Source organism: Phytomonospora endophytica, assembly GCF_014202425.1.
Taxonomy (GTDB): Bacteria; Actinomycetota; Actinomycetes; order Mycobacteriales; family Micromonosporaceae; genus Phytomonospora; species Phytomonospora endophytica.
Genome location: NZ_JACHGT010000012.1, coordinates 1 through 54632, shown reverse-complemented (window position 1 = coordinate 54632; position 54632 = coordinate 1). Strand labels below are relative to the sequence as shown.

Sequence of the window (54632 nt, the reverse complement as noted above, 5' to 3'; positions counted from 1 at the left end):
CGGCGGTCGCGTCGGCTGGGATCTCGCCCCGGCAGATGCGCAGGAAGTGATCGATCTGGTTGGCGAAACCGACCTTGAAGTCGAAGCCCAGCGAGTCGATCTGCGGCTGGACGTGCAGCAGCGTGTCGTGCCGCTCGGTGACCATGAGCAGCTCGGGCTCGATCTCCGCGCCGCCCTTGTCGCCGTGGATGCGGACACCGATCTCGTTGCGGCCGTGCAGCGAGAAGGACGTGTCCACGTTGAGGACCGCGCCGTTCTCGAAGCGGATCTGCGCGGTGGCGTAGTCCTCCACCGTGTTCGGCCGCGCCGCCGACTGGGCCCGGTACCGGCTCAGGTTCTGGATGTTGTCGCGCGCACCAAGCGGCGAGAACGTCGCACCCGACGCCGACACCGCCTTCGGCATCCCCATCAGGTACCAGCACAGGTCGATGATGTGGACGCCCAGGTCGATCAGCGGCCCGCCGCCGGACAGCTCCACGTCGCCGAACCAGCCGCCCGGGTTGCCCGCCGCACGCAGCAGCGTGGCGCGCGCGGCGTACACGTCGCCGAACTCGCCCGCGTCGAGGAAGCGCTTGGCCACCAGGGCGTTCGGCGCGAACCGCCGGACGTATCCGACCTGCAAGGCCTTCCCGGTCTCCTCGACCGCGCGGACGAGCCGCTCGGCCTCCGCGACGGTCACCGTCATCGGCTTCTCGACCAGGACGTCCTTGCCCGCCCGCAGCGCCGCCTCCGCGATCGGGGCGTGCAGCGTGTTCGGCACGCAGACGCTCACCGCGTCGACGTCCGGGTCGGAAAGGAGCTCGGCGACGTCACCGGTCACCTTCGGCACGGCGAACTGTTCGGCCCGCGCCTTCGCGCGCTCCACGTCCACGTCGCACACGGCGACGAGGTCGGCCAGCGGGTTCTTCTGGTAGGCGCCCAGGTGCTCGACGGCGATGGCCCCGAGCCCGATCACCCCGATCCGCGTCGTCATCAGGCCACGCCTTCCGTCAGTCGGAGAATGTTCGCGAGGGAACGCTCGATGGCCGCCAAAGGTTCCTCCATGCCCTCGAACTCAAGGCTCAGCGGCACATCCGGCTTCGTCGCGGCAAGCGCCAGCAGACCCGGCAGATCGACGTCGCCGTGACCCGAGACGGTCCCGAGCAGGTAGTCGCCGGCGAGCGTCTTGAGCCAGCCGTCCCCGGCGGAACGGCGGATGTGGAAGTCCTTCACGCCGATGGAGGCCGCCACGTCGATCAGGTCGGCGGCGGTCTTGCCCGGCACCTCGCCGACGCACAGGCCGTTGCCCAGGTCCAGCGTGACACGGAAGTTGGGGCGGTCGACGGCGTGCACGAGCCGCGCGACCCGCTCGCCGCCGTTCATGAAGAAGCCGTGGTTCTCGATCGTCGACACGATGCCCAGACCGGCGGCGTGATCGGCGACCGCCCGGCAGCCCTCGACGACCTTCTCGAAGGTCGACTCGAACTCGCCCGGGCCCTCCTCACGCCACGCCCACGGCGCGACGTCGTGCCGGAAAATGCGCGCCCCGAACAGGTGCGCCACGTCCAACTGCCGGCGAAGACGGTCGATCTCCTGGCCGTCGGCGGTCCGCAGATCGCCACTGACCAGGTAGTTCACGATCGGGACACCGACCGACTCGGCGTGCTTGGCGGCGTCGCGCACGACGCCCTCGTTCTCGACGTAGTACTCGCCGTCCATCGCCGCGACCTCGATGTGCCCGGCCGATGAGGCCGCGACCCAGTCCAGGATCCCGATCAGGTCCATCTCGCCGCTCGCCATGAGCTGGCGGAAACAGTACGAACTGACTCCGAGCTTCACTTGGTGGTCCTCTCCACAGGGTGGGTGATGCGGTGCCACGGGCTGGGGTAGCCGTGGACGCCGTAAATTCCGGGGCCGCAACGGTCGAACGCGTTGCCGACCGCGCCGAGCACGACCGCCTCGCGGCCCAGCGCCGACGCGACGAAGGGCGGGCGTTCCGGGAAGATCAGCTCCTTCTCGACCGCCGCCGCGAGCGGGCGCAGCAGGGCGCCGCTGTCCTCGGCCGCGCCACCGCGCACGACGACGACCTCGGGGTCGACGGTCAGCAGCACCGTCGCGATCCGCGCGGCGATCTGGGCGCAGAAGTCGTCGAGTTCGGCCTGCGCGTCGGCGTCGCCCGCGGCGGCCGCGCTCAGCACCTCCGCGCTCGTCGGCCGCGACCAGACCAGCTGCCCGCGCTGCGCGTCGCGCGTCCAGCGCATGCCGCGCTGCGCGCCGAGCTCGCCGGCGAGCCGGTGGCGGCCCTGGCGGATGACGCCGTTGAGGACGATGGAGACCGAGAGGCGATGGCCGATCTGGAGGTAGACGACGTCGGAGTGGCCGCGTCCCGCGCCTCCGCGCTGCTCGGCGAGGGCGGCCAGCTTGATGTCGTTGTCGACGACGATCGGCTGCCCGAGTTCCTTCGCCAGCGACTCCGCGACCGGCAGGCCGACGAGGCCGGGCATGGCGAGACTCGCGCGCAGCCGCCCGTCGGCCTCGACGACGCCGGGCAGCCCGACGCCGACCGCGCGCAGGCGCGAGAGGTCGAGCGAACCGGCCGACGCCGCCGCGTCGAGCGCACGGGGGATGAGCGAGAGGCCGGCGTCCCCGTCGGGGGCCAGTTCGGCGTAGCCGACGCGCCGGCCGGACAGGTCGCAGACGATGGCGCGCGCCCCGCGCGGTCCGAGGTCGACACCGGCGACGAGGCCCGCCTCGCGGGCGAAGCGGAAGGCGCGGGCCGGCCGCCCCGGGCCCGAGGCCGGGGGAGTGGCGGGTTCGACGAGTCCGGCGTCGAGAAGGTCGTCGAGCACGGCATGCACGGTGGGGCGCGACAGGCCGGTGCCTTCGCTGATCACGCCGACCGTGCGGGCCTCGCCGGCGTCGGCCAGCAGGCGCAGGCACGCGACCTTGTTCGCGGCCCGCTCCGCCTGAGCGGCTCCCCGTGCAGTGTCCATGGGACTCCGAAGTCATTATGGAACCGGATTTAATAAAGACCGTAACAGAATGGGATGGCCGAGTAAAGGCATTGCGCGGGGCACCGCGCCGGGACTACAACCAGGCATGCTCCACGGAGAAAACCTCACCCTGCGGCCCCGCACCGAAGCCGATGTCGCCGTCCTGCACGCCGAGATCTACGAAGACCTCACGGTGAGGCCCCTCGCCGACACGCGACCGTGGACACCACGCCTGCCGGGCGACTCACCCTTCGCCGTCCCCACCGGCATCGACGACGCCGTCTTCTTCTCCATCGCCGACGACACCGGCGAACTCGCCGGCGCCTGCGAACTCTGGGGAATCGACGCCCACCAACGCTCCGCGCACATCGGCATCGCCCTGCGCCCCGCCTGGCGAGGACGCGGACTGGCCAGCGACACCGTCGCCGTCCTGTGTCATTACGCCTTCGACACCCGCGGCCTCCACCGCGTCGGCCTGGAGACGCTCACGTCGAACACGCCGATGATCGCCGCCGCGACCCGCAACGGCTTCACGGAGGAAGGCCGCCTCCGCCAAGCCCAATGGGCCCACGGCACCTGGCACGACAGGGTCTTGTTCGGGCTGCTGCGAGGGGAGTGGGGAGCGGTGGGGGCGTAGGGCGCCGGTGTTCTCCGTGGCGGTCGACCGTCGCGAGGTTCCATGGTGCGTCGTCTGCCCGATATGCCGGCGGCCACCCTCGGGCTGCCTCTGGCAGGGCTTCGCCGCTGGCGGGGCAGGCCCTCCCGCAAGGCTCCCCCGTGGCCCGGTGCATAAGGTCAAGTGACCTTCACGAGACTCGGGCGGGCAGGGCATGGAGCACGGCACTCGCGAGCAGCTGCTCGACCACCTCGCCGCAGCAGTCGCGTCGGTCGCCGTCGCGCATCCGGTGCGGGTCGCCGTCGACGGGGCGCCCGCCGCTGGGAAGACGACTCTCGCCGATGAGCTGGCCGTCGTCCTGCGCGAGCGGGGGCGCGAGGTCGTTCGCGCGGGGATCGACGACTTCCTGTTTCCCCGGGCGCGGCGCTATCCGCGTGGGGAGTACTCGGCCGAGGGCTGCTACTTCGACGCCCATGACCACCACGCGCTGAACCGCGTGCTGCTCGACCCGCTCGGGCCCGGGGGCGATCGGCGCTTCCAGGCCGCGGTCTACGACCACGCCGCCGACACTGTCTTCTCCCCGCCGCTCGCGACCACTTCGGCCGGGGCCGTGCTGGTCTTCGACGGGGTCTTTCTCATGCGTCCGGAGCTGCTCGGTCGATGGGACTTGCGCGTCGTGGTGTCGACGGCGCTCGACACGACGGTGGAGCGGGCGTTGACGCGCGAACGGTCGGTGTCTTCTCGGGCCGACATCGAGCGGCGCTGGCGGGAGCGCTACATCCCCGCCCAGCAGCTCTACCAGGCCAGGGACCGCCCGATGGATCGCGCCCACGTCGTCGTCCACAACGACGAGCCGCGGCGGCCGCGCTGGGAAACCCGGGCACGCTGACGGGGCGCGGCACGATGGGGTCCGGAGCAGACCCCAGCGGTGCCGTTAGCCCTTACTTCACCTGCGAAAGGGCGGCTTCACCGATCTTGGCGCACTCCCGCCATGCTCGTCCCCAACCCGGTTACGGCGGAACACCCCGGGTACTCCGAAGTGGTCGCGGCGCCGCTCAAGGCCGCCGCCGGAACACAGTGGGGGACACGGAAGTGACAGTGACAAGCATGAGGAAGCGTTCGGGCCGCTTGGCGGTCGTCGTGCTCGGCGCCGGTCTGGCGATCCTGGTCGGGGCGGGCAGTGCCGCGGCCGGTGTCACCGGGGTCGAGCACGAGGTCAAGGGGATGCTCACACTGAGCACGGACCAGCAGGACGGGACGGCCGAGGACGCCGGGGGTGTCCCTCTCGTCGGCGGGCTTATCAGCTCTATGCCCTTCGGGTCGCCGCAGCGTTCCACCGAGGCGAACGTGCCGATCACCGGGCTGTCCCTGTCGGGCGAGTCCGAGACCTTCGGGACGGTCACCCTCGAACTCGTCGGGGAGGCCGCCGCGTCCCTGGACGCCGGTGTCGGCGTTCCGCCCGCGCTGACGGGCAACCTGGAGCTCACCGTGAAGATCACGGTCGAGAAGCCCACCCCGGGACTGGAGGCCGAACAGGAGTACACCGGCGTCCTCAAGGCCGAGGGCATCACGAGCCTCGACGACTTCCTCGGACAGCCCTGGGAAGGCGCGCTGAACCCCGTCACCGACAATGGCGGCGCTTCTGGGCCGGGCGAAGCGGGGACCATGTTCTGCATCGTCGAGATGGCCGCGATGGGGCTCTGCAAGGCGGGTACTTCCGCCTGACTCCAGGAGACGCGCGCCGTCGGCTCTCGCGACGTGCCCCGGCCGGGCGCGGCGAGAGCCGACGGCGCGTCGATCGCCGAACATGGACGGATTGTGGACGCGCGCTGTCCACGCGAGCCGGATACGTCGTGATCCTAAGCGCGAACCATGCCTCTGAACTGGCGAAACACTGGTGCCCCCGGCAGGAATCGAACCTGCGACACACGGTTTAGGAAACCGATGCTCTATCCCCTGAGCTACGAGGGCGCGCGGACAGTCTAGCCGTCCCCGTCGGCCGCCGCGTCGGTCAACCCCCGGGCCGCGGCCAGAGGTCGCGGACGCGGACGGACAGGCAGGTCACGCAGCCTTCGAGCTTCTCGTATTCGCCGATGTCGACGACGACGGGCGTGTAGCCGAGGTCGGCGATCAGGTCGGCCGTGCGCGGGGCGGAGGCCGCGATGAGGAGGCGCCCCTGACCGAGGTCGACGACGTGGCCGCCGCTCTCTTCGGGGACGGCGAGGAAGCTCGGGTACATCCCCGCGTCGTCCACGACGTCGGGGTACCCGATGACGGTCCCGCAGGGCAGGGCCGTCACCGCCGACTTCAAGTGCAGCACCTTCGCGACGGGCACCGCCACGACCGTCGCCCCCAGCGGCGTCAGCGCGGCGCGGAGGGCGGCGACGCCTGCGGCGTTGGTCCGGCCGCCGCGTCCGACGTAGACCGTGTCGCCGACCTTGAGCACGTCGCCGCCGTCGAGGGTGGCGGGGGCGCGCAGTTCCACGACGGGGCAGCCGAGGTCCTCGACGACCTCGCGCACGGCCGCGGTCTCGCCGCGACGGGCCTGCGCGCCGGGCCGGGTGACCACGGCGACGTTGCGGTACATGACCACGGCGTCCTCGACGAACACCGCGTCGGGGCAGTCGTCGGCGGGCGGCACCTCGCGCACCTGCCAGCCGTGCCCCTCGAAGGCCGCGACGTAGGCGTCCCACTGCTCCATCGCGCGCGGGAGCGACACCGGCGTGCGCTCGATGTGCGTGACGAGGCCGTCGGCCAGCCGGGGGCCGGGCCTGCGGACGAGTGCGAGCATCGAAACTCCTCACTGCTTGGTGCGGCGCCCGAGTCTGTGGTAAACCTCTGCGCACAGATTGGGAGGCGGCACATGGACGCAGACGTCATTGTGGTCGGGGCGGGGCTGGCGGGGCTCGTCGCCACCGCGGAGCTGGCCGACGCCGGCCGGAAGGTGATCCTCCTCGACCAGGAGCCGGAGGCCTCCCTCGGGGGCCAGGCGCACTGGTCCTTCGGCGGGCTCTTCCTCGTCGACACTCCGGAGCAGCGCCGCATGGGCGTCCGCGACTCCCACGAACTCGCCTGGCAGGACTGGCTGGGCAGCGCCGGTTTCGACCGCGACGAGGACGCCTGGCCGCGCAGGTGGGCCGAGGCCTACGTCGACTTCGCCGCCGGTGAGAAGCGCCCCTGGCTGCACGCCCAGGGCGTCCGCTTCTTCCCCGTCGTCGGCTGGGCCGAACGCGGCGGCTATCTCGCCGACGGCCACGGCAACTCCGTCCCGCGCTTCCACGTCACGTGGGGCACCGGCCCGGGCGTCGTCGCGCCCTTCGAGCGCCGGGTACGCGAGGCCGTCGCGAAAGGCCTGGTCACGCTGGCGTTCCGGCACCGGGTCGACGAGCTCGTCACGACCGACGGCGCCGTCACCGGCGTGCGCGGCGGCATCCTCGCCGACAGCGCGGTCGCGCGCGGCGAGGCCTCCTCCCGCGACGTCACCGGCTCCTTCGAGCTGAGCGCGCAGGCCGTCGTCGTCACCGCCGGCGGCATCGGCGGCAACCACGAACTCGTCCGCAAGGCCTGGCCCGAGCGTCTCGGCAAGGCCCCCGGGAAGCTCCTGTCGGGCGTCCCCGCGCACGTCGACGGGCGCATGCTCGCCATCAGCGAGCAGGCGGGCGGCCGCATCATCAACCCCGACCGCATGTGGCACTACACCGAGGGCATCGAGAACTGGGCGCCCGTGTGGGACAAGCACGGCATCCGCATCCTCCCCGGCCCGTCGAGCCTGTGGCTGGACGCGACCGGCAAGCGCCTGCCCGTCCCGCTGTTCCCGGGCTTCGACACGCTCGGGACCCTCGAACACATCATGCGCACGGGCCACGAGTACACGTGGTTCGTCCTCACGCAGAAGATCATCGAGAAGGAGTTCGCGCTCTCCGGCTCCGAGCAGAACCCCGACCTGACCGGCAAGAGCGTCAAGCAGGTCCTCAAGCGGGTGTTGCCGGGCGCGCCGGGCCCGGTCGAGGCCTTCAAGCAGAAGGGCGCGGACTTCGTCGTCGCCGACGACCTGACCACGCTCGTGCGCGGCATGAACGCGCTGACGGCCGAGCCGCTGCTCGACGAGGCCGAGGTGCGCCGCCAGATCGAGGCGCGCGACCGGGAGATCGGCAACAAGTTCACCAAGGACCTCCAGGTCACCGCGATCAGGGGCGCGCGCAACTACCGCGGCGACAAGCTCGTCCGGGTCGCCTCCCCGCACCGCCTGCTCGACCCGAAGGCCGGGCCGCTGATCGCCGTGCGCCTCAACATCCTCACCCGCAAGACCCTGGGCGGCCTGGAGACCGACCTCGACGCCCGCGTCCTGCGCGCCGACGGTGAACCGCTGCCGGGCCTGTACGCGGCCGGTGAGGTCGCCGGTTTCGGCGGCGGCGGCATGCACGGCTACCGCTCGCTGGAGGGCACGTTCCTCGGCGGCTGCATCTTCTCCGGCCGTCAGGCCGGGCGCGCGGCGGCGAAGGCGACCGCCTGACGCCGGTTCGGGCAAGCGTCCCGCGTCCCGCCTTCCGATGCAGTAGATAGGAGGAAGGCGGGGAACGGGGGCGAGGTGTCCGAAGGGCATGGCGGGCGACGACGGCTGCGTGTGGCCGCCGTCCTGCTCGCGGGTCTCGTCGGCTACTACGTCCTCCCCGTCGACACCTCCGACGCGGCCTTCGTGCCGCGCGGCATCGTGTGCGCCCTGGCCGTCGCGGGCCTGGCGTGGCTGTTCTCCCGGCAGATCCGGGCGCAGGCGCGCGCCGTCGACGACAGCGGCGTCCGTCTGGAGTCGCTGTTCTATCTGCTCGCCCTGACGGTGTTCGTCTTCGCCCTCGCCTACTACTTCCTCGCCGAGGCGCGACCCGGCGAGTTCGCCGGCCTGGCCACGCGCACCGACGCGCTCTACTTCACCGTGACGACGATGGTGACCGTCGGCTTCGGCGACGTGTACGCGCAAGGCCAGCTGGCACGCGGCCTGGTGACCGCTCACATGGTGTTCGACGTCGTTTTCGTGAGCGCGTTCGTGTCGATCCTGACCGCCCGTGTCCGGCGCGCGGCCGAGCGCCGCCGAAAGGATCACCGCGCCTGAGAGCCCGGTCTCAGGCGGAACGCGCACGGCCGAGGATCATGAAGGCTCCCACCCTTCGGACGCCTCCGCCGACGGGCGCGTCGCGCTGGCCGGTGCCCGGCCGGGCGCTCACCGGTCGCGGAATGCCTGTGTTCCAACAGGTCCGGACCACCGTGCCGGGGCCCCGGGCGGTAGGGCGGCCGCCGGGACGCGAACGGCGTCACGTTCCGGAAACCGTCCCGACGTCGTTATTAAAGAGTGTTTACGCGCAATGGCCTTGCGCGCAAAGTCGCCGCGCGAAACGAGCGCTATGCCGGACCCCTCCGATCCGTCCCCCCGCAGGGCGCAAAAGGCCTGCCGAGCACGCTAGATTCCTTATCCGGACAGCAAAGCGGACTAACTATCCGCAGTGGACGCGTCGTCACTCTCTGTTGACGATCATGTACTGAGTTGGAAGATAACGATTCGATACCGCCTCTGGCGCGCAATATCGCGCAGGCGTTACGCTCCAACGCACATCGCGCCGGAGTGAGCCCGCTCACTCCGTACCGGATCACAGTCGATCTTGGGGAGGAGCTGGGTGGCAACCGTCAGCCCTTCCGTCACCACCGCGAAAGCGGACGGGGACGGCCGGTCTATCCTCCGTCGGATCTGGCGCAGCTACGTGCTCCGCCGGATCCTGCGGGCAATATTCATCGTGTGGATCGTGGCCACGGGCGTCTTCTTCCTCGTGCGCCTGTTGCCGGGTAACCCGGTCGACGTCTACATCAACGACCAGATCGGCAAGTACGGGATGACGTACGACGCCGCCGCCGCACAGGCCGCAGCGTTGTTCTCCTTCGATCCCGGAACACCGCTGTGGGAGCAGTACCTCGACTACCTCGGGGGAATCCTCCAAGGCGACTTCGGCATGTCGATCCTCTCGCCGGGGACCTCGGTCACCGACAAGATCGCCTCGCACCTGCCGTGGACGCTGTTCAGTGTCGGCATCGCGCTGATCATCTCGGTCAGCCTCGGTCTGCTCATGGGCATGGCCATGGCCTACCGGCGCGGCGGGATCCTCGACCACACGATCTCCACGATCGGGTCGACCCTGCACGCCATCCCCAACTACCTGCTCGCGCTGATGATCGTCGTGTTCGGCGCCGTGCAGATGGGGATCATCAACTACGGCCAGATCCGCGGGAAACTGTCCCCGGGCATCGAACCGGAGTTCTCCCTGCGCTTCCTGCAGGACGCCTTCTATCACGCGAGCCTGCCGATCCTGACCTACGTGCTCACCACGGTCGGGACCTGGGCACTGGTGATGAAGTCGTCGACGACGCAGATCCTGGGCGAGGACTACGTCATGGTCGCCCGAGCGCGCGGCCTGACCGACGGGCGCATCCGCACCTCCTATGTCGGCCGCAACGCCGTCCTGCCGCTCGTCGCGCAGATCGCCACCCAGGCCGGCTTCGTCGTCGGCGGCGCGATCTTCGTGGAGAAGGTCTTCCGCTACGAGGGCATCGGCATCACGCTCTTCGACTCGGTGCAGGCCCGTGACTATCCGGTCATCCAGGGCGTGCTGCTCATCGTGACGATCACCGTCGTGACCGCGAACCTGTTGTCCGACCTGGCCTACAGCGTGCTCGACCCGCGGATCCGCACCGAGGAAAAGGAGGCCTGAGGTGGCACAAGTCTCCGCCGCCCCGACCGTCGAGGCCGGCAACAGGGGCGCCCTCCGCGGCTTCTTCCGCGAGCTGACCCGCAGCAAGACCGGCTTCGCCGGGTTCATCATCGTCACGCTGATCGTCGGCATGTCGGCCCTGGCGCCGATCTTCATCGACAGCAAGATGCCGACCGACCTCGACGCGATCTGGGGACCCCCGCGCGCCGGGCACTGGCTCGGCACCGACATGGCCGGCAAGGACACCCTCAAGCAGATTGTCCTGGGTGGACAGACGGTCGTCTTCGTCGGCTTCCTCGCCGCGGCGATCACCACCGTCATCGCCGTGGTCGTCGGCTCCCTCGCCGCCTACATCCGCGGCCGCTTCGACAGCTTCATGCTGCAGCTGACCGACATCGTCATGACGGTCCCGCAGATCGTCCTGCTGGCCGTGCTGGGCGCCTTCTTCAGCCTCGACAGCCCGATCTACCTCGCGCTGATCATCGGCTGCCTGACCTGGCCGGTCCTGATGCGCTCGATCCGCGCGCAGGCCCTGTCGCTCAAGGAGCGCGAGTTCGTCGAGGCCGCCAAACTCCTCGACCTCGGCACCACCCGCGTGGTGTTCGGCGAGATCGTGCCGAACATGGCCAGCTACATCCTCATCAACTTCATCATCGCCGTCACCAACGCGATCTACGCCCTCGTCGGCCTCTACGTCCTCGGCCTCGCGCCGCTGGCGGGCGCCAACTGGGGAATCATGATCAACAACGCCTGGATCGGCGGCGCGATGTTCCTCCCCGCGGCGATGCCGTACATCCTCGCGCCCATCGCGATGATCGCCCTCCTCCAGCTCGGCCTGATCATGCTGACCCGCTCGCTGGAGGAGATCCTCAATCCGCGGTTGCGGGACAAGTAGAGAAGGGTGTGACCGTTGCCGACCACTGATCCGCCGAAGACCGACGGCCCGATCCTGTCCGTCCGTGACCTGCACGTGGCCTACAAGACCGGCGACGGCAAGACCGTCGAGGCGGTCCGCGGCGTCGACTTCGACCTCTACCCCAACCAGTCCCTCGCCCTGGTCGGGGAATCGGGTTGCGGCAAGACGACCCTGGGCCTCGGCCTGTTGCGGCTGCTGCCGAAGCTGGGCAGCGTCCCGAAGGGCAGCATCACCTTCAACGGCCGCGACGGGTCCAGTGTGGACGTTCTCGCCCTGCGCAAGCAGGAGCTGCGCAAGTGGCGCTGGCGCGACGCGGCCATGGTGTTCCAGGGCGCGATGAACTCCTTCAACCCGGTGCTGCGGATCATCGACCAGATGGGCGACACCATCCGCGCCCACCCCGACGGCGGGCGCAAGCCCTCCAAGAAGGAGATCTGGGAGCGCAGCGCCGAACTGCTGCGATCGGTTCGCCTCGAACCCAACCGGGTCCTGCCGAGCTACCCGCACGAACTGTCCGGCGGGATGCGGCAGCGCGTGCTCATCGCGATGAGCCTGCTGCTCGACCCGAAGCTGCTGATCCTCGACGAGCCGACCACGGCGCTGGACATCCTCACCCAGCGCGCGATCGTCGACGTGCTGCACGAGCTGCGGGCCGAACGCAAGTTCGCCATGGTCTTCATCTCGCACGACCTGGCGATCGCCGCCGAGCTCGCCGACCGCGTGGCCACCATGTACGCCGGAAAGATCATCGAGGCCGGCACCGCGCGCGACATCTTCTACGGGCCGCGGCATCCCTACACGGTCGGCCTGATCAAGGCCGTGCCGCCGGTCGTCGGCGACCTGCCGGAACTGGCCTCGATCCCCGGTGCGCCACCGAGTCTGTCGAACCTGCCGAGCGGCTGCTCCTTCGCGCCGCGCTGCGAGTTCGCCGAGGACCGTTGCACCGAACGGGATCCCGAGCTGGACGCGATCACCGAGCGGTCGGCCGGGACCACCCACGCGGCGGCCTGCCTCCGCTGGGAGGACGTCACTTACGAGCGCAAGGTGGTGGAGCGTGTCTGAGATCGAAATGACCGACACCGTGGTGCACGAGGACCCGGAGCCGGGCAAGGACCGTCCCGCGCCCCTGATCACCCTGCGCGGCGTCTCGCAGACCTTCAAGTCCAAGAAGGGCTCCCTGAAGGCCGTCGACGACGTCGACCTGTCCGTCGGGCCCGGCGAGGTGCTGTGCCTCGTCGGCGAGTCCGGTTGCGGGAAGACCACCACCGCCCGCATGGCCGCCGGTCTGGCACGTCCCAGCGGCGGCACGGTCGAGTACGAGGGCCGCGACATCTGGTCGATGTCGAAGCAGGAGTTCGCGGCCTACCGCAAGTCCGTCCAATATGTACACCAGGACCCCTACGCGTCGCTCAACCCGATCCGCGACATCCATCGCACCCTCGTCACACCGCTGCGCAAGCACGGTATGGCGAAGGGCCGCAAAGACGGCTGGGACCAGTCCGCCAAGCTCCTTGAGCAGGTGGACCTGACTCCCGCCGAGTCCTACCTGCCCAAGTTCCCGCACCAGCTGTCCGGTGGCCAGCGCCAGCGGGTGGCGGTGGCGCGGGCGCTGTCCCTGAATCCCAAACTGATCATCGCCGACGAGTCGACGTCCATGCTGGACGTGTCGATCCGCATCGGGATGCTCAACATGCTCGGCAAACTCCGCGACGACCTGGGCGTGGGCTTCCTGTTCATCACCCACGACCTGGCGATCGCGAAGTACTTCGGCTGGCACGGCCGGATCGCCGTCATGTACCTGGGCCGCGTCGTCGAGTTCGGTCCCACACCGCAGGTCATCAACGACCCCCAGCATCCGTACACCAAAGCCCTGCTGGACGCGGTTCCGGAACCCGATCCCGACCTGACCCGGACCAAGAAGGCCGGCGGCGGACTGCGCAGCTCGGAGATTCCGAGCCTCGCCGACCTGCCGACCGGCTGCTCCTTCCACCCCCGGTGCCCGCTTCACGAAGCCGACACCTGCGATGTGCTGCGGCCCGAACTGGAAGCCGTCAGCGCCGACCGCAAGGTCTCCTGCCACGTGGTCGGACGTGCCTCACCCCTGCACGTGCCCGCTCCCCGGACCGGTGGGAACGGCGAGTGACCTCGCTGTTCGCCCGGGCGGTGATCAATCTGGCGGCCTTCCTCGTCGCCGGTTCCCTGCTGATGCTCCTGCTCGTCCAAGCGGGTACGGCCGAGCAGGTGATCACGTTCGTCACGCTCGGACTCGGGCTCGTGCTCGGCACGATCGCGATCGTTCTAATCCGTCGCAACAGACGGCAAACGCCTCACAAGGAGGACCAGTGACCACCCAAGATTTCGACCTGTCGCGACGGCGGTTGTTTCAGCTGGCGGGCGTCGGCGCCGTCGGCGCGGCCGGTGTCTCGGCGCTCGCCGCCTGCTCGCCCGCCGAGCCCGAGGGCGGCGGCAGCGGCAACGGTGAGTTCCACGGCGCGTGGCCCTTCAAGGTCTCGCCCGAGGGCCACTTCAACAACGCCGGAACGCCCTTCGCCGGTGTGCCCGTCCGGATCCTCACCGACGGCCCGTACGGTGACCTGCTCGCGCTTCCCTCGGCCTACTACTACTGGACCGAGAAGAAGTGGGAGTACCTCCTCGCCGAGTCGCACAGCTCGGACGCGGCGGCCAACACCTACACGGTGAAGATCCGCTCCGGGCTGAAGTGGAGCGACGGCACGGAGATCAGCTCCGCGGACTACCTGACGACCTTCCACGTGCAGTGGATCCAGCGCTCGCCGCTGTGGAACTTCGTGGAGAAGATCGAGGCGCCCGACGCCAACACCTTCACCATCACGATGAACAAGCCGTCCACGGTCGTCGAGCGGTACCTGCTGCGCAGCAACATCGTGTCGACCGCGGTCTTCGGTGAGTGGGCCGACAAGGCCAAGGCGCTCATCGACGGCAAGAAGACGATGGACGACCCCGACGGCGTCGAGCTGGGCAAGTCGTTCCAGGAGTTCCGTCCCGAGAAGTACACCGTCTCCGGGCCGTACGACATCGACTACGGCACGATCTCGGACTCCCAGATCACGCTCGTCAAGAACCCCAACGGGTTCGGTGCCGACAAGGTCAAGTTCGACAAGGTCGTCCTGTACAACGGTGAGACCCCCGACATCACGCCGCTCGTGTCCGACGGCACCGTCGACTACGCCACCCACGGCTTCCCCGTCGCGTCGGAGGCGGCGTTCAAGGCGGCCGGCTACCGGATCATCCGCCCGCCGAACTACTCGGGCCCGGCGCTGCTGTTCAACCTGGACAAGTTCCCGGAGTTCAAGGACGTCAAGGTCCGCCGCGCCTTCGCGCACGCCATCGACCGCGCCATGAACGGCAAGGTCGCGCTCGGTGACTCGGGCAAGGGCGTGGAGTTCATGGCCGGCATGTCCGACGGCAGCCTCGACCAGTGGCTGACCCCGGAGGACAAGGGCAAGCTGAACAAGTACGCCTTCGACACCACCCAGGCCACCACCCTCCTCACGGAGGCGGGCTGGACGAAGGACGGCGACACCTGGAAGACGAAGGAAGGCAAGGCGGCCGAGTACGAGATCCAGTTCCCCTCGGAGTTCGCCGACTGGTCGGCGGCCGGGACGAACGCGGCCGAGCAGCTGTCCACCTTCGGCATCAAGGTGACCCCGCGCGGTGTGACCTACACGCAGGCGCCGGTCGACATCGACAAGGGCGAGTTCCAGCTGGCCATCCAGCAGTGGGGCGCCTCGGCGCACCCGCACCCGCACTTCTCGTTCGTGGCCGACCTGTTCACGCACAACATCCCGATCGCCAAGAACCAGGGCGGTAAGGGCATGGCTTTCGAGCTGAAGACCAAGTCGGAGATCTACGGCGACGTCGACCTGACCGCGGTCGTCAACGACGCCGGTTCGGGTCTCGACGAGGCCGCGCAGAAGGCCAACGTCACCAAGGCCGCGCTCGTGTTCAACGAGCTGCTGCCGATGGTGCCTCTCTTCGAGCGGCTGGGCAACAACCCGGCCAAGGAGGGCGAGCGGGTCAAGGCCTTCCCGGCCGACACCGACCCGACCGTCCAGAACGCGATGTACGCCGACAACTTCGTCGTGCTGGGTCTTCTAACCGGGAAGATCGAGCCGGCCTAGCGGTCGGTGGCGACACCGCCGCCACGGCGGCGGTGTCGCGCCGGGGCCGTTGCCCGGATGTGGGATAGTCCACATAGGACACTGGTCCGTGAAGCCTGAATGAGGTCAGGCGGCAGAACCCCCGGGGAGACCCGGGGGTTCTGTCGTTGTGGGGGCGTGCTCAGCGCCAGGTGCGTCCACTGTTGACGGCCGCTTTGGCGCGCAGGGCGGTGGAGAGGTCGACGTCGAGTCGGTTGGCGACGGCGGCGAGCATGAGCAGCACGTCGGCGAGTTCCTCGTCGACGCCGCCGATGGCCGATTCCGGGTCGACGGCGAGCCGCTCCCGCCGCCGTACGGCCTTGAACAGCTCGCCGACCTCCTCGGCCAGGAGGAGGCACTGCTCGATGACGCCCTTGCGGTCGAAGCCGCGTTCGGCCTCGAAGGTCTCGACGTGCCGCTGGAGCTCGGCGAGGGTCGTTTCCGGCTGGTTCACAAGACCTCACGGGGATCTGGTCGGGCGTCGGACGATACCGCTCGCCGCGCGATCACGCTGTCCCGTCGCCGATCCTCAGATCCGTGCGCCGCCACCGAGTTCGACCCGCCCGCCGACGGGCCGGGCGGTGATCGTGGCGGGGCTGCCGAGGGAGTCGCCCATGTCGACGGCGACGGCCGTGCCGAGGTGGGCGGCGAGGCAGGCGGTGCTGTTGGCGTTGGCGATGTCCTCGGGGACGCCGATGGAGGGCGCGAACATGCGCGCGGCGGCCCGGCCTTCCACCGGTGGCGAGTACACGTAGCAGCCGAGGAGACCGTTGCGGTCACAGGCATCGCGGAGACGGTCGAGGTCGGGTGTGAGCGCGGCCAGTTCCTCGCGGGACCCGACCGGTACGAGCAGACGCGGTCGGCCGATCGAGGCGACCCGGGCGCCCTGCGTCGCCTCGCCGCCGAGGGCCGCGACCACGTCGAGCTCACCGTCGGCCGGTTCGCGCAGGTCGACGCGTCCGGCGTCGAAGGCCGTCTCGACGTGCTCGCCGCGCCGGATCGCGCGGGCGGCGAACTCGCGGTCGCGGGTCCGCAGAGTGCCGTCGAAGTCACCGAGCCACGCCAGCGCGGCGACGGTGCCGTGTCCGCAGGCCGGGAGCTCGCCTTCGGCGGTGAAGAAGCGCACGGTGCCGTCGTCGGCCACGAACACGGCATGGGAGGCCTTCGCGGTGACCGGGATGCGGCGCCGTTCGGCGTCGGTCATCGGCGTCTCGCGGAGGACCGCGGTCGGGCTGCCGCCGCGGCCGTCGCGCAGGCAGGCGTTGACGATCGTCGGGGTGGCTGTCACGCGCGAACCCTAGCCTTTCGCCACCAGGTCCAGCAGTCCCGGGAAGGCCGACTCGACGTCGTCGGTCCGCAGCGCGTTCATCCGCGCGGTGCCGACGTAGTACTGCCGGATCAGCCCGGCCTCGCGCAGCACCTTGAAGTGGTGCGTCGCCGTGGACTTGCTCACCGTGATGCCGAAGCCACCGCACCTGATGTCCACATCGGACGCGGCCAGCTCGGCGACGATCCTGCGGCGAACGGGGTCGACGAGCGCCTCCAGCACCAGCTGCAGCGGGATCTGCGCGATGTCGGGGTGCGGGGGTGTGCGGCCGTCGTCCATGTGCCTATAGTACGACGGTCATCGAAGTTCGATGGTGGTCGTACTAAGGAGGCGTGATGGTGGCAGTGGTGCGCTTCGGCGAGCTCGGCGGTCCCGAGGTCATGCGACTCGAAGACCTCGACGTGGGCGAGCCCGGGCCGGGCGAGGTGCGGCTGCGGGTCGAGGCGATCGGTGTGAACCGGGCCGAGGCGCTTTTCCGTGCGGGCGTGTACATCGAGCAGGTCGAGAGCTTCCCCGCGCGGCTCGGCACGGAGTCGGCGGGCGTCGTCGAGGCCGTCGGAGCCGACGTCGAGGGCTTCGCCGTCGGCGACGCGGTGAGCAGTGTTCCCGGCTTCTCCCAGAACCGGTACGGGGTCTACGGCGAGGCGGCGATCGTCCCCGCCTGGGCGTTGCTGCACCGACCCGCGGGCATGGACGCCGTGACCGGCGCGGCCGTCTGGATGCCCTACCTGACCGCGTATGGGGCGCTCGTCGAGGTCGGCGGACTGCGACCCGGCGACGTCGTGGCGCTCAACGCCGCCTCCAGCGGCGTCGGCCTGGCCGCGATCCAGACGATCAACCGCGCCGGCGCCACGCCGATCGCGATAACCCGTAACAGCGCGAAGAAGGAGCGCCTGCTCGCCGAAGGCGCCGCCGAGGTCATCGTCGCCGACGAGGAGGACGTCGCCGCGCGGATCCGCGCCCTGACCGGCGGTCGCGGCGCCGAGTTCGTCTTCGACGCCGTCGCCGGCCCCGGCGTCGAGGATCTCGCCCGCGCCGTCGCCCCCGGCGGCACGCACCTTCTCTACGGCGCCCTCAGCGGCGAACCGACGCCATACCCCGGCTTCACCCTGGGGATGCCGGCGCTCAACATGCGCACCTACACCGTCCTGGAGACCACAAGGGACCCCGAGCGCCTCCGCCGCGCCGCCGCCTACGTCACCAGCGGCCTGCGCGCAGGCGCGTTCCGCCCGGTCGTCGACCGGACGTTCCCGCTCGGCGAGGTCGTCGAGGCCCACCGATACGTCGAGCGTGGCGGACAGGTGGGGAAGATCGTGCTGACGACGTAGCCGCCGGGTGGTTGGCGGGGGCGCCGGGCTCGCCTACGGGCGACACCTCGGGGTTCCCCCCGACCCCCGTCTACTCCGCCGGGCGGCCTCCCCAACCCCGGCGGAGTACGGCATCGCCCTCGCCGGATCCCCTGGAGCACCGCAAGAGCGGCGATCATGCCGCACCGGGCGTCGACCGGCCCTTCTGGACGGCGGCGCCTACGCCCGTTGCGGTAGAACGAGAGCAGCTCGCGGCTGTACGCCGACACCTGCCTGCGCCGGAAGCATTCCGGGCATGACCGACACCAAGTTCCAGCGCTACGGCGCCCTCGCGGGAGTCGCGGTCGTCGCGCTGTTCACCGCGAGCACCTACCTCACCTCCGGCACGGGACCGCTGCCCGGCGAAGGGACCGGCGCCGAGATCGCCGAGTACCTCCGCGGCAACGGCGGTGCCCTCAAACTCCAGGCCACCCTCCAGACCGCGTCCGTTCTCGCCTTACTCTTCTTCGTCGTCCTCACCGCCAGCCGGCTGACCGCTCCCTTCCGGCAGCTCGCCGTCGCCGGCGGCGTGCTCGCCGCCGCGACGACCACCGTCTCGGCCGCCGTCACGGCCGTCATGGCACAGGACGCCGTGATCGCCGAGGAGAGCCTGCTTCCGGCCCTCCAGTGGCTCGGCTTCCTCACCGGCGGGCCCGGGCACGCGCTCTGGTTCGCGCCGCTGCTCATCGGACTCGGCCTCGGCGCCCGCCGGGCGGGCCTGCTCCCGGGCTGGCTCGGCGTCGCCGGAGCCGTCCTCGGCGCCATGGCCTCCCTGTCGGTCGTCTCGATCGCCGTCTTCTACGCCAGCGCCGCCATTCCGCTCGGCCGCTACGGCAGCTTCCTGTGGATCCTGCTGGCCGTGCCCTTCCTCGTCCGCCGCTCACGAAACGCCTAGGAGTCACCATGTCCGACCCACGTCTCGACCGCCGACACCTGCTCGGGCTCGCCGCCGCCGTGGCCGCCGCGAGCGGCGCCGCCCTCATCCCGTCCGCCGCCTCCGCCTCCGGGCGCGATCCCATCGCCGCCTGGCTCGACCGCCATGCCGTCCCCTTGTCCCGTCTCGACGCCGGGGGTGAACTCGACGACCTGCGCGCGCTGCGCGGGATCGTCGGCGCCGCGACGATCGTGGGGCTCGGCGAGCCCTCGCACGGCGGCCGCGAACTCTTCACCCTGCGGCACCGGGCCCTGCGCTTCCTGGTGGAGCGCATGGGTTTCCGCACCATCGCCTTCGAGGAGACCTTCGGCAACGGCCGGGTGATGGACGCCTACATCGCCGGCGGCCCCGGAGACGCCCGCGCGATCGCCGCCGAGGCCGGTGCCCCGTGGGCCAGCGAGTCGATGGCGTCGCTGCTGGTCTGGCTGCGCGCCTTCAACCGCCACCTGCCCGACGACGAGCGCGTGCGCTTCCTCGGCACCGACCTGGTCCAGTTGCGGCAGCTGAACTTCGACGAGCTGACCGCGTACGTCACCGAAGTCGCGCCGGATTCCCTGGCGGAGCTGGAGAGTCACCTCGGGCCGGCCGGGATGCACGGTGTGGGCAGCGGCCAGGTCAAATGGTTCCTGGAGCTGCCCGCCGAGGAGAAGGCGGCCGTCCTCGCACACGCCCGCGCGGCCCACGACCTCGTCATGGCCCTCCCCGAACAATCCACTGTGGACGGCCACGTCGCACGCCAGCACGCGCGCGTCGTCCAGGGCTTCTACGAGTACTACTCCACGGGCGACCGGGCCATGCGTGACACGTTCATGGCCGACTCGATCGACCGGTGGCTCGGCCTGACCGGCGGCAAAGCCGTCTACTGGGGAGCGAACGTCCACACGGCGACCTTCCCCGAGGTCACCTATACGATCCCGCCGCGCCCGACGGTGAGCCACGCGGGCACCGGCGCGCACCTGCGCGCCCGGCACGGCCGCGGCTACGTCTCGATCGGCGTCGTCTTCGACCACGGCGAGCTCTACGTCGGCTGGGAAACGGGATCCCCGCGCCCGTACGCGATCCCCGCACCCCGCGAGGGCACCACCGACGAGATCCTGAGCCGCGCCACGCGCCCGAACTACCTCGTCGACCTGCGTTCCCCCGCGTCCGGCCCGGTCGCGGTCTGGCTCGACTCGCCCGTCGAGTTCCGCGGTGTGAACTCGGCGTACTACCCCGAACGTGACGCCGAGTACACGCTCAAGGCGGCGCGGCTGTCGGCGGGTTTCGAGGCGCTGATGGTGATCTGCCGGACCGCGGCGTACGTGCCGGCGGCGAGCTGATGCGACCGGGATCCGCTGTGGGGCGGTGGATCCCGGTCTTTCAGGCGCCGGTCGTGCCGTCGATGCGTTGCCGGAGCAGGTCGGCGTGGCCGCAGTGCCTGGCGTACTCGGCGATCATGTGGCTGTAGCACCATCGCAGCGACATCTCGCCCCATGTGTCGCTGACGAAGACCGCGTCGAGCGACAGCCCGCGGACCGCCTCGCGCGCCGAGTCCTGCTCGGCCGACAGCCGCGCGAGCTCGGCTTCGGCGTGCGCCGGGTCGGCCTCGTCGAAGGCGGCGGAAGGGTGCTCCTCCCGCCAGTACACGCTCGGGCACTCCCGGCCACCGAAGCGGCGCACGAACCAGGTCCGCTCGACGTCGGTCACATGCCGCACGAGCCCCAGTAGTGACAGATCCGAAGGCGGACAGGCCTTCTCGGCGAGCCGCCGGCCCGTCAGGCCCGTGCACTTGAGCAGTAGTGAGGCGCGCTGCCAGTCGAGGAAGCCGTCGAGCATCGCGCGTTCCCCACCGACGAAGGGCTCGTCAACGCGGACTACCGGTGGAGCGGTCCAAGCGGTCATCGGCCCATCATGGCCGGAAAGTGTCCCATCCACTATGTACCGTCCACCATGGCCAGTGCGTGGGTTGTTCCCCGTCGGCGCCGCCCCGCACTTGGGCGCCGACCGGCTACGGTGCGGGCATGTTCCTGGTGAAGGTGACCTACACGGCGCCCCTCGGCGAGGTCGACGCCTGGCGTCCCGCGCACGGTGACTGGCTGCGCGAACTCCTCGGCCGGCGGCTGCTGCTCCTCGCGGGAAGACGGGTTCCCCTGACCGGCGGCGTCTACCTCGCGCCGGACATGCCCGCCGACGCGCTCGAAGGACTGCTGGCCACCGATCCCTACGTCGTCAACGGCGTGGCCGCGCACGAAGTCGTCGCGTTCACCCCGCTGATGGCGGCCGAGGGGCTGGAGGGCCTGCTGGAGCCGACGGGCTAGTGCCAGGGCCCGGCGCCGCGGCCGGGATCGTTGTGGGGGACCGGATGCCGCGGTTGGTACAGCCCGACCTCGCCGCCCCCGGGCAGCCGGATGCCGGTGAGGAGGCCCCACCCCTGGTCGGTGACCGGTCCGGTGAAGGCGACGCCCTTGGCGGTGAGGTCGGTGACGGTCGCCTCCACGTCGTCGCACATGAGGAAGAGCTCGTGCGAGGCGCCCTCCGCCGGATGCACCGCCACCTCGCCCGGCGGCAGGGCGAAGATCAGCCACCCGCCCCCGGCGTCGACGTGCGGGAAGCGCAGGACGTCGCGCAGGAACGCGCGATCGGCCTCGGCGTCGGTGCTGTGGACGATGACGTGGGCGCCGGTGATCATGGTGGGCTCCTCGGTGTCGGTTCATCCCTGAGGGTATGCCCGAGCGGACGGCCCCCACCTGCGGTTTCGTCCGGACGGCGCTGGACCGCGCTCGTCGAGGTCAAGACAGCAGCGCGCCATCCGGCTCCCGAAAGCGATGGGAACACCGGCGATCACGGCCGACCTGCGCGCGGGCTCGGTCACCTGCCACGGGTGCGCCGGCTCGTACGGCATGCCGCCGCCGGCCTTCGGGTCGAGGCGTTCGTGGCCCACGGGCGCGGCTCGGTCGCCGCCGGGCTGCTTCGCGACGTGCGCCCGACGTGGCAGGGGAACTGCGGGTCGCACTGACGCGACCGGTCGGTCCCGAGCGCGGACGGGGCCGGGGTTCGTTCATCGACTCGGTGACCGAACCCGTTCCCGATACGCCGGCCGTGGAGACACCGGGACCGGCCGCGGGCTAACCCCGCGCCCGCCACTGTTCGATGAAGTCCTTGAGGCCGTCGGCGAGAATCGGCAGTCGCGGCACCAGCGACAGCACGGAAATGAGCAGCAGCATCCGCGCGGAGTTCATCGCGGTGAGCACGCGCTCGTCGGGTGCCCGCATCCCCAGTTCTGCCGCGCGGGTGGTGTAGGCGGCGACGGCTTCGGGAGACAGGTGGGCGAGGTCGAGTTCGATGGGGCCGCGGCAGACCAGTTCGAAGTCGGCGTCGACGACGCCTTCCGGTGTCTCCATGGCGTTGTAGCTGGGGGCGTCGCCGTGGACGGGCTGGATCGGGACGTGGGGGAACTCCGCGGCGAAGCCCTCGGGGGTGAGGATCGGCGCGAGCTCGTCCCATTCGTCGAGAGCGCGGGCCAGGTCGTCGGGGTGGAGGAGCTCGGGGTGGTCGCGGAGGAAGTCGAAGCCGGCCGGGACGTCGCCGAGGAAGGTGAGGAAACCGAGTTCGCCGGGGTAGTCGCGCATGGCCAGGTGGAGATCGGCGACGCGGTCGGCGTGGGCGTTCCAGTCCTGTTCGGCGGGCGGGCGGTGGTCGACCCATTCCCAGAAGGTCATCGAGAAGCCGTCGTGGGCCACCGGTTCGGCCGGGACGAGTGGGCTGGGGCCGGCGACGGGGTGCCCTTTCGCGCGCAGCCAGGCGAGCACGTCGAGTTCGCGCTTCTGTTGCAGCGCTTGACCTTCCGGTGTCGTGCCGCGTGGAAGGACGGTGGGGACGCGGACCACGACGGGGGATGGCGCCAGGTGGACCACGACGGAGAAGATGTCGTGCAGCACGACCGGCTCGGCGACGTCCAGCCCCAGGTCGCGGCCCGCCCCGACGGCGGCGGCGAGGGCGCGGGCGGTGCGGTCGGGGTCGGTGGATCCACTCATCCGGTCAGGTTACCGGCGTTCACCTCAACGCAACCCAGGAGCGCACATGATCGTCGAAATCCGCACCTACCGCCTCAAGCCCGGTACCGGACCGGAGTTCGCCCGCCTCATGGCCGAGGAGGCGCGGCCGCTGCTGGCCGACGCGGGCATCCGGGTCGTCGACAGTGGACTGTCCCTTGTGGCCGAAAACGGGCACGAGGAGGCCTACCTGATCCGCGCCTTCGCCTCCGTCGAGGAGCGCGACGCGCTGGAGGACGCCTTCTACGGCGGCGAGACCTGGCGGAACGGCCCGCGTGCGGCGGTCCTGGCCTGCATCGAGAGTTACCACACGATCGTCCTCGACGGGGGCGTGCTGGGCGGGACCGGCTGTCGGGCCGAGGAGGACGCCGACGGGGAGGCCCGGGCGCACGGTGACTCCTGAGGCGACTGTTTGTTCCAGCGGCCACCATGTGTGACCATGGGCCGATGGACCCCGAGACCCCGGACATGTGCCGAAGCGCCGCCGGCAAGCAGCAGCCCGAGGCGTGCACCGTCCGCGAGGTGCTCGACCGCGTCGGCGGCAAGTGGAGCATCAGCATCATCGTCGAGGCGAGCAACGGCCCGGTGCGCTTCACCGAACTGGAGCGCCGCGTCGAGGGCATCAGCCGCCGGATGCTCACCTTGAACCTGCGCAACCTGGAACGCGACGGCCTGCTCACCCGCGTCGTCTACCCGACCGTGCCGCCCAAGGTCGAGTACGAGACGACGCCCATGGCGCGCGAACTCTACGCCTCGCTGGTCATGCTCACGACCTGGGCCGAACGGCACGGCGCCGAGATCGCCGAGGCGCGGGTCCGCTACGACGCCGAGGCCGCGATCGCGGTGGCGTAAGCGGAGTGTCGCAATCCCGTCCACCGTGGACGGTCGGCCATGATGTCCCCATGACCCTCACCGTTGACGAGGCCGGCGCGATCCTGGCCGGCAACTTCGCCCCCTGGGTGCTCGATCTCGGCCTCACCGTCGCCGCCGTCGACAGCACCCGCGCGGTCCTGCGACTGCCCTGGTCGGCAAAGCTGGCAAGGGAAGGCGGCGCGCTGTCGGGCCAGGCCATCATGGCCGCCGCCGACACCGCGACCGTCATCGCCGTCTCGGCCGCGTCCGGCGGCTACCGGCCCATGACGACCGTGCAGCAGTCGGTGACCTTCCGCCGTCCCGTCGTCGACGCCGACAGCCTCTTCACCGCCCGCATCGGGAAACTGGGCCGCAGCATGGCGTTCGTCGACATCGACGTGACCCTCGCCGACACGAGTACCCAGGTCGCGCAGGCGTCCACCGTGTACGCGCTCCTCGGTTGAGGCTCGGCGCACCGAAACGGAGTCGCTCCGGCGGCGGCGGGCGAACCGTACGCCGCCAAAGCGTCAAGACTCCTTACCCTTACCGGGTAAGTAATGCGGCGACCGGAGATCCGGTGCGACGGCACAACCGGCTACCATCTGGCGACACGCGCAACTCGCTCCAGATTGGACAAAGGCCCCCGTGTCGAATCATCCGACGACGCCGCGGACACGCCTCGAAGCGGAGCTGCGGGCCCGGTCCTGGGGGAGAGAACGGGCACTACAGCTCCTGCACCGCAAGGCCAGGGAACTCGGCCTCCACGGTTTCACCCTCGGCCTGCGCCAGTTCGACCGCTACCTCGCCGCCGAGTCGACCAGTACGCGCCCGATGACCGCCGAGGCGATGCGCGGCCTCTTCGGCCTCCCCGTCGACGTCCTCCTCGGCCCGCCCGGCGACATCGCCGGCGAACCCGAGCCGCCGTCCTCACCGCCCGTCGCCGAACAGGCCGCCGGTGACGCCTCCCGCGACCACGCCCTCTCCTTCGCCACCGCCGAGATCCCCGCCACCCTCATCGAGCAGCTCCGCGCCGAGGTCCGCCGCCACGCCCGCGACTACGCCCACCTCGCCCCCGTGCTCCTCCTCCCGCGCCTCCTGCGCACCCGCGACCTCGCCTACCGCGCCCTCGCCACCACCCGCCGCCCCCGCCACGTCGCCGAACTCCTCGCCGTCAGCGGCCAGGTCTGCGGCCTCGCCGCCACCACCAGCTTCGACCTCGGGCACGCCGACGCCGCCGACGACCACGCCCGCGCCGCCTGGACCTACGCCGAACTCGCCGACCACGACGGCCTCAAGTCCTGGGTCCGCGGCACCCGCGCCACCATCGCCTTCTGGGGCAGGCGTCCGCGAGAGGCCCTCGACCACGTCGACGCCGGACTGCGCCACGCCACCGGCGACACCGCCCGCCGCCTGCACGGCATCGCCGCCCGCGCCTACGCCCTCATCGGTTCCGGACGCGAAGCCGTCGGCGCCGTCCATGCCGCCAACGCCGCCGTCGGCACCGACCTCCTCGCCCAGGAACTCGGCGGCGAGTTCGGCTTCACCCCCGCCCGCCTGGCGATGTGCACCGCCGCGGTCCACCTCGCCCTCGGCGACGGCGACGCCGCCGCCCGTGGCGCCCAGCAGGCCATCGACCTCTACGAACGCACCCCGGAAGGCCAGCGCCGCTTCGGGATCCGCTACGGCGCCGGCATGGACCTGGCCGCCGCCCGCGTCCTCCAGGGCGAACTCGACGCCGTACCCGGCGCCCTCAACCCCGCCCTCGACCTCGACCCCGCCCGCCGCACCGCCCGTCTCACCTCGCGACTCGGCGCGATCCGCAGCCGGCTCTCGGTGCCGCGCTTCAAGAACAGCGCCACCGCCTTCGACGTTCGCGCCGCCATCGACGAGTTCACCGCCGGAGCGCTGCCTCGGACGGGCGCGCGATGAACCGGGCAGCTTACACGCGACGACCGTGCCCGCAGTTGCGTTCCACCCCCAGAAGGCAGGCGCCCGCCCGGAAATGACAGCCCCATGTCATGTCGCGTACGTGCACCAGAGGCGACCCTGAAGAGCGCGTGATTTTCGCACGCGGTCGGGGGCGTCGGTGATCAAAGCTTCGTAGGAGGAACCGCTGAAGATCACGCGGAAGGTCGGCGTTCTCGTCACCGTCCCACTCATCACCGCCATCGCGTTCGCCGCACTGGCCGTGGCCACCACCGCCGGCGACGCCATCGAGGCCGGGCGCCTGCGCTCGCTGGTCGTGCTGAGCTCGTCGGTCGGGAACCTGTCGCACCTGTTGCAGGCGGAGCGCTCCTCGGCCGTCGAGGCCCTCCTGGGCTCACAGGCCAGCGCCGGTGACATCTTCCTCGCCGACACCAAGATGACCGACGAGGCCGCCACGTCCTACCTCGGCGAACGTGCCACGGTGACCGAGACGCCCGCCGACATCACCGCTCTCCTCGACCGCGTCGAACGTCAGCTCGACCAGCTGCCCACGCTGCGCGAGCAGGTCGTCGCCGGTACCGTCGCCGCCTCGGCTACGGCGTTCCGCTACCAGATCATCATCGGCGACCTCGTCACCTTCCGCGAGTCCATCGCGCAGGTCGGCGGCGCCGAAGGCGAGGTCGCCGACCAGATCCGCGCCGCCGCGGCCCTCGCCAACGCCGCCGAGTACGCCGGTGCCGAACGCACCACCGTGCAGCGCGCCCTCGACCGCGGCCGCCTCCTCCCCGCCGCCCAGCAGGAGATCACCGCCGACCACAGCGGCTACATCGCCGCCATGCGGGAGTTCAACGACCTCGCCACCGCCGAATGGCGCGGCTGGGTCGAGCAGTCCATGTCGGGCATGGAGGCCGTCCAGGCTCAGATCGCCGAAGACGACGTCGCCCGCACCAAACCCGGCCAGCGCCTCGTGACGCAGCCGGTGTACTGGTCGCAGGCCATGAACGCCCGCCTCGCGCACCTCCACCTCATCCAGGACCTCGTCGACAAGGACGTCATCGACGAGGTCACCGAACTGCGCGACGCCCAGCGCCTCTGGGCCGGGCTTCAGGCCGGTGCCGTGCTCGTCACCGTCGCCCTCGCGCTGTGGCTCGCCGTGCGCCTCGGCCGTCCGGTCGTGCGCGGCCTGCGCCGCCTGCGCGACGCCGCCCACCGCGTCGCCGCCGTCGACCTCCCCGACGCCGTCGCCAAGCTCAACGACGGCGACTCCCTCGGCGACCGCACCCCCGACCAGTTCGCCGCCGACCAGACCGCGCTGCTCCCCGCGAAGGGCTCCGACGAACTCGCCGAGGTCGCCCGCGCGTTCAACGCCGTGCACACCGAGGCCGTGCGGGTCGCCGCCGAACAGGCCGTGCTGCGACTGCACATCGCGCGCATGTTCGTCGAACTCGCCCGTCGCGGGAACTCCCTCACCGGCCGCCTCACCAAGGCCCTCGACGAGGCCGAGAGCCGCGAGGAGAACCCGGAGTGGCTGGAGCGGCTGTTCGCCTTCGACCACATGGTCACGCTGCTGTCCCGCCGCAACAACAGCCTCCTCGTCCTCGGTGGTTCCTCGCCCGCGCAGGCCCGTGTCCGCGACGAACCCGTCGCCGACGTCCTCAAGGCCGCGCAGGGCCAGGTCGAGCACTACACGCGCGTCCACTTCGCGGGCCTCGCCGAAGGCGTGGCGGTCAAGGCGAAACTCGTCGACGAGATGGTCATCCTGCTCGCCGAGCTCGTCGACAACGCCACCCGCTTCTCCCAGCACGTCACGGTCTCGGCCAGCGGCCTCGCCGACCGCACGATCATCCAGATCAGCGACGACGGCATCGGCATCGACCCGCCCCAGCGCGAGACGCTCAACGGCCGCCTCGCCTACCCGCGCCTGGACCTCGACGCCCTGCACAGCATGGGCATGACCGTGGTCGGCACGATCGCGCTGCGCCACGGCATCACCGTGGAGCTGCGCGCCAACGAGCCGAAGGGCACGATCGCCGAGGTGACCGTGCCGGCGTCGATGCTGTCGAAGGAGCAGCCGCGCGAGCAGCAGGACTCCTCGGCGCCGGCGCCGCTGTTCCAGCGCAGCGAGCGCGACGTGCCCGACGAGGCGGAGACCACCGCCGAGGTCGAGACCGACGAGACGCCCGTCCCGACGCTGCTGTTCTCCGGGACGGGAAGCCCCGGCGAGCGCAACGAACCGACGAGCGTCGACACCGTCGAGGTCCCGATCCCCGCCGTGGAGCCCGTCGCCGAGCCGACGCGGGCCTTCAGCGCGTGGCGCGAAGAGGAACCCGCGGCACCGGCCGTCGAGGAACGCGCCGACGGCTACTCCGCGCCCCTGGGCGCGCCGACACAGCGCATCGACGGGCCCCCGCTGCCGACCCGCCGCCCCAGCCCGCACCCGCATCCCAGGCCCCAGCCGGTCACCGAGACCGAGCCGGAGGTCACCGAGGTCGCGCCCGCCGAGGCCACCGGGATCCTGTCCACGGGAGGACTCTTCGGGGCACCGGCCGTCACCCGCGACGACGCCGACAGCCCGTCGGCCTCACCCGCGCAGGGCTTCTTCAACGCGCGTTCGGCGGCGGCGGAGGACACGGCCCCGATGAGCGGCGGCCTGTTCGACAAACCGGCGACGCCCGAGCCGCCGGTTCGCGCCGCCGACCCCGAGCCCGCTTCCGGGGGACTGCCGAAACGCGACCGCCCCGAAGCGGCGCCGGAGGAGACCCCCGAACCCGTGACCGCGTCCGACCCCGACCAGGGGCGGACGCCGGGAACCACGACGCTCACCGACCAGGAGACCGTCGCGCTCCCCATGATCTCGCCCGTCCCTCAGCAGCGGCAACCCGCCGAGGACGGCTGGACCGACATCAGTCAGGCGGCCAGCGCGCTGCTCACCCCGTCGGTCTCCGAACTTCCCCGCCGTGCGCCCATGGCGCACCTGGTGCCCGGTGGTCTGCCCGACGACCAGGGCGCGACGACGGTGCCCACCCCGCAGCAGAGCGACTACCGGGACCCCGACTCCGTCGGGGCGACCTTCGCCGCCTACGCCCGGGGCACGTCAACCGACAAAAAGACCATGTCCATGACAACGACCGATCGAGAGCCAGACAGTGACCGAGCTTGACCTGGATTTCCTGCTCAACGACTTCGTCGCGCGCGTGCCCGACGTGACGCACACGCTCGCGGTGTCCGCCGACGGCCTCCTCATCGCGCGCAACAACGCCCTCGGCGAGGACGACGCCGACCGACTCGCCGCGGTCGCCTCCGGCCTGGTCAGTCTTCTGCACAGCGCCTCCAAATCCCTCCAGGCCGGACGGGTGATCTCCAACCTCACCGAGATGGACGGCGGTTACCTGTCGACCATGTCGGTGTCCAGCGGCGCCTGCCTCGTCGCGCTCATCAGCAGAGACGGTGACCTGGGCCAGGTCGGGCACGAACTGACCAAGCTCATCAACCAGGTCGGCCCCGCCCTCACCCCGGGCGCCCGGCCGACGCTCCTCCCGCACCAGTCCGCGCCGACCCCCTGAGGTGCGGAGATGGCCTCCCGCGTGAGCGGCCGTGGTGCTGCCCTGCACCGGTTGTGCGGCCGGGGACGGGTGAAGACGCCCGCCTCCGTCGGCAAGCTCGTCGTGGTGGGCGGTCCCGCCACCGGTAAGTCGACGCTCATCAACACCGTCTCCGACGTGGGCACGGTCGCCGCCGAGGCGGCCGTGTCGGCGTCGCCGACACGGGGGACGACGGTCGCCATGGACTTCGGGCGCATCACCGTCGACAACGAGTACGTGTACCTGTTCGGGACCCCCGGGCAGCCGCGGTTCCGCTTCATGTGGGACCGCCTCGCCCACGGCGCGGGCGGGGCGGTCCTCGTGGCCGACCCGCGCCGGATCGCCGACAGCGCCCCCGCGCGGGCCTACCTCACCCGGCGCGGGCTTCCCTTCGTGGTGTTGGTGAACCGCTTCGACGACGCGCCCGTGCCCCCACCCCGGCGCGTCCGCAGCGACCTGGGCGTCACCCCCGCCGTGCGTGTCCTGTCCTGCGACGCGCGCGTCCGCCCGGCGGCACTGCGCGCGCTCGCCTCCACGCTGGCGCACTTCAGGTCCGGGTCCCGGACCGCCACCGCTTCCGTTCCGCCGCACCCCCGCGACTTCAGGTGCGGTCATCCCCTCACACCCCCCACTTCCCGGGAGCACCCATGAGAACCCGCGTGAGAACCCTCGTGGCCGTCACGACAGCCGCCCTTGTCGGCGTGACGGCCACCGCCTGCACCGGCGGTGACGAGGGCGGATCCGGCGATGTCACGATCGGCTTCGTCGCGTCCCTGTCGGGCACCTACCAGACCGTCGGCGAGGACATGCGCGACGGTTTCCAGCTCTACCTCGACACCCACGGCGGGAAGTTCGGCGGGCGCACCGTGGACCTGCGCGTCGCCGACGAGGGCGACGGGCCCGCGACGGCCACGCCCGCTGCCGAACGCCTCGTGCAGCAGGACGAGGTCGACGCCCTCGCCGGGATCGTCGGCGGCGGCTCCTACGCGGCCATCGCCGCCCTGGCGCAGGAGAACGAGCTGCCCCTCGTCGGCGCCAACGGCCGCCCGGACCTCCCCGACAACTCCTGGCTGTGGCACACCAGCTACATCTCCGACGAGCCCGGCATCGCCATCGCGCCCTACGTGAAGGACAACGTCGACGGCCCCGTCTACGCCATCGGCCCCGACTACCAGGGCGGGCACGACGAGCTGCGCGGCTTCGTCGACACCTACACGCAACTCGGCGGGGTCCTGGCCAACCCCGACGGCGAGACGAAGTGGACGCCCTTCCCGCAGACCACCGACTTCCTGCCCTACCTCAACGAGATCGCGATGACCGGCGCCAAGGCCGTCTACTGCTTCTACGCCGGTAAGGCCGCCGTCGACTTCGTCAAGCAGTACGCCCAGTCCGACGCCGCCGACATCCCGCTGTACGGCGCGTTCCTCACCGAGGGCGCGGTCCTGGCCGCCCAGGGCGACGCCGCCGAGGGCATCCGCAACGTCCTCAACTACAGCCCCGACCTCGACAACCCCGCCAACCGGACCTTCGTCGCCGAGTGGAGCGCGAAGTTCCCGCGCCAGCCCACGACCTTCGCGATGGCCTCATACGACGCCGCCGCCGTCCTCGACCGGGCCATCGCCACGATCCCCGAGGACCAGGAGGTCACCTCCGCGGCCATCAACGACGCCATCAGCGGTCTCGGCGTGATCGACAGCCCGCGCGGGACCTGGCAGTTCAACCCGACGACGCACTCGCCGATCCAGCGCTGGTACCTCCGGCAGGTCGCCAAGGACGGCGAGATGTTGTCGAACATGCTGATCGAGGACCTGGCGACCGTCGGCAACTGACGTGATCGACGCTTATCTGATCCCGGCCGTGAACGGGCTGGCCTACGGGCTGCTGCTGTTCACCGTCGCGGCCGGGCTCACCTTGATCTTCGGGGTCGCCGACGTCCTCAACCTCGCCCACGGAACGGTTTACGTGGCCGGGGGATACGTCGCGGTCTCGGTGTCGGACGGCACCTGGGCCGGACTGGGCCTCGGCGTGCTCGCCGGGGCCGCGGCCGGGCTGGTGTCGGGCGCGGTCCTGTGGGCGGCGCTGACACCCCTGTCCGGTCGCGGGCACCTCACGCAGGCGCTGCTGACCTTCGGCATCGCCCTCGCCGGGGGAGCGCTGCTGGAGAAGGCCTTCGGTGCCGACGAGCTGCGGCCGGTGCTGCCCGCCGCCCTCGACGGGTCGGTGGACCTCGCCGGGCACCGGTTCCCGACGTACCGGCTGCTGTTCATCGCGGTCGCCGCCGTCCTGGCGGTGGCCGGGTGGCTCGTCATCACGCGAACGCGGGTCGGCGCGCGTGTGCGGGCCGTCGTCGACGACCGCGACATGGTCGCCGCGCTGGGCGTCGACCCGCGCGTGGTGCTCGCCGCGGTCCTGGCGGTCGGCGGTGCCCTCGCGGGCGTCGCCGGCGCCCTGGGCGCGCCCATCCTCGGGCCGGGACCGAGCACGGCGCCGCAGACGCTGCTGCTGTCGCTGATCGTGGTCGTCGTGGGCGGGCTCGGCTCGATCGGCGGGGCCTTCCTCGCCGCGATCGCGGTCGGGCAGGTGCAGAGCCTGGGCGTCGTGCTGCTGCCGTCGGTGTCGCCGTACCTGCTGTTCGCGGCGATGGCGGTGGCGCTGCTCGTGCGCGGGTGGCGGGGGAGAGGGGTGACGGCGTGATCCCCACCCGCCTCCGCACGCCCCTGGGCATCGCCGCGGCGGTGGTCGCCGTCGCCGCCCTGCTCCTGCTTCCCACCGTCGCCGACAACTACACCCTCATCACCGTCTCGCGCGTCGCCGGGCTCGGGCTCCTCGCCGCCTCGACCGCGCTCATGACCGGTGTCGCCGGCCTGCCGACCCTCGGCCAGATCGCGCCCTACGCCGTCGGCGCCTACACCGCCGCGCACCTGGCGCACCTCGCACTGCCCGGCCTCGTTCAGCTCCTCGGCGCCGCCGCGGCCGCCGCGGTCTTCTCCCTCGCCACCGGCGCCGCCGTCGTCCAGACCCGTGGCGTCATCTGCCTCATGGTCACCCTCGCCATCGGCGAACTCACCGCCATCACCGCAGGTCAATGGACTTCCCTGACCGGCGGCACCGACGGCATGCCGCGCGTCCCCGCCACACCCGCCCTCCCCGGTGGCGAGAACCTCGTCAAGGTCCCCGACGTCTACACCTACACCGTCGTCGCCGCCCTCGCCGTCCTCGCGGTGACCATGCTCGTCCTGCGTTCGCCCGCCGGGACGCTCATCCGCGGCTGCCGCGACAACGAGGCGCGCATGCGCGCCTCCGGCCACCGCGTCTCCCTGACCCTCCTGTGGACATTCACCGGCGCGGGCGCCATCGCGGGCGCGGGCGGCGCGCTGCTCGTCTCCTCCCAGCGGACGGTCTCGCCCAGCAACGTCGGCTTCGAGGTCGCCGCGCTCGTCCTGCTCGCCGTCGTGATCGGCGGCGCCGCCTCCATCCCCGGAGCGCTCGCGGGCGTCGCGGCGGTCGTGGCGGTCCGCGACACGATCGCGCCGAAACTCCCCGGCGAGGCGCCGCTCCTGCTCGGGGTCCTGTTCATCGCGGCGGTGTACCTCCTGCCCGGCGGCCTGTCCGGCGTCGCGGCCCGCCTCGGCCTGCACAATGGGGAAGCCGGTGCTTGAACTGCGCGGGACCGGCCGCGCCTACGGCGCGCTGAAGGCCGTCGACGACGTCGACCTCACCGTCCACGCCGGAGCCCGGCACGCCCTGATCGGCCCGAACGGCGCGGGCAAGTCCACCCTCCTGCACCTCGCGGCGGGAAACCTGCGCCCCACCGCGGGCCGCGTCCTGCTCGCCGGACGCGATGTCACCCGGCACGGACCCGCCCGGCGGGCACGCCTCGGCGTCGGCCGCACCTTCCAGACGCCCGCGCTCATCGGCTCGGCCGACTGCCTCACCAACGTCGCCCTCGCCGCCTGGCCCGCCCAGACCTTCCGTGCACGCTGGCTGCGCCGGGATCACGCGCCCCACCTCGCCCGCCTCGACGCCCTCGGCCTCGCCGACGACGCCGCCACCCCGGCGGCCGCGCTCTCCCACGGCCGAAGACGCCTCCTCGAACTCGCCGTCGCCCTCGCCGCGTCCCCGCGACTGCTCCTCCTCGACGAACCCGCCGCCGGGCTCACCGACGACGACGTCGGCCTCCTCCTGACCGCGCTCGGCACGATCGGCGCCGAGGTCGCCGTCCTGCTCGTCGAACACCACCAGGAACTCGTGCGCGCCTTCGCCGGCACCGTCACCGTCCTCCACCAGGGCGCCGTCGTCACGACCGGCACGCCCGCCGAGGTCGCCGCCGACCCGCGCGTCCGTGAGATCTACCAGGGGGCCCTCGGTGCGGCTTGAGACCACGGGCCTGCGCGCCGGCTACCACGGCGGCACGGTCCTCCACGGCGTCGACATCACCGTCGCGTCCGGCGAGGTCCACGCCCTCGTCGGCCACAACGGCGCGGGGAAGACCACCCTCGTCCACGCCCTCGCCGGGCTCGTCCCCGCCACCGGGGGGCGCGTCCTCCTCGACGGCGACGACGTCACCCGCCACCCCACCCACCGCCGCGCCCGGCGCGGGCTCGCGCTGGTCCCACAAGGGCGGCGGGTGTTCGCGTCGCTGACCGTCGCCGAGCACCTCACACTCGTCAAGGCGAGCGGCCCGTGGACGCCCGCGCGCGTCCTCGACCTCTTCCCGCAGCTCGCCCAGCGCCGTGGCCACCGGGGCGCGCACCTGTCGGGTGGCGAGCAGCAGATGCTCGCCTTCGCCCGCGCGCTGCTCGCCCAGCCGGCCGTCCTCCTGCTCGACGAACCCACCGAAGGGCTCGTTCCGGCCCTCGCGAAGCAGATCGCCGAGACCGTCGCCTCCGTGCGGGACGAGGGCACGGCGGTGCTGGTCACGGCCCCTTCGCTGGACTCCGCCACGTCCACCGCCGACCGGGTCACCGTCCTGACCGGCGGGAAGACGGGCGTATCGGCCGACGGCGACACCGTCCGGGCCGATCCCGGCGTCATCGTCGCCGCCCTCGCCCTGCACGGCGAGGCCACCCCCACCGAGTGAAAGGCGGGCCATGAGCCGCACCGACAGCTACACCTTCTCGAACTCCTCGCAGCAGTCCGAGCACCAGCTCGATTCGATCCAGCGTTTCCTGGACCCGTTGACCACGGCCCGCCTCGCCGCCCTCGACCTGCCGGACTCCCCGCGCTGCCTCGAACTCGGGCCCGGCGCCGGATCGATCGCCTACTGGCTGGCCGACCGGGGCGGCAGCGTCACCGCCGTCGACCTCGACCCGGGACTGCTGCGCGAACATCCCGGCGTCACGGTCGTGCGGGCCGACGTCCGCGACGGGCTGCCCGCCGAAGCGGCCGGGCCCTTCGATCTCATCCACGCGCGCCTCCTCCTCGTGCACCTGCCGACCCGCCGCGAGATCGTCGCCCGGCTCGTCGAGCACCTCGCCCCCGGCGGGTACCTCGTCATCGGTGAGTTCGCCGAACAACCACTGCGGGTCTACACCGCGCCGGACGCGACCGACGGTGAACTCTTCGTGAAGGTCCTCGACGGGCTCCTGGCGCTCCTCGCCGCCCACGGCGGCGACATGGGATGGGCGCACGAGGCGCACGGCGTCTTCACCGGGCTCGGCCTGACCGGCGTGCACTCCACCGAACACGCCGAGAGCTGGACCGGAGGGTCGACGGGCGCACGGCTGTACAAGGTCAACATCGAGCAGAAGTGGGACGCGCTGCTCGGGGCCGGCTTCACCGTCGCCGAACTGGAGCGTTTCGTGACGCTGACGGGGGACCCGGCGTTCAGCGCGCCGTCGTACCGTTTCACCATGATCGCGGGCCGCAAAGCCTGATCTCAGGCTCTTCTCAGGGCCCGGGACGTTTGCTTCACGCGGCACACCGAGACGAATGGGACCCTGATGCTGCAGATGCTCGGCTTCGGCCTGTTCATGACGCTGGTCGTCGTGGGCGTCCACTACTACCTGTGGTGGCGGCTGATCAAGTCGACGACGAGGCCGGGCGCCTGGCGCCGGCGGTTCACGTGGGCGCTGATCGCGATGGCCGTGGTGACCGCGGGCGCGCTCGCGGGCGGACGGCTGTTCCCGGCCGAGGTCGAGCGGGTCATCGCGTGGCCGGGATACGTCTGGTTCGCGGTGATGGTCTACCTGCTGCTGTTCCTGGTGCTGCTGGAGATCCCGCGGGCCATCGCGAACCGCTTCGTGCGCCGTGGCGTGCCGCCGGAGGCGACGGCGAAGGCGGCGGACGTCGCGACGGAGGAGCCGCCGCCCGCCTCGCCCGCGCCTTCGGGAAACCCCGTCGCGGCCGACGAGCCCCGCGTCATCAACCGCCGGTTGTTCATCGCGCGGACCTCGGCACTCGTCGCGGGCGTCGGCGCGGCCACCACCGTCGGCTTCGGCATGAAGTCGGCCCTCGGGCCGCCGAGGATCGAACAGGTCCCCGTCACCCTCGCCAGGCTCGACCCGAGGATGAACGGGCTCCGCGTCGCCGTCGTCAGCGACATCCACCTCGGGCCGCTGACCGGTGTCGGGCACACCGAACGGATCGTGCGGATGATCAACGAACTCGACGCCGACGTCGTCACCATCGTCGGTGACCTCGTCGACGGATCCGTCGCCGAACTCGGCGACTACGCCCGGCCCCTCGGCGAACTGGAGAAGCCGAGTTTCTTCGTGACGGGAAACCACGAGTACTTCACCGCCGAAGGCCCCCAGGAATGGATCGACGAACTGCGTGAACTCGGCGTGCGGACCCTCGCCAACGAGCGCGTCGAGTTCGCCCACAACGGAGCCGTCCTCGACCTCGCCGGAGTCAACGACATCGGCGGGGAGAACACCGGCCACGGCCCCGACTTCGCCCGCACCTTCGACGGCCGCGACCCGAACCGGGCCGTCGTCCTCCTCGCCCACCAACCGATCCAGGTCACCGAAGCCGCCGCGCACGGGGTGGACCTACAGCTCTCGGGACACACACACGGCGGACAGATGGCGCCGTTCAACCTCGTCGTGGGGCTGCAACAGCCGGTCGTCGCGGGCTTGGACACCGTGGACGGGACGCAGGTGTACGTGACCAGAGGGGCGGGGTACTGGGGACCGCCGGTGCGGGTCGGAGCGCCGCCGGAGATCACGCTGCTGACCTTGACCGGAGGGAAGGGGACGGGGTGAGGTAGGGGCTGGTTCGCCCCCGCCCGGCTTGTTCGGGCGGCCGGGCGTATGGGAAGTCCCCCCGGCCGCCAGCGTCGAACAGATCGCGAAGCGCGCCGGCGTCACCCGCGCCACCGTCTACCGGCGCTTTCCCGACAAGACGCGGCTCCTCATCGCCGCCGTCGAGTCCGCGTACGGCACGCCGCAGCCGGTGCCCGAGATTCCCGACCTCGACTTCCTCATCGGCGCGTGGGCGGCGATGATCGCCGAGCCGCGCCATCGTCGCCTCATGCGGCGGCTCCTCGGCGTCGCCGAGGACGAGCCGGAACCCGCCCGCGTCTACCACGAGTCGCTCGGGCGGGGCCGCGACGACGCGCGTCTCGCCGTTTTCGAGCAGGCCCGCGAGCGTGGAGAACTGCCCGCCGACTGTGACGTCCGCGTCCTCCTCGACATCCTCACCGGCGCGGCGTGGCAGCACCTCGCCGCCCACCCCGACACCGACACCCCCGCCGACGTCAAGCACTACCTGCGCGCCGTCCTCCACCAGGCCTGACACCGGCCACGATTCAAGGACTAACCGCCATGACCACCCCGGCCCGTGAACGCACCCGCGCGTCCTCGGCCCCTTCATCGCCGTCGTCACCGGCGTCCTCGTCTTCCACGTCGGTGACGTCGAACCGATCGTCGCCGAACTCCTCGCGTCCCCGCTCATGGTCTGGGCCGCCGGCGCCATGCTCCTCGGCGGCGGGCTCGTCATCATCGGCCTGCACCGCAGCCGGCGCGGCCCTCTCGCGGTCGCCGTCTCGCTGTTCGGCTGGTCGTGCCATGCGCGGGGTACTGATGCTCGCCGTGCCCTCGTCGATCGAGTCCGGCGCCGACGCGACACTCACCTCACCCGGGCTGCTGCTCGCCGCCCGCGTGTTCTTCGGCGCGCTCGCCGTCGTCGGGCTCTACCTGAGCTACGCCGGATGGTTCGCCCGGGAGACCAGAACCTAGGCCAGTTCCGCCCGCATCCTCGCCGGGTCGCGCTCCAGCGCGACCCGCACGCACGCGGCGATGAGCCGCACGAGTCCCGTCTCACCGCGAGGCGCCAGCGCCTTCAGCTCGGTGGGCGTAGGCGGCAACCCGAGCACCTCGGCCCCTTCGGCCGCCCGCTCGTCGACGTACGGCGCGACCTCCGGCCACGCGCCCTGGACCTCCCGCAGGTAGATCGCCGCGCCCGTCGGCCCGATGCCCGGCACCTCCAGCAGCAGCCGCTCGATCCCCTCGGCGTCGCCGCCCTCGCGACGCAGTTCGCGCAGGTCGTCATGCCAGCGGTCGCGCAGAAGCTCGGCGCCCGCGCCCAGCAGCTCGGCGGTCGACGCGTCATACCGGCGGTAACCGGCGCGGCCGAGGGCCGCCACGCGTTGTCGCCAGGTCGAGGCGCGTGTCCTCGACGGCGTGCGCAGTCCGGCGTCGGACAGCTCGCGCGCCGCCGCCACGGCGACGTCGGCGGAGATCGGTTTCGACAGGAGCACCGTCAGCACCAGCAACCTGTACAGCGGAGAAGGTTTGTCGGTCAGGGTTATCCCCGCCTGCTCCGCGTAGGTGCGGCCGAAGCGGTCCATCAGTTCGGATACGACAGCCATGCATGGTGCATGCCCAGGTCAGTCCCCGGGCATGCCTCCCGTGGCTAATCCTTGACCGAAATCGCACCGGCCGGGCAGCTGTCGGCCGCCTCCCACACGCTGTCCCAGGTCTCGCTCGGCGGCCTCGCCGACAGCAGCACGACCGTTCCCGCCGCCTCATCCTGGTCGAACACCGCCGGGGCGGTCAGCGCGCACATGCCCGACGCGCAGCACCGGCGCGGGTCGACCTCGACCTCCATGGCGCTCACCACTCCACCGGGAGCTCGTGCACGCCGTAGATGACCATGTCCGTCCGCGTCGGGACCTCCGCCGGCGGCACCGCCAGCCGCAGCCCCGGGAAACGCCTGAACAGCGAGGAGTAACCCAGCCGCATCTCGACCCGCGCGAGCTGCTGCCCCAGGCACTGGTGCACCCCGTGCCCGAAGGACAGGTGGCCCTGCGCCGAGCGCGACACGTCCAGGGAATCGGCGTCGGCGAACCGCTCCGGGTCGCGGTTGGCGCCCTGCACCGACAGGACGAGGCACTCGCCCTCGCTGATCCGCACACCGTCGAGGTCGACGTCCTCCAGGGCCGCGCGGGTCGCGCCGTACTGGATGATCGACAGCCACCGCAGCAGCTCCTCGACGGCACCGTCGACCAGCCCCGGGTCGGCCTTGAACTTCGCCAGCTCCTCGGGGTGCGTCAGCAGCGCGAAAGTGCCCAGCCCGAGCATGTTCGCCGTCGTCTCGTGCCCGGCGACCAGCAGCAGGAAGCCCATGTTGACGAGTTCCTCGTCGCTGAGTTCGCCCGTGGCGCACAGCCCCCCGAGGATGTCGTCGGTCGGCTCGGCCTTCTTGGCGGTGACGAGCTCGCCGAGGAACTCCCGCATCGCGGCCACCGCGGCCCACACGTCGGCGCCGCCGCTGTCGAGGCGCATCAGCAGCTTCGAGTTCTGCTGGAACCTGCCCCGTTCGGCGTAGGGAACGCCGAGGAGCTCGCAGATCACCAGCGACGGGATGGGCAGCGCGAAATGCTCCACCAGGTCGGCGCCCGGCCCGGCGGCCTCCAGCGCGTCGAGGCAGCCGTCGATGAACTCCTGCACGCGCGGTTCGAGGGCCTTCATCCGGCGGACGGTGAACTGGCCGGTGAGCAGACGGCGGTAGTGCGAGTGGTCCTCGCCGTCCATGCGGATGAACATGCCCGGCGCGGCCGGCGGCTGCGGTTCGCGGGCCATGGGGTGTTCGAGCGGGAAGTGCCGAAGCTCCTGGCGGGAGCTGAAGCGCTGGTCGGCGAGGATCCGCCGGATCAGCGCGTAGCTCGTGACGAGCCACCCGACGTGCCCGTCGGGGAACGCGAGCCGCGAGATCGGCTCGGTCTCACGCAGCTCGCCGATCCGCGACGGCGGGTCGAAGGGGTTCGTCCGCTCGACGGGCAGTCGTGGTGCCGAAGGTGCCTGTGTCATCACTTGCTCCTTTGGGTAGGAGTTGTGCTCGCCTTCCCACTAAACCTCACCCGAAGCAAAATTACAATGGCTGTAAAAAATCTCCGAGTGTAAAGTACGGGCATGGTGGGAGAAGTGACGCTCAGAGAACGCAAGAAGATCCGCACCCGAAGAGCCCTCGTCGACGCCGCGACCAGGCTCTTCGCCGAGAAGGGCTACGCCGAGACGACGGTCGCCGAGATCGCCGCCGAGGCCGAGGTGTCGACGAAGACCTTCTTCAACTACTTCCCGAGCAAAGAGGAGGTTCTCTTCGCCGACACGGCCCAGCGCATGAGCCTCGCCCTGCGGATCATCGCCGAACCCGAACCCGGCGAGACCGCGCCCGCCCTGCTCCTGCGCATGACCGACCACATCATCGGCCTCATCCGCGACGACGCCCTCGACATCGGCGTCCCCACGGCCCGCCTGCGCATCAAACTCGTCAACAGCGAACCCGCCCTCCAAGGCCGCGCACAGCAGCTCATCATCAACGGGCAGCTCCACCTCGCCCGCGCGCTCGCCGACGTGTACCCCGAGATCGACGAGATCACGGCGGCCGGGATGGTCGGGGCGTTCCTCGGCGCCGCTCAGGCGACCGTCATCGCCAGCCTCAACCGCGGCGACGACATCGAGGTCGCCATCGACGCGGGACGGGTGGCGATCGCGATGGTGCTGCGTGGACTGGACGGGGTGCTCTGAGGCACGCGATCGGCTCTTCCCGACCGACCCGCCACCCGCGCCGGCGCCCTCAGGCATGATCGGGTCAGCATCGTGCAGAGAGAGGACCCCCATGCCGTCCATCCAGGAAATCCGCGTCGCCGAGCCCGACGCCGGCCCTTACGCGATCACCGTCGGCCCGGACGGCGCGCTGTGGTTCACGCTCATCCACGCCGGGACGATCGGCCGGCTCGACCCGGTCACCGCCGAACTGTCCGGCCGGACCCTGGAGGATCCCGCGGCGGGCCCGGCGATCATCACGCCCGGCCCCGACGGGGCCCTGTGGTTCACCGAGTCGAAGGCCCACCGCGTCGGACGGCTCGACCCGGTCGCCGGCGTCATCGAGTCCTACGGCCCTCCCGGTGACACCCAGGACGGCCCTTTCGGCATCACGTCGGGCCCCGACGGCGCCGTCTGGTACACCGAGATGGCCGCCGACCGCGTCGTCCGCCACGACCCGCACACCAACGAGGTCACGCGCTACCCGGTCCCGGTGCCGGGCGCGATGCCGTCGATGATCACCGGCAGCCCCGACGGCGCCGTCTGGTTCACCGCCAACCAGGCCAACGCCGTCGGCCGCGTCGACGTCAAGACCGCCGAGATCAAGTTCATGGAGCTGCCGACGCCCGAGTCCGGACCCGTCGGCATCGCCGCCGGGCACGACGCGATCTGGTTCGTCGAGATCGGCGCCGGCCAGATCGGCCGGATCGGCTTCGACGGCGGCCTGCGCGAGTACCCGCTGCCCGACCGGACCTCCCGCCCGCACGCGATCGCGCCGGGCCCGGAGGGCATGTGGTTCACCGAGTGGGGCGCCAACCGCGTCGGCCACATCTCCCTCGACGGCGAGATCGACGTCTACGCACTGCCGACGCCCGACTCCGAGCCGCACGGCCTGGTCTGCACCCCCGACGGCATCGTCTGGGTCGCCCTGGAGACCGGCGTCCTGGCCCGCATCACCCCCTGAGCAGGCGGCGGCCGAGCCCGTCGGAACGCCGGGTGGTCTCCGGCTGCCGGTGCTTCGGTGCCAGCGCGAGGACCGCCCGGCACGCCGCGCCCAGTTCGGTGCGGTGCCCGGTCGAGACGTAGACCGGTTTCACGCCGGTCTGCGTGCGCAGGGTGGCGCCGACGACCTCGCCGTCACGCAGGATCGGCGCCTGGTCGCCGCGTTCCGGGCCCGGTTCGGTGGTCGGCCATGGCGCGTTCTTGGCCACGCCGATCGTGGGGAGCCCGAGCAGGACCCCGAGGTGACAGGCGAGCCCGAAGCCGCGCGGGTGGGCGAGGCCGTGGCCGTCGCAGACGAGCAGGCCGGGGACGCGCTTCAGCCCGGCGAGCGCGTCAAGCAGTGTCGGCAGTTCGCGGAAGGCGAGCAGTCCGGGCACGTAGGGGAAGCGGGCGACGCCTTCGCGGGTCGATTCCTCGACGGTCTCCATCGTCGCGGTGTCGATGGTGACGGCGGCGGCGATGAGCCTCTCCTCGCCGTAGGAGACGTCGACGCCGGTGACGAGGCGGTACTCCGCGTCGCCGGGCCCGTCCTCCAGGAGCCCGCGCAGGCGTTTCTGCTCGGCGAGCGCGCCGGCCTCGTCGGCGGGCCAGGGCGGGATCGGGGGAATGTCCACGCGCCACGGTAACCGGCGAATAAGTACCGGCGCGGCGTGGTTGGTGCACAGTGGAACCGACCCGATCTCAAGGAGCGCGCATGCAAGCGATTGTCGTCAGCGAGCCCGGTGGAGCCGACGCCCTGGTCTACCGTGACCGTCCCGATCCGGCCCCGGGGGCGGGTGAGGTCCTGGTCGGCGTCGACGCCGCCGGGGTGAACTTCATCGACGTCTATCACCGCGAGGGCCGCTATCCGCTGCCGACGCCGTTCACGCCGGGCGCGGAGGGCGCGGGGTCCGTGCTCGCCGTCGGTGACGGCGTGAGTGATGTGGCGGTGGGCGATGTCGTGGCCTGGCATCAGGGGCCGGGCAGTTATGCCGAGAAGGTCGTCGTCGGCGCCGACAAGGTCGTGAAGGTGCCGGAGGGGCTGGATCCGAAGGTCGCGGCCGCGGTGATGCTCCAGGGCGTCACGGCCCACTACCTGTCGGCCTCGACGTATCCCGTCAACGAGGGTGATGTCGCGGTCGTGCACGCCGCGGCCGGTGGCGTGGGGTTGCTGCTGACGCAGATGGTGAAGCTGCGCGGCGGGCGGGTCATCGCGACGGTGTCCACGGAGGACAAGGCGAAGCTGGCGCGGGAGGCGGGCGCCGACGAGGTCGTCGGTTACGAGGGCTTCGCCGCGAAGGTCCGCGAGTTCACCGGTGGAAAGGGCGCGCACGTCGTCTACGACGGCGTCGGTAAATCGACCTTCGACGAGGGCCTGACCGCCCTGCGCACGCGCGGGATGATGGTCCTCTACGGCGGGGCCAGTGGGGCCGTCGGACCGTTCGACCCGCTGAAGCTGTCGCAGCTCGGTTCGCTGTTCCTGACCCGCCCGACCGCCGGGCACTACGTCCTCGACCGCGCCGAGCTGGAATGGCGCGTCGGCGATCTGCTCCGCTGGATCGACGAGGGGAGGCTGTCGGTCCGGATCGGCGGCACCTACCCGCTTTCCGAGGCGGGGCGGGCGCACCGGGATCTGGAGGCCCGCCGCACCACCGGCAAACTCCTGCTCATTCCCTAGAAACAGGACAATTCAGGGTGAATCGGCTGAATAATTCTCGGCATGACCGAGCTGAACTTCGCCGACCGCACCGACTTCGACGACGCCGACCGGGGCTTCATCGGCACGCGTGCCGAGCCGCGCATCACCGCCCCGGACGGCCGCGTCGTCTGGGACCTCGACGCCTACGCGTTCCTCGACGGTGACTGCCCCGACACCGTCCATCCGAGCCTGTGGCGGCAAGGCCAACTCTGCGCCAGACACGGCCTCTACGGCGTCACCGACGGGATCTACCAGGTCCGGGGCTTCGACATCTCCAACATCACCTTCGTCGAGGGCGACACCGGCGTCATCGTCATCGACCCGCTGATCTCGGTGGAATGCGCGGCCGCCGCGCTCGCGCTCTACCGGGAGCACCGGGGCGACAAGCCGGTCACCGGCGTGATCTACACGCACTCCCACGGCGACCACTTCGGTGGCGTCGCCGGGGTCACCGACGGCGAGGACATCCCGATCATCGCGCCCGAGGGCTTCCTCGAACACGCCGTCTCCGAGAACGTCTACGCCGGCACCGCGATGACCCGCCGCGCCGACTTCCAGTACGGCATGGGCCTCGACCCTGGCCCCGAAGGGCACGTTGGGCTGGGGCTGGGCATCGCCACCTCCGCCGGGACCTTCTCGCTCTATCCGCCGACGGTCGACGTCACGCGGACCGGGCAGGAGGAGACCGTCGACGGCGTCCGCATCGTCTTCCAGCTCACTCCCGGAACCGAGGCGCCCGCGGAGATGAACTTCCTCTTCCCCGACCACCGCGCGCTCTGCACCGCCGAGAACACCTCGCACAACCTGCACAACGTCTTGACCCTGCGCGGCGCCCTCGTGCGCGACGCCCGTGTCTGGTCGCACTACATCAACGAGGCCGTCGAACTGTTCGACGGCGAGTACGACCTGATCTTCGCCTCCCACCACTGGCCGACCTGGGGCGCCGACCGCTGCCGGACCTTCCTCGCCGAGCAGCGCGACGCCTACGCCTACCTCCACGACCAGACCCTGCGGCTGCTGAACAAGGGCCGCACGGGCGCCGAGATCGCCGAGGAACTCGACTTCCCGCCCGGCCTGGCCCGCTCCTGGCACCTGCGCGGCTACTACGGCTCGGTCTCGCACAACCTCAAGGCCATCTACCAGCGCTACCTCGGCTGGTTCGACGGTATCCCCGCGCACCTGTGGGAGCACCCGCCGGTCGCCGCCGCCGAACGCTACGTCGCCTGTCTCGGCGGCGTCGAGGCCACCATCGGTCACGCCAAGCGCTACACCGACCAGGACGACCTGCGCTTCGCCGCGCAACTGCTACAGCAGGCCGTCTTCGCCGCGCCTGACGACACCGGTGCCAAAGAGGCCCTCGCCGACGTCTACCAGCGGCTCGGCTTCGGCGCCGAGAACGGCACCTGGCGCAACTACTTCCTGTCCGGCGCCCGGGAACTGCGCGAGGGACGCGCCCAGCCCAACCTCGACCTCGGCGCCGGCATGGCCGCCGCCCTCACCGTCGAGCAGCTCTTCGACACCGTCGCCATTCGCGTCGACGGACCGCGCGCGGCCGGTGAGGACTTCGCGATCGACTGGCACCTCACCGATCTCGGGGAGAACGTGCGCACCGCCTTGAGCAACGGGGCGCTCATCCAGACCAAGAACCCGAAAGGCGACGCCGAACTCACCGTCACCGTCACCAAGCGGGGCCTGCTCGGTCTGCTCGCCGGACAGAAACCCGACGGCGTCGAGTACGCGGGGGACACCTCGCTCCTGCCGAAACTCATCGGCCTGCTCGACAAGCCCGACCCGAGTTTCGCGATCGTCACACCCTAGCCGCGGGACCGTTCATAGGCGGTGGGCTCGAACGCGAGCCCACCATTCGCCTTGAACCAGCGGAAAGTCGAGGCCGCACCCACCGGCAACGGCACGTACGGGAGCACCCCGGCGGCGTCGATGCGCGTGGTGTCGAGCACCAGATCCATGTCCCGGAAAGGGAAGTACTCCCGCGCGTCGATCCGCTCATCATCCACAGGGGACATCGGCGCCTCGGTGCCGGCCGCCTTCGCCAGGATCCGCACCCAGCCGGCCAGACCGTAAGGCGTCGACTCGGCCACGTTGTAGACGCCCGGATCCAGCCGCTCCTCGACGGCCGCCGCCACCACCTCGGCGAGCGCGTCGACGTGACAGAACTGGATGAGCCTGTCGCCGTCGCCGGGCACGAACACCGTCTCGCCGCACAGCAGCCGCGCCCACACGAAGGACTCGCGCGGCAGATCGTTGAAGGGACCGTACACATAGGGCGGTCGCAGAACCGTCAGGCGCTCGCCGTAGGCCTCGGTCAGGAGCCGTTCGCAGGCGGCCTTGTCGTGGCCGTACTCGCCCCACGCGGGGTCGCCGTGGGCGGGATCGCCTTCCCGGAACGGCAAGCCGGCCGCCGTCTGGTCGTAGACGGCGGCCGAGCTGAGATAGATGTAGCGGCCGGGGAAGTCGAGCGTCCCGGCGAGATGTTCGGGGCGCGTCCCCGAGATGTCGACGACGACGTCGTGGTCGCCCGACAGGGCCGCCGCGGTCGCGGCGGCGTCGGTCCGGTCGGCGGTGACCCGGCGCAGATCGCGATCCCACAGGGGATCCGAGCCGCGGTTGAGCAGTGTCACGGCGTGCCCGTCGAGGAGCCGGGAAGCGACGCGGCGGCCGATGAATTTGGTACCACCTAGCAGGAGGACGCGCATCGCGCGAGCCTACCGGGGTAATAAGAACCCGGAGAGCGGCATGCTCAGGCCGACTCGTCGAACCGTTCCCGCCATCTCCGGCGCAAGGGGACGATGTACCAGACGATCACGTTGAAGGCGACGATCGAAGCGGTGATCGAAGCAGCCCATGGGTCTCCCATCACGATGTCCACGGCGAGGAACAGCGCCCCCGCCAGTGCGGCCATCACGAACACCATTCCCCAGGTCGCCATGACCGAGGCCAGGCGCACGACATGGGGTTTGGCGCCCATGCGGAACAGCAGCCGATGGTGACTGACCGGGGCCATGATCAGGCCCGTGGCCAAGGCGGCCGCGATGAGCGTGCCGACGTAGACGTAGCGCTGCAGCGTCGTGGTCTCGGCGAACCGCGCGGAGAAGGCGACGGTCAGCAGGAACGCGAACAGGATCTGGTTGCCGGTCTGCACGACCCTCAGTTCTTGCAGGAGGTCGCCGAAGTTCCGTTCCCATCGTTCGCGTTCGCTTTCGGCCATGGCGTCCGAATACCCGGCCGGGTAAGGCGGCAAACGTCATCCCGGGTCACCTTCCTTCTCGTATCCGGCGGTGGGTTCCTTTGTGGCGCAACCAGATCAGGTCCCCGAGGGCGAAGACGGCCAGCACGAAAAGCGCCACCGCCGCCCAGGTGTACCCCGCCCGCAGGACGAGGAAGCCGAGAATCCCGCTCACGATCAGTCCATAGGTCGCCAAATGCACGCGCAACCTCAACGGCGCGGGCTTCGGATGCCACCCTTCGCTTCCCGGTACCGGCCGGCTCATATCGCCTGCACGCTCCAGTGCAGCCCGGCCCGGTCGAGCAGCTCGACTCGCCAGGTCTCGAAGTCCTGGCCGAGTTCGCGCAGCCGGTCGGGCGAGACCGCCCGGAGCAGCACGGGCAGGATCGCCCGTTCCTCCACGGCTATGTGGCGGCGGACGTGCTCGGTGAAGTCCCAGGCGGCCTTCGGCTGCTCCGCGGCGAGTTCCGCGCTGTCGAGAACCGGGTGTACGCAGGTCTTCTCGGCGGCGTCGTGTACCCGGAAGCGGATCTCCAGTTCGGCGGCCAGCCGCGCACGGGTCGAGCCGTGCGCGTCGCTCAGCCGCTCGGCGAGTTCTTCGAGCAGCCGATGGTCGTCCAGTATCGCTGTGACGGCGTCCATCGGAGTCACCTCTCTACACATATCGTGTCATGCTGTCCGGTTACCCGCTGGCGGACCAGCGCAAACGCCGGTTTGCCGATCGCCTCGCGCGGGTATGGGGCCGGGTGGGAGTGGAATCGAGCTACGTCGAGAGAGGTGAGCACCGATGCCGAGGGGCCAGTGGAGCGACAAACGGGAACGCCAGTACCGCCACGTGAAGGAGAGCGAACTCGACGCGGGCCGCTCCGAGGACCGGGCCGAGGAGATCGCCGCGCGGACGGTGAACAAGGAACGGGCCCGCCACGGCGAGTCGAAGACCGCGAGCAGGTTGTCGAAGACCGACATCTCCTCCGGGAAGCGCGGAGGACACCGCTCGCACTCGGGGCCGGGCGGGCGCACCCGTGATCAGCTTTACGAAGAGGCCAGGAAGAAGAACATCGAGGGCCGCTCGAAGATGAACAAGGCGCAGCTCGCGCGCGCCGTGGGCGGCGCGAACTGAGCGGCCGGGAGACTTCCCCTCCCCACCGGGCGGGACGGTCCACGCCCGGCGGGGATCGTCCCGTCTCTTCGCGTCCGGAGCACACGCGACGGCCGTGACCCCGAGGGGCCACGGCCGTCGTTCCACCGTCCAACCGCTTCTTCTACAGGGGCGGCTCGTGCCACTGGTCCTGCCAGGTCTGCGGCTCATGGCGGCCGCCGTCCTCCATGTAGTGCTTGAACTGCTGAAGGTCGCGCCGGACCCGGATGTTGATCACGCCGAGCTTGTCCGCCGCGGTCTCGGCGAAGCCCTCCGGCGCGAGGTCCATCCGCGCGGTGACGCGGGTCGTGTTGTCGTCGAGGGCCTCGAACTCCAGCGCCCCGGCGTGACGCGGTCCGTCGAGGGACCGCCACGCCAGCCGCCGGCCCGGGATCCGTTCCAGGACCTGGGCGTCGAACTCCCGGGTGACACCGGCGATGCTGACCGTCCAGTGGGTGACGTCCTCGCCTCGCCGTTCGACGTTGATCACGCCGTCGGAGAAACGCGGCAGGGTCTCATAGGCCGCCCATTGCTCATAGGCGGCTCGGGCAGGGGCATCGATCGTGACGCTCTCGGTGATGGTGCTCATCGGTCCTCCGTCAGACGTTCGGAGTGGACTCGCTGATCTCGGCCAGGGCCGAGTGGGGATCGTGTTCGACGGCGAGGTCGCCGAGCGAGACCACTCCGACCGGTGTTCCGTCCGCGTCGCAGACGGGCAGCCTGCGGACGCTGAGTTCCCGCATGATCCGCACGGCCATCTCGGCCGGATCCTGCGGACTGACGCACGCCGGTTGCGGAGTGGCGAGGTCGCCGACCCTCGCGAGGTCCATGTCAACGCCCGTCGCCAGGCCCCGGACGACGATGTCCCGGTCGGTCACGATGCCCCGCAGTTCATCACCGGACATCACCAGGACGTCACCGATGTCGTGGTCGCGCATCCGCTTCGCGGCGATCGTCACCGGAGTGTCGGCCGTGACGCAGACCGGATCGCGTGTCATGACGTTCCGTACGAGCTGTGCCATGGGGGCCTCCTAGGTTCGTCTCTACCGGAGTCGACTACCCGTTCGCCGCCGATGCATGCTTGCCGCCACCCGACAGCCACTCGCGCATCCGCCCGAGATTGCGGGTGATCAACCGCGACACGTGCATCTGCGACAGGTGCACCCGCGTGGCGATCTGCGCCTGCGTCATCCCGTTGAAGAAACGCATCACCATGATGCTGCGCTCGCGAGCCGGAAGCTTCTCCAGCAGCGGCTGCACCGCGAGGCGCGCCTCGGCGGCGTCGAGCGCGGGGTCCTCGTGCCCGATGAGGTCGAGGAGTTCCCGGCCGCCCTCATGCTCGGTCGGGGTGTGCAGCGACATCGCCGCGTACGCGTGCGCGCATTCCATCCCGGCCCGCACGAGCTCGGCTTCCATGCCGAGGTGATCGGCGAGGTCGTCGACGCTCGGGGTACGGCCGAGCTGCTGGCTGAGCGGGTCGATCGCGGCGTTGACGGTCACCATCGCCTCCTGGAGCCGACGCGGGACGCGCATGCTCCAGCCCTTGTCCCGGAAATGGCGCTTGAGTTCACCGAGAATCGTCGGAACGGCGTAGCCGATGAACCCGCTGCCGCGGGCCGGGTCGAAACCCTCCACCGACTTCAGCAGTCCCACCCGGGCGACCTGGACGAGGTCGTCGAGCGGTTCGCCGCGGTGGGCGAAACGCCTGGCCAGCCGGTCGGCCAGGGGGAGGGTGCGACGAACGATGTCGTTGCGGAGCGGCTGCCGCTCGGGGGCACCGGCCGGAAGGGCCGCGAGACGGTCGAGCAGGTTTCGCACCTCGTCGTCGACGAGCTCGCTGCGGCGGGCGGTGTTCTTGGGGGTGCGTTCAATGATCGTGGACATGGTCCACCTCCATCGAGGATCCGTTGCCGCACGGGGCGTGGCCCGGCGCGCGTGCATACGGTGGTGTGGGGCGGCGGCGCCCGGTTTTGGAGCGCCTACGCGGGCGGCCTCCGTCACGAAGGCGCGTCATCCGCGCTGCGGCGGGATCACCCGCCTTCGAAGAGGGGCGCACTCGACGAGGCCGGGTCTAGACCTCGGACGCGAAGTCCGCTCTTCTGTCAACGACCATAGCAAGTTCTTCCGGCGATGGGAAGAGCGGTATGACGGAAGAAGGGCCGAGAAGACATGAAAACGGCCGGTACGCGAGGTACCGGCCGTCATGGATGTGTGAGTACGCCTATGTCAGGTGAAGATGCTTACCCCGCCGGGCCCGACGAGCAGGCCGATGACGATGAGGACGATGCCCCAGAGGAGTTCGCGCCTGAAGAGGGCGACGATCCCCGAGACGACCAGGATCACGGCGAGAATCCAGAGAATAAATTCCATGAACACCGGTTACCCGCCCCCGTCGAGAGCGAAACCACGCGGCCCAAAAGTCCATGATCGACCGAAGCTGGACAAGCGCCGGTTTTTCCGCTCCACTGAACCCGTGACCGAGCCCGTGGACGCCCCTGACAACGCCCTCGACAAGCTTTCGAGCACCGTGTCCAGGCTGCGAAAAGAACGCGACGGACTGCGCCGTGCCATGCGCAACCGCGCGGTGATCGAACAGGCCAAGGGGATCCTCGCCGAGCGCCTCTCGGTGAGCCCCGAAGACGCCTTCACCCAGCTCATCGAACTGTCCACGCACTCCAACGTGAAACTCGCCGAACTCGCCGCCGCGCTCGTCGCCGGCCGCAGCCCCGAACTCGACCCCGCCGCCATCGAGGACATCGCCGGCGCGGAGATCCTCACCCGCTTCCCGCAGTCGGCCACCGACGTGGGCGGCTACGCCACCGACCTCGCCGAGAACCTCGCGGAGCCCACCGCGCGGCGGCGGCTGCTCGCCGGGCGTGTCGAGGCCGCCCTCAACTTCGACGAGATCGCCGACGCCGTCGCCGCCTCCACCCTCGGCTGGCCCGCGCCCGCCACCGTCGTCCTGATGCTCCTCGACGCCGACGGCGCCCTCCGCCTGGCCGGGGCCAGCGGACTGCCCTCCGAACTGCGCAGCCGCTGGTCGCGGGTACCACCGATCGAGGGCCTGCCCATGGTCGAGGCCGTGCGCCTGCGCCGGCCGGTCCTGATCACCGACTCCGAGACCCTCCACCACGAGTTCCCGGCGACCGTCGCGCCCCGCTCCGTGCAGGGCCTCGCCGCGCTCCCCCTGATCGGCGAGGACAGCGTCCTCGGCGTCCTCGAAGTCTTCTGGGAACGGGCGCACGTGCTCGACGACGAAGGCCGCGCCAACCTCCTCGCGCTCGCCGAGCCCACCGCGCGTCGCTGCCAGGAACTGTCCTCCCTCCAGACCTTCGGGGGCATGGAGGAGACCACGATCGGCAGTTCGGTCCTCCCGCTGATGCTCGACGTCTTCGTCAACCCGGCCGTGCTGCTCGCCCCCATCTACGGCGGGGACGACCAGATCGTGGACTTCCGCGTCGAGGCCGCCGGGATCGCCGCCCGCGCCCTCGGCGACATCGAAGGCCTGTCCGACGCGCAGGGCAGCCTGCTGACCTTCCTCCCGCACCTGGGCAGCCGCCGGCTCGTGCCCTGGCTCGCCGAGGTCGCCGAGTCCGGTGAACCGCAGGGGCTCGACGGTCTCTACGCCGACGCCGCCTTCGAGGGCACCCGCCACTCCTACCTCTTCGATCTGCGCGCGATCCGCCTGTGGGACCGGGTCCTGGTGACCTGCCGGGTGCGCGGCGACGCCGAACTCATGCACGAGCAGCTCGTGCTCTCCGAGATCGCCGGCGACGCCGGTTCCTTCCGCTGGGACTCGCTGACCGGGCACACCGTGTGGTCCCCGGGGCTGTTCCGTCTCCTCGGCCGCGTTGAGAAGGACGGCCCGCTGCCCGCCGGGCAGGTCGGCGAGCTCATCGACCCCGACGACCTCGCCCGCCTCCTCGTCGAGATCGACGACACCCTCGTCAAAGGCCGCACGCTCACCGCGGAGGTCCGCGGGGTCGGCCGGATCGCGGGACGGCGGTTCGCGCTGACGGTGACGCCACGACTGGAGGAAGAGGCGCTCGCGGGTGTCGCGGGAACGGTCCGCGACATGGCGGGCGTGGCCGGTGGTGAGGAGCGGGGCAGGCCGGGCCGGGCCGGGGCCGGTTCGGGGCGACGCCGTCTCGATTCGCGCATCAACGAACTCGCCGCCCGCGACGGGCGGCTCGAAGCCGGTGGTTTCAGCGTCGGCGGTCTCCTGGCCGGGCCCGAGGCGCCGGTCCTCGACTGCTGGTTCGACCTGCTGGAACTCCCCGACGGCCGGGTCTTCCTCGCCGTCGGTGAGACGCACGGTCCCGACTCGGCCCTGACCGGGCAGCGGCTGCGCCACGCGGCCGTCGCCTACGGGTTGGCCGGGCTCACGCCGGGTGCGCTGCTGACGGCGCTGAACGCCCTGTCGGCGCGGTTGGAGCCGGGCCGGACGGCGGCGGTCACGGTCGCCATCGTCGACGGAAAGAACGGGACGGTCGCCTGGGCCGCTGCGGGCCAGGGCGCCCTGATCCGCTGCCCTCGCGGCGGCACCGGACAGGTGGTGCCCGGTGCGCTGGGGTTGCCGGTCGGGTCGGCCGAAGGGCTCGACTACACCGGCAACGAGGCGGCGGTGTCGGTCGGCGACCGGCTCGTGCTCTACACCGAGAGCCTGCTCACCAGTGGCGGAGTGAGTCCCGCCGAGGCCCTCGGCGCGCTCCTGTCATGTGAACACCCCGAGCCGGAGGGGATTCTGGCCGACCTGCGCGAACGCGCCGTGACCGGCGCCGAGGTCGCTCTTTCCCTGGTGGCGGGAACGATCACGGGCTTATCCCGACGTCGCGCCCGCACGCGTTGACCCGTCTTCGCCTGACGGGACGGGCGTGCGGGCGGCATGATGGGACGCATGCCTCTGCCGATTGAGCAGTACGCGCTGCTCGGTGACCTGAGTACGGCCGCGCTCGTCGGGCTCGACGGCTCGATCGACTGGTTGTGCCTGCCCCGCTTCGATTCCGGCGCGGTCTTCGCGGCGATCCTCGGTGACTCCGAGAACGGCCGCTGGAAGATCGCGCCGACCGACGAACGCGCCACCGCGACCCGCCGCTACGTCGGGTCCTCGCTGGTGCTGGAGACGGAGTTCAGGACACCGACCGGTCGCGTGCGCGTCACCGACTTCATGCCCCCGCGCGACCGCCGCGCCGACCTGTTCCGCCGCGTCGAAGGCATCGACGGCACCGTCGAGATGGGACAGGAGTTCGTGCTGCGCTTCGACTACGGCCGTATCCGGCCGTGGGTGCGGAGGGTCCACGACCACGAAGGCCGCGAGGCGATCAGCGCCGTCGCCGGCCCCGACGCGCTCTGCCTGCGCGGCGACGTCCTGCCCGACGCCTCCGACCACCGCCACAGCGGCACCTTCACCGTCCACAAGGGAACAGTCCTGGACTTCTCCATGACCTGGTATCCCTCGCACGAAAGGCTTCCGCGCTGCCACGACACCGACGAGCGCCTCAAGGCGACCCTCGGCTACTGGCACGCGTGGTCGGAGCGCTGCAGCTACAACGGGCCCTACCGCGACATCGTCCTGCGGTCACTGCTGACACTGAAGGCCCTCACCTACGCCGAAACCGGTGGCATGGTCGCCGCACCCACGACGTCGCTCCCCGAACAGGTCGGCGGACCCCGCAACTGGGACTACCGCTTCTGCTGGCTGCGCGACGCCGCCCTGTCACTGCGATCCCTGCTGGACACCGGATTCCGCGACGAGGCCCGCGCCTGGCGCGCCTGGCTGCTCAGGACCGTCGCCGGCGACCCCGAAGACCTCCAGATCATGTACGGCGTCGGAGGGGAAAGACGCCTCTCCGAATGGACCGCCGACTGGCTCCCCGGCTACTTCGGCTCCGCCCCCGTCAGAATCGGCAACGCCGCCCACGGACAAGTCCAGTTCGACGTCTACGGCGAGGTCATGGACGCGCTCGCCGTCGCCCGCGACAGCGGACTCGCCGAAGACGACTTCTCCTGGCCCCTCCAGGCGACGCTCGTCGACAGCCTCGCCGAACGCTGGCACCAACCCGACAGCGGCATCTGGGAGATGCGCGGCGAACCCAGGCCGTTCACCCACTCCCGCGTCATGAGCTGGGTCGCCTTCGACCGCGCCGTCAAAGCCGTGGAGAAGCACAAACTCCCCGGCAACGTCGAACGCTGGAAGAAGACACGAGACGAGATCCGCAACGAAGTACTCGCGAAAGGCTTCGACGAAGAGCTCAACTCGTTCACCCAGTACTACGGATCCGGCACCGTCGACGCCGCCCTCCTGGAAATCGGCTCCATGGGCTTCCTGCCCGAAGACGACCCCAGAGTCCTGGGGACGGTCGAAGCCGTCAACCGGGAACTGCGGCAAGGCCCACTCGTGTGGCGATACCTCACGCACGCGATGACGCCGGAGGGGACGGTCGACGGACTGCCACCGGGCGAAGGGGCGTTCCTCGCGTGCAGCTTCTGGCTCGTGAAGTCGCTCGCCGACAGCGGACGCAAGCACGAGGCGAAGGAGCTGTTCGAAGAACTGCTGGGGCTGACCAACGACCTGGGGTTGCTGGCCGAGGAGTACGACCCGCACATCGGGCGGCAGGTGGGGAACTTCCCGCAGGCGTTCAGTCACCTGACGTTGGTGCACGCGGCTTTGGCGTTGGGGGAGGGGTAGGGGGCGCTCTTGGGGGTGCGGGGTGCGGGGTTCGGGCTTGGCTCGTGTCTCGTGCTTGCCGGTGCTTCTCGCGCTTGGTTTCGGGTTCGTGTTCGCTGCCTGCGCTCGCCTTGCCTTCGCGTCCTTCTTTCGCGCTCGCATCCATTACCTGGGCTCCCGCTCACCGCTGACTTTCCGCGCTCGCCTTCGTGCTTGCACGCATCTCTCGTGTTTGGGTTCGTCCCTGCGTCTACCTCTCGTGTTTGTCGTCGTGTTCGCATCTAGTGCTTGCGTTCGCTGTCGTACGTGGCCTTCGTCTTCCGCTTGGGGCTCGCTGTCTGCTGGGGGAGGGGTGCTTGTGGCAGGGCCGTGACTTTTGGGGGGTGGGTTGGTTGTTGTCGCGCGTAGCGCGACTGGTCCCCTCGATCCACTTGCGTGTGTCTCCGTCGCTTCGGCCAGGGATTGGTGCAACACGAAGGTTCTG

Annotated in this window: 61 protein-coding genes and 1 tRNA gene (1 of these 62 running past the window's edge); 38 read left to right on the top strand and 24 right to left on the bottom strand. The window is 70.8% G+C overall.

Translation table 11 applies throughout. From position 1 onward, the window contains the following. The 3 genes in view from HNR73_RS25485 to HNR73_RS25475 are tightly spaced (each overlapping or abutting the next) and all read right to left on the bottom strand, a layout consistent with a single transcriptional unit that may run on beyond the window. Positions 1-973, bottom strand: the 5' portion of a protein-coding gene (locus tag HNR73_RS25485) for a Gfo/Idh/MocA family protein (protein WP_203686789.1). Its footprint begins 83 nt before the window's first position; only the first 973 of its 1056 coding nucleotides appear in the window; the start codon lies at positions 971-973; its stop codon lies beyond the left edge, outside the window. Continuing rightward, positions 973-1818 carry a sugar phosphate isomerase/epimerase family protein gene (locus tag HNR73_RS25480; RefSeq protein WP_184790152.1) on the bottom strand — a complete coding sequence of 282 codons (846 nt, stop codon included), beginning with the start codon at positions 1816-1818 and terminating at the stop codon, positions 973-975. The genes HNR73_RS25485 and HNR73_RS25480 overlap by 1 nt, the downstream gene beginning before the upstream one ends. After that, positions 1815-2972: an ROK family transcriptional regulator gene (locus HNR73_RS25475; RefSeq protein WP_184790151.1), complete on the bottom strand. Its 1158-nt coding sequence runs from the start codon at positions 2970-2972 to the stop codon at positions 1815-1817. The genes HNR73_RS25480 and HNR73_RS25475 overlap by 4 nt, the downstream gene beginning before the upstream one ends. Before the next feature lie 106 nt (positions 2973-3078). On the opposite strand from HNR73_RS25475, the gene HNR73_RS25470 reads away from it, so the two are divergent. From HNR73_RS25470 to HNR73_RS25460, 3 genes are all read left to right on the top strand, one after another. Then, entirely contained in the window at positions 3079-3609 is a 531-nt protein-coding gene (locus tag HNR73_RS25470; RefSeq protein WP_184790150.1) for a GNAT family N-acetyltransferase, read from the top strand. 193 nt (positions 3610-3802) lie between these two features. Continuing rightward, complete coding sequence (locus HNR73_RS25465; protein WP_184790149.1) at positions 3803-4477, top strand: nucleoside/nucleotide kinase family protein; 675 nt, start codon at positions 3803-3805, stop codon at positions 4475-4477. 218 nt (positions 4478-4695) lie between these two features. Then, positions 4696-5313, top strand: coding sequence for a hypothetical protein (locus tag HNR73_RS25460; RefSeq protein ID WP_184790148.1), 618 nt, complete (start codon positions 4696-4698; stop codon positions 5311-5313). 170 nt (positions 5314-5483) lie between these two features. On the opposite strand, the gene HNR73_RS25455 is transcribed toward HNR73_RS25460, so the two are convergent. Further along, positions 5484-5559, bottom strand: a tRNA-Arg gene (locus HNR73_RS25455). 40 nt (positions 5560-5599) lie between these two features. After that, positions 5600-6379, bottom strand: a complete 780-nt coding sequence (gene ddaH, locus HNR73_RS25450) for a dimethylargininase (RefSeq protein WP_184790147.1) — start codon at positions 6377-6379, stop codon at positions 5600-5602. A 72-nt stretch (positions 6380-6451) separates the two neighbouring features. On the opposite strand from ddaH, the gene HNR73_RS25445 reads away from it, so the two are divergent. The 8 genes from HNR73_RS25445 to HNR73_RS25415 all read left to right on the top strand — a co-directional run bounded on the left by HNR73_RS25445 (position 6452) and on the right by HNR73_RS25415 (position 15416). After that, on the top strand, positions 6452-8101 hold the full coding sequence (locus HNR73_RS25445) for an FAD-binding dehydrogenase (protein ID WP_184790146.1): 1650 nt from the start codon (positions 6452-6454) through the stop codon (positions 8099-8101). A 75-nt stretch (positions 8102-8176) separates the two neighbouring features. Beyond that, entirely contained in the window at positions 8177-8695 is a 519-nt protein-coding gene (locus HNR73_RS40880; RefSeq protein WP_184790145.1) for a potassium channel family protein, read from the top strand. Between the two features lie 559 nt (positions 8696-9254). Then, on the top strand, positions 9255-10340 hold the full coding sequence (locus HNR73_RS40875) for an ABC transporter permease (protein WP_184790144.1): 1086 nt from the start codon (positions 9255-9257) through the stop codon (positions 10338-10340). A 1-nt stretch (position 10341) separates the two neighbouring features. Next, positions 10342-11235: an ABC transporter permease gene (locus HNR73_RS25430; RefSeq protein ID WP_203686791.1), complete on the top strand. Its 894-nt coding sequence runs from the start codon at positions 10342-10344 to the stop codon at positions 11233-11235. A 15-nt stretch (positions 11236-11250) separates the two neighbouring features. Further along, entirely contained in the window at positions 11251-12318 is a 1068-nt protein-coding gene (locus HNR73_RS25425; protein WP_184790143.1) for an ABC transporter ATP-binding protein, read from the top strand. Next, entirely contained in the window at positions 12311-13399 is a 1089-nt protein-coding gene (locus tag HNR73_RS25420; protein WP_203686793.1) for an ABC transporter ATP-binding protein, read from the top strand. Before HNR73_RS25425 ends, HNR73_RS25420 begins: the two co-directional genes overlap by 8 nt. Then, the gene (locus HNR73_RS39170; RefSeq protein WP_203686795.1) at positions 13396-13602 is read left to right on the top strand and encodes an LPXTG cell wall anchor domain-containing protein; all 207 of its coding nucleotides are present in this window, start codon (positions 13396-13398) and stop codon (positions 13600-13602) included. The genes HNR73_RS25420 and HNR73_RS39170 overlap by 4 nt, the downstream gene beginning before the upstream one ends. Further along, positions 13599-15416, top strand: coding sequence for an ABC transporter substrate-binding protein (locus HNR73_RS25415; protein ID WP_203686797.1), 1818 nt, complete (start codon positions 13599-13601; stop codon positions 15414-15416). Before HNR73_RS39170 ends, HNR73_RS25415 begins: the two co-directional genes overlap by 4 nt. Before the next feature lie 160 nt (positions 15417-15576). On the opposite strand, the gene HNR73_RS25410 is transcribed toward HNR73_RS25415, so the two are convergent. The 3 genes from HNR73_RS25410 to HNR73_RS25400 form a co-directional block, all read right to left on the bottom strand. Next, positions 15577-15888: a MazG nucleotide pyrophosphohydrolase domain-containing protein gene (locus tag HNR73_RS25410; RefSeq protein WP_184790141.1), complete on the bottom strand. Its 312-nt coding sequence runs from the start codon at positions 15886-15888 to the stop codon at positions 15577-15579. A 75-nt stretch (positions 15889-15963) separates the two neighbouring features. Then, positions 15964-16722 carry a PhzF family protein gene (locus HNR73_RS25405; RefSeq protein WP_239122316.1) on the bottom strand — a complete coding sequence of 253 codons (759 nt, stop codon included), beginning with the start codon at positions 16720-16722 and terminating at the stop codon, positions 15964-15966. A gap of 9 nt (positions 16723-16731) precedes the next feature. Next, positions 16732-17040, bottom strand: coding sequence for an ArsR/SmtB family transcription factor (locus tag HNR73_RS25400; protein ID WP_184790140.1), 309 nt, complete (start codon positions 17038-17040; stop codon positions 16732-16734). A 56-nt stretch (positions 17041-17096) separates the two neighbouring features. Between HNR73_RS25400 and HNR73_RS25395 the strand changes: the two genes are divergently transcribed. The 3 genes from HNR73_RS25395 (at position 17097) to HNR73_RS25385 (ending at position 20360) form a co-directional block, all read left to right on the top strand. Then, positions 17097-18089, top strand: coding sequence for a zinc-dependent alcohol dehydrogenase family protein (locus HNR73_RS25395; protein ID WP_184790139.1), 993 nt, complete (start codon positions 17097-17099; stop codon positions 18087-18089). Positions 18090-18363: 274 nt separating this feature from the next. Further along, positions 18364-19002, top strand: coding sequence for a hypothetical protein (locus tag HNR73_RS25390; protein WP_184790138.1), 639 nt, complete (start codon positions 18364-18366; stop codon positions 19000-19002). 8 nt (positions 19003-19010) lie between these two features. Then, positions 19011-20360: an erythromycin esterase family protein gene (locus HNR73_RS25385; protein ID WP_184790137.1), complete on the top strand. Its 1350-nt coding sequence runs from the start codon at positions 19011-19013 to the stop codon at positions 20358-20360. Positions 20361-20400: 40 nt separating this feature from the next. Here HNR73_RS25385 and HNR73_RS25380 read toward each other — a convergent pair whose 3' ends face one another. Then, entirely contained in the window at positions 20401-20922 is a 522-nt protein-coding gene (locus HNR73_RS25380; protein WP_184790136.1) for a DinB family protein, read from the bottom strand. A 119-nt stretch (positions 20923-21041) separates the two neighbouring features. On the opposite strand from HNR73_RS25380, the gene HNR73_RS25375 reads away from it, so the two are divergent. Next, positions 21042-21338, top strand: coding sequence for a YciI family protein (locus tag HNR73_RS25375; RefSeq protein ID WP_184790135.1), 297 nt, complete (start codon positions 21042-21044; stop codon positions 21336-21338). Here HNR73_RS25375 and HNR73_RS25370 read toward each other — a convergent pair. Together HNR73_RS25370 and HNR73_RS25365 are read right to left on the bottom strand one after the other, a co-directional pair. Beyond that, on the bottom strand, positions 21335-21709 hold the full coding sequence (locus HNR73_RS25370) for a VOC family protein (RefSeq protein WP_184790134.1): 375 nt from the start codon (positions 21707-21709) through the stop codon (positions 21335-21337). The two genes, HNR73_RS25375 and HNR73_RS25370, sit on opposite strands and share 4 nt — an antisense overlap. Positions 21710-22145: 436 nt before the next feature. Next, positions 22146-23054 carry an aminoglycoside phosphotransferase/kinase family protein gene (locus HNR73_RS25365; RefSeq protein ID WP_184790133.1) on the bottom strand — a complete coding sequence of 303 codons (909 nt, stop codon included), beginning with the start codon at positions 23052-23054 and terminating at the stop codon, positions 22146-22148. Positions 23055-23100: 46 nt separating this feature from the next. Between HNR73_RS25365 and HNR73_RS25360 the strand changes: the two genes are divergently transcribed. From HNR73_RS25360 to HNR73_RS25295, 15 genes are all read left to right on the top strand, one after another. After that, a complete protein-coding gene (locus HNR73_RS25360) occupies positions 23101-23475 on the top strand; it encodes an NIPSNAP family protein (RefSeq protein WP_184790132.1) in 375 nt (124 codons plus the stop codon). A 44-nt stretch (positions 23476-23519) separates the two neighbouring features. Then, the gene (locus HNR73_RS25355) at positions 23520-23924 is read left to right on the top strand and encodes a winged helix-turn-helix transcriptional regulator (RefSeq protein ID WP_203686799.1); all 405 of its coding nucleotides are present in this window, start codon (positions 23520-23522) and stop codon (positions 23922-23924) included. Positions 23925-23974: 50 nt separating this feature from the next. After that, positions 23975-24388 (top strand): PaaI family thioesterase, encoded by a 414-nt coding sequence (locus HNR73_RS25350; protein WP_184790131.1) that lies wholly within the window; start codon positions 23975-23977, stop codon positions 24386-24388. 181 nt (positions 24389-24569) lie between these two features. Beyond that, positions 24570-25853, top strand: a complete 1284-nt coding sequence (locus tag HNR73_RS25345; RefSeq protein WP_184790130.1) for an NsdA family TPR-like regulatory protein — start codon at positions 24570-24572, stop codon at positions 25851-25853. Between the two features lie 259 nt (positions 25854-26112). Next, complete coding sequence (locus tag HNR73_RS25340) at positions 26113-29010, top strand: sensor histidine kinase (protein ID WP_184790129.1); 2898 nt, start codon at positions 26113-26115, stop codon at positions 29008-29010. Beyond that, positions 28997-29413, top strand: coding sequence for a roadblock/LC7 domain-containing protein (locus tag HNR73_RS25335; RefSeq protein ID WP_184790128.1), 417 nt, complete (start codon positions 28997-28999; stop codon positions 29411-29413). The genes HNR73_RS25340 and HNR73_RS25335 overlap by 14 nt, the downstream gene beginning before the upstream one ends. Positions 29414-29422: 9 nt before the next feature. Continuing rightward, complete coding sequence (locus tag HNR73_RS25330) at positions 29423-30082, top strand: GTP-binding protein (RefSeq protein WP_184790127.1); 660 nt, start codon at positions 29423-29425, stop codon at positions 30080-30082. Further along, complete coding sequence (locus tag HNR73_RS25325) at positions 30079-31260, top strand: ABC transporter substrate-binding protein (RefSeq protein ID WP_184790126.1); 1182 nt, start codon at positions 30079-30081, stop codon at positions 31258-31260. Before HNR73_RS25330 ends, HNR73_RS25325 begins: the two co-directional genes overlap by 4 nt. Before the next feature lies 1 nt (position 31261). Continuing rightward, the gene (locus tag HNR73_RS39165; protein WP_203686801.1) at positions 31262-32125 is read left to right on the top strand and encodes a branched-chain amino acid ABC transporter permease; all 864 of its coding nucleotides are present in this window, start codon (positions 31262-31264) and stop codon (positions 32123-32125) included. Beyond that, on the top strand, positions 32122-33090 hold the full coding sequence (locus tag HNR73_RS39160) for a branched-chain amino acid ABC transporter permease (protein ID WP_203686802.1): 969 nt from the start codon (positions 32122-32124) through the stop codon (positions 33088-33090). The genes HNR73_RS39165 and HNR73_RS39160 overlap by 4 nt, the downstream gene beginning before the upstream one ends. Then, positions 33083-33808, top strand: a complete 726-nt coding sequence (locus HNR73_RS25315) for an ABC transporter ATP-binding protein (RefSeq protein WP_203686803.1) — start codon at positions 33083-33085, stop codon at positions 33806-33808. The genes HNR73_RS39160 and HNR73_RS25315 overlap by 8 nt, the downstream gene beginning before the upstream one ends. Beyond that, a complete protein-coding gene (locus HNR73_RS25310; RefSeq protein ID WP_184790124.1) occupies positions 33798-34511 on the top strand; it encodes an ABC transporter ATP-binding protein in 714 nt (237 codons plus the stop codon). Before HNR73_RS25315 ends, HNR73_RS25310 begins: the two co-directional genes overlap by 11 nt. 10 nt (positions 34512-34521) lie before the next feature. Further along, a complete protein-coding gene (locus HNR73_RS25305; protein WP_184790123.1) occupies positions 34522-35307 on the top strand; it encodes a class I SAM-dependent methyltransferase in 786 nt (261 codons plus the stop codon). Between the two features lie 66 nt (positions 35308-35373). Beyond that, entirely contained in the window at positions 35374-36636 is a 1263-nt protein-coding gene (locus HNR73_RS25300; RefSeq protein ID WP_184790122.1) for a metallophosphoesterase, read from the top strand. Between the two features lie 28 nt (positions 36637-36664). After that, complete coding sequence (locus HNR73_RS25295; RefSeq protein WP_184790121.1) at positions 36665-37168, top strand: TetR/AcrR family transcriptional regulator; 504 nt, start codon at positions 36665-36667, stop codon at positions 37166-37168. Between the two features lie 13 nt (positions 37169-37181). Here HNR73_RS25295 and HNR73_RS25290 read toward each other — a convergent pair whose 3' ends face one another. Continuing rightward, positions 37182-37442, bottom strand: coding sequence for a hypothetical protein (locus HNR73_RS25290; RefSeq protein WP_184790120.1), 261 nt, complete (start codon positions 37440-37442; stop codon positions 37182-37184). On the opposite strand from HNR73_RS25290, the gene HNR73_RS25285 reads away from it, so the two are divergent. After that, the gene (locus tag HNR73_RS25285; protein WP_184790119.1) at positions 37441-37611 is read left to right on the top strand and encodes a hypothetical protein; all 171 of its coding nucleotides are present in this window, start codon (positions 37441-37443) and stop codon (positions 37609-37611) included. The two genes, HNR73_RS25290 and HNR73_RS25285, sit on opposite strands and share 2 nt — an antisense overlap. Here the strand turns inward: HNR73_RS25285 and HNR73_RS25280 are convergent. Genes HNR73_RS25280 through HNR73_RS25270 form a run of 3 tightly spaced genes read right to left on the bottom strand, consistent with a single transcriptional unit; the run spans position 37608 to position 39684 of the window. Continuing rightward, the gene (locus HNR73_RS25280; protein ID WP_184790118.1) at positions 37608-38243 is read right to left on the bottom strand and encodes an endonuclease; all 636 of its coding nucleotides are present in this window, start codon (positions 38241-38243) and stop codon (positions 37608-37610) included. The two genes, HNR73_RS25285 and HNR73_RS25280, sit on opposite strands and share 4 nt — an antisense overlap. A 44-nt stretch (positions 38244-38287) precedes the next feature. Next, positions 38288-38482: a ferredoxin gene (locus tag HNR73_RS25275; RefSeq protein WP_184790384.1), complete on the bottom strand. Its 195-nt coding sequence runs from the start codon at positions 38480-38482 to the stop codon at positions 38288-38290. 5 nt (positions 38483-38487) lie between these two features. Next, entirely contained in the window at positions 38488-39684 is a 1197-nt protein-coding gene (locus HNR73_RS25270; protein ID WP_184790117.1) for a cytochrome P450, read from the bottom strand. A gap of 102 nt (positions 39685-39786) precedes the next feature. On the opposite strand from HNR73_RS25270, the gene HNR73_RS25265 reads away from it, so the two are divergent. Both HNR73_RS25265 and HNR73_RS25260 read left to right on the top strand, forming a co-directional pair. Beyond that, complete coding sequence (locus tag HNR73_RS25265) at positions 39787-40401, top strand: TetR/AcrR family transcriptional regulator (RefSeq protein WP_184790116.1); 615 nt, start codon at positions 39787-39789, stop codon at positions 40399-40401. Positions 40402-40492: 91 nt separating this feature from the next. Further along, entirely contained in the window at positions 40493-41383 is an 891-nt protein-coding gene (locus HNR73_RS25260) for a Vgb family protein (RefSeq protein ID WP_203686807.1), read from the top strand. On the opposite strand, the gene HNR73_RS25255 is transcribed toward HNR73_RS25260, so the two are convergent. Next, complete coding sequence (locus HNR73_RS25255; protein WP_184790114.1) at positions 41373-42035, bottom strand: endonuclease V; 663 nt, start codon at positions 42033-42035, stop codon at positions 41373-41375. The genes HNR73_RS25260 and HNR73_RS25255 overlap by 11 nt on opposite strands. Positions 42036-42115: 80 nt before the next feature. Between HNR73_RS25255 and HNR73_RS25250 the strand changes: the two genes are divergently transcribed. Continuing rightward, complete coding sequence (locus HNR73_RS25250) at positions 42116-43078, top strand: quinone oxidoreductase family protein (protein ID WP_184790113.1); 963 nt, start codon at positions 42116-42118, stop codon at positions 43076-43078. Between the two features lie 42 nt (positions 43079-43120). Continuing rightward, on the top strand, positions 43121-44917 hold the full coding sequence (locus tag HNR73_RS25245) for an alkyl/aryl-sulfatase (protein ID WP_184790112.1): 1797 nt from the start codon (positions 43121-43123) through the stop codon (positions 44915-44917). Here the strand turns inward: HNR73_RS25245 and HNR73_RS25240 are convergent. The 4 genes from HNR73_RS25240 to HNR73_RS25225 all read right to left on the bottom strand — a co-directional run bounded on the left by HNR73_RS25240 (position 44914) and on the right by HNR73_RS25225 (position 46985). Continuing rightward, positions 44914-45813 (bottom strand): NAD-dependent epimerase/dehydratase family protein, encoded by a 900-nt coding sequence (locus HNR73_RS25240; protein WP_184790111.1) that lies wholly within the window; start codon positions 45811-45813, stop codon positions 44914-44916. The two genes, HNR73_RS25245 and HNR73_RS25240, sit on opposite strands and share 4 nt — an antisense overlap. Positions 45814-45857: 44 nt before the next feature. Continuing rightward, a complete protein-coding gene (locus HNR73_RS25235) occupies positions 45858-46325 on the bottom strand; it encodes a DUF6328 family protein (RefSeq protein WP_184790110.1) in 468 nt (155 codons plus the stop codon). Between the two features lie 46 nt (positions 46326-46371). Then, a complete protein-coding gene (locus HNR73_RS25230; RefSeq protein WP_184790109.1) occupies positions 46372-46518 on the bottom strand; it encodes a hypothetical protein in 147 nt (48 codons plus the stop codon). 86 nt (positions 46519-46604) lie between these two features. Next, positions 46605-46985: a hypothetical protein gene (locus HNR73_RS25225; protein WP_184790108.1), complete on the bottom strand. Its 381-nt coding sequence runs from the start codon at positions 46983-46985 to the stop codon at positions 46605-46607. A 145-nt stretch (positions 46986-47130) separates the two neighbouring features. On the opposite strand from HNR73_RS25225, the gene HNR73_RS25220 reads away from it, so the two are divergent. After that, positions 47131-47463 (top strand): plasmid stabilization protein, encoded by a 333-nt coding sequence (locus HNR73_RS25220; RefSeq protein ID WP_184790107.1) that lies wholly within the window; start codon positions 47131-47133, stop codon positions 47461-47463. A 142-nt stretch (positions 47464-47605) separates the two neighbouring features. Here the strand turns inward: HNR73_RS25220 and HNR73_RS25215 are convergent, their stop codons facing one another. The 4 genes from HNR73_RS25215 to HNR73_RS25200 all read right to left on the bottom strand — a co-directional run bounded on the left by HNR73_RS25215 (position 47606) and on the right by HNR73_RS25200 (position 49851). Next, positions 47606-48070: an SRPBCC family protein gene (locus HNR73_RS25215; RefSeq protein WP_184790106.1), complete on the bottom strand. Its 465-nt coding sequence runs from the start codon at positions 48068-48070 to the stop codon at positions 47606-47608. A 10-nt stretch (positions 48071-48080) separates the two neighbouring features. Next, the gene (locus tag HNR73_RS25210; RefSeq protein ID WP_184790105.1) at positions 48081-48503 is read right to left on the bottom strand and encodes a CBS domain-containing protein; all 423 of its coding nucleotides are present in this window, start codon (positions 48501-48503) and stop codon (positions 48081-48083) included. A 34-nt stretch (positions 48504-48537) separates the two neighbouring features. Then, positions 48538-49365, bottom strand: a complete 828-nt coding sequence (locus HNR73_RS25205; RefSeq protein ID WP_184790104.1) for a SigB/SigF/SigG family RNA polymerase sigma factor — start codon at positions 49363-49365, stop codon at positions 48538-48540. Between the two features lie 342 nt (positions 49366-49707). Beyond that, positions 49708-49851 (bottom strand): GPGG-motif small membrane protein, encoded by a 144-nt coding sequence (locus tag HNR73_RS25200; RefSeq protein WP_184790103.1) that lies wholly within the window; start codon positions 49849-49851, stop codon positions 49708-49710. Positions 49852-49954: 103 nt separating this feature from the next. Here HNR73_RS25200 and HNR73_RS25195 point away from each other — a divergent pair, with 103 nt between their 5' ends. After that, a complete protein-coding gene (locus HNR73_RS25195; protein WP_184790102.1) occupies positions 49955-52330 on the top strand; it encodes an ANTAR domain-containing protein in 2376 nt (791 codons plus the stop codon). A 48-nt stretch (positions 52331-52378) separates the two neighbouring features. Then, a complete protein-coding gene (locus HNR73_RS25190; protein WP_184790101.1) occupies positions 52379-54169 on the top strand; it encodes a glycoside hydrolase family 15 protein in 1791 nt (596 codons plus the stop codon). Positions 54170-54632: the final 463 nt, after the last annotated feature.

What these genes read in the sequence shown, in the direction of transcription:
- HNR73_RS25475 (WP_184790151.1), bottom strand. Translation starts at nt 2,972, where the DNA reads ATGGACACTGCACGGGGAGCCGCTCAGGCGGAGCGGGCCGCGAACAAG.
- HNR73_RS25470 (WP_184790150.1), top strand. Translation starts at nt 3,079, where the DNA reads ATGCTCCACGGAGAAAACCTCACCCTGCGGCCCCGCACCGAAGCCGAT.
- HNR73_RS25465 (WP_184790149.1), top strand. Translation starts at nt 3,803, where the DNA reads ATGGAGCACGGCACTCGCGAGCAGCTGCTCGACCACCTCGCCGCAGCA.
- HNR73_RS25460 (WP_184790148.1), top strand. Translation starts at nt 4,696, where the DNA reads ATGAGGAAGCGTTCGGGCCGCTTGGCGGTCGTCGTGCTCGGCGCCGGT.
- ddaH (WP_184790147.1), bottom strand. Translation starts at nt 6,379, where the DNA reads ATGCTCGCACTCGTCCGCAGGCCCGGCCCCCGGCTGGCCGACGGCCTC.
- HNR73_RS25445 (WP_184790146.1), top strand. Translation starts at nt 6,452, where the DNA reads ATGGACGCAGACGTCATTGTGGTCGGGGCGGGGCTGGCGGGGCTCGTC.
- HNR73_RS25400 (WP_184790140.1), bottom strand. Translation starts at nt 17,040, where the DNA reads ATGGACGACGGCCGCACACCCCCGCACCCCGACATCGCGCAGATCCCG.
- HNR73_RS25395 (WP_184790139.1), top strand. Translation starts at nt 17,097, where the DNA reads ATGGTGGCAGTGGTGCGCTTCGGCGAGCTCGGCGGTCCCGAGGTCATG.
- HNR73_RS25390 (WP_184790138.1), top strand. Translation starts at nt 18,364, where the DNA reads ATGACCGACACCAAGTTCCAGCGCTACGGCGCCCTCGCGGGAGTCGCG.
- HNR73_RS25385 (WP_184790137.1), top strand. Translation starts at nt 19,011, where the DNA reads ATGTCCGACCCACGTCTCGACCGCCGACACCTGCTCGGGCTCGCCGCC.
- HNR73_RS25380 (WP_184790136.1), bottom strand. Translation starts at nt 20,922, where the DNA reads ATGACCGCTTGGACCGCTCCACCGGTAGTCCGCGTTGACGAGCCCTTC.
- HNR73_RS25375 (WP_184790135.1), top strand. Translation starts at nt 21,042, where the DNA reads ATGTTCCTGGTGAAGGTGACCTACACGGCGCCCCTCGGCGAGGTCGAC.
- HNR73_RS25370 (WP_184790134.1), bottom strand. Translation starts at nt 21,709, where the DNA reads ATGATCACCGGCGCCCACGTCATCGTCCACAGCACCGACGCCGAGGCC.
- HNR73_RS25365 (WP_184790133.1), bottom strand. Translation starts at nt 23,054, where the DNA reads ATGAGTGGATCCACCGACCCCGACCGCACCGCCCGCGCCCTCGCCGCC.
- HNR73_RS25360 (WP_184790132.1), top strand. Translation starts at nt 23,101, where the DNA reads ATGATCGTCGAAATCCGCACCTACCGCCTCAAGCCCGGTACCGGACCG.
- HNR73_RS25355 (WP_203686799.1), top strand. Translation starts at nt 23,520, where the DNA reads ATGGACCCCGAGACCCCGGACATGTGCCGAAGCGCCGCCGGCAAGCAG.
- HNR73_RS25350 (WP_184790131.1), top strand. Translation starts at nt 23,975, where the DNA reads ATGACCCTCACCGTTGACGAGGCCGGCGCGATCCTGGCCGGCAACTTC.
- HNR73_RS25330 (WP_184790127.1), top strand. Translation starts at nt 29,423, where the DNA reads ATGGCCTCCCGCGTGAGCGGCCGTGGTGCTGCCCTGCACCGGTTGTGC.
- HNR73_RS25325 (WP_184790126.1), top strand. Translation starts at nt 30,079, where the DNA reads ATGAGAACCCGCGTGAGAACCCTCGTGGCCGTCACGACAGCCGCCCTT.
- HNR73_RS25305 (WP_184790123.1), top strand. Translation starts at nt 34,522, where the DNA reads ATGAGCCGCACCGACAGCTACACCTTCTCGAACTCCTCGCAGCAGTCC.
- HNR73_RS25300 (WP_184790122.1), top strand. Translation starts at nt 35,374, where the DNA reads ATGCTGCAGATGCTCGGCTTCGGCCTGTTCATGACGCTGGTCGTCGTG.
- HNR73_RS25285 (WP_184790119.1), top strand. Translation starts at nt 37,441, where the DNA reads ATGCGCGGGGTACTGATGCTCGCCGTGCCCTCGTCGATCGAGTCCGGC.
- HNR73_RS25290 (WP_184790120.1), bottom strand. Translation starts at nt 37,442, where the DNA reads ATGGCACGACCAGCCGAACAGCGAGACGGCGACCGCGAGAGGGCCGCG.
- HNR73_RS25280 (WP_184790118.1), bottom strand. Translation starts at nt 38,243, where the DNA reads ATGGCTGTCGTATCCGAACTGATGGACCGCTTCGGCCGCACCTACGCG.
- HNR73_RS25275 (WP_184790384.1), bottom strand. Translation starts at nt 38,482, where the DNA reads ATGGAGGTCGAGGTCGACCCGCGCCGGTGCTGCGCGTCGGGCATGTGC.
- HNR73_RS25270 (WP_184790117.1), bottom strand. Translation starts at nt 39,684, where the DNA reads ATGACACAGGCACCTTCGGCACCACGACTGCCCGTCGAGCGGACGAAC.
- HNR73_RS25265 (WP_184790116.1), top strand. Translation starts at nt 39,787, where the DNA reads ATGGTGGGAGAAGTGACGCTCAGAGAACGCAAGAAGATCCGCACCCGA.
- HNR73_RS25260 (WP_203686807.1), top strand. Translation starts at nt 40,493, where the DNA reads ATGCCGTCCATCCAGGAAATCCGCGTCGCCGAGCCCGACGCCGGCCCT.
- HNR73_RS25250 (WP_184790113.1), top strand. Translation starts at nt 42,116, where the DNA reads ATGCAAGCGATTGTCGTCAGCGAGCCCGGTGGAGCCGACGCCCTGGTC.
- HNR73_RS25245 (WP_184790112.1), top strand. Translation starts at nt 43,121, where the DNA reads ATGACCGAGCTGAACTTCGCCGACCGCACCGACTTCGACGACGCCGAC.
- HNR73_RS25240 (WP_184790111.1), bottom strand. Translation starts at nt 45,813, where the DNA reads ATGCGCGTCCTCCTGCTAGGTGGTACCAAATTCATCGGCCGCCGCGTC.
- HNR73_RS25235 (WP_184790110.1), bottom strand. Translation starts at nt 46,325, where the DNA reads ATGGCCGAAAGCGAACGCGAACGATGGGAACGGAACTTCGGCGACCTC.
- HNR73_RS25225 (WP_184790108.1), bottom strand. Translation starts at nt 46,985, where the DNA reads ATGGACGCCGTCACAGCGATACTGGACGACCATCGGCTGCTCGAAGAA.
- HNR73_RS25220 (WP_184790107.1), top strand. Translation starts at nt 47,131, where the DNA reads ATGCCGAGGGGCCAGTGGAGCGACAAACGGGAACGCCAGTACCGCCAC.
- HNR73_RS25215 (WP_184790106.1), bottom strand. Translation starts at nt 48,070, where the DNA reads ATGAGCACCATCACCGAGAGCGTCACGATCGATGCCCCTGCCCGAGCC.
- HNR73_RS25210 (WP_184790105.1), bottom strand. Translation starts at nt 48,503, where the DNA reads ATGGCACAGCTCGTACGGAACGTCATGACACGCGATCCGGTCTGCGTC.
- HNR73_RS25205 (WP_184790104.1), bottom strand. Translation starts at nt 49,365, where the DNA reads ATGTCCACGATCATTGAACGCACCCCCAAGAACACCGCCCGCCGCAGC.
- HNR73_RS25200 (WP_184790103.1), bottom strand. Translation starts at nt 49,851, where the DNA reads ATGGAATTTATTCTCTGGATTCTCGCCGTGATCCTGGTCGTCTCGGGG.
- HNR73_RS25190 (WP_184790101.1), top strand. Translation starts at nt 52,379, where the DNA reads ATGCCTCTGCCGATTGAGCAGTACGCGCTGCTCGGTGACCTGAGTACG.